The organism is Mucilaginibacter calamicampi, assembly GCF_042676765.1.
In the GTDB taxonomy this organism is placed as follows: domain Bacteria; phylum Bacteroidota; class Bacteroidia; order Sphingobacteriales; family Sphingobacteriaceae; genus Mucilaginibacter; species Mucilaginibacter calamicampi.
The window spans coordinates 346030-403700 of sequence record NZ_JBHTHU010000006.1; the positions used below are offsets into that span (position 1 = coordinate 346030).

The 57671-nt window shown below is 42.5% G+C and carries 54 protein-coding genes and 1 tRNA gene (2 of these 55 only partly in view); 37 read left to right on the top strand and 18 right to left on the bottom strand.

Annotated elements, in window-relative coordinates; all coding sequences use genetic code 11:
• The 4 genes from ftsA to ACFQZS_RS11085 form a co-directional block, all read left to right on the top strand.
• Positions 1 to 711 carry the 3' portion of a cell division protein FtsA gene (gene ftsA / locus ACFQZS_RS11070; protein ID WP_377100161.1) on the top strand. 633 nt of this gene lie to the left of the window's left edge, so 711 of the gene's 1344 nt are visible here — the last part of the coding sequence; its start codon lies off the left edge, out of view; the stop codon is at positions 709 to 711.
• Between the two features lie 224 nt (positions 712 to 935).
• Entirely contained in the window at positions 936 to 2567 is a 1632-nt protein-coding gene (gene ftsZ, locus ACFQZS_RS11075; protein WP_377100163.1) for a cell division protein FtsZ, read from the top strand.
• 130 nt (positions 2568 to 2697) lie between these two features.
• Positions 2698 to 3942 carry an aminotransferase class I/II-fold pyridoxal phosphate-dependent enzyme gene (locus ACFQZS_RS11080; protein WP_377100164.1) on the top strand — a complete coding sequence of 415 codons (1245 nt, stop codon included), beginning with the start codon at positions 2698 to 2700 and terminating at the stop codon, positions 3940 to 3942.
• A 231-nt stretch (positions 3943 to 4173) separates the two neighbouring features.
• The gene (locus ACFQZS_RS11085) at positions 4174 to 4350 is read left to right on the top strand and encodes a histone H1 (protein ID WP_377100166.1); all 177 of its coding nucleotides are present in this window, start codon (positions 4174 to 4176) and stop codon (positions 4348 to 4350) included.
• A 60-nt stretch (positions 4351 to 4410) separates the two neighbouring features.
• Here the strand turns inward: ACFQZS_RS11085 and dapA are convergent, their stop codons facing one another.
• The 3 genes from dapA to ACFQZS_RS11100 all read right to left on the bottom strand — a co-directional run bounded on the left by dapA (position 4411) and on the right by ACFQZS_RS11100 (position 8649).
• A complete protein-coding gene (dapA, locus tag ACFQZS_RS11090) occupies positions 4411 to 5292 on the bottom strand; it encodes a 4-hydroxy-tetrahydrodipicolinate synthase (RefSeq protein ID WP_377100168.1) in 882 nt (293 codons plus the stop codon).
• 223 nt (positions 5293 to 5515) lie between these two features.
• Positions 5516 to 7966, bottom strand: a complete 2451-nt coding sequence (locus tag ACFQZS_RS11095) for a DUF5686 and carboxypeptidase regulatory-like domain-containing protein (RefSeq protein ID WP_377100170.1) — start codon at positions 7964 to 7966, stop codon at positions 5516 to 5518.
• Between the two features lie 188 nt (positions 7967 to 8154).
• On the bottom strand, positions 8155 to 8649 hold the full coding sequence (locus ACFQZS_RS11100; RefSeq protein WP_377100172.1) for an Lrp/AsnC ligand binding domain-containing protein: 495 nt from the start codon (positions 8647 to 8649) through the stop codon (positions 8155 to 8157).
• Positions 8650 to 8800: 151 nt separating this feature from the next.
• Between ACFQZS_RS11100 and ACFQZS_RS11105 the strand changes: the two genes are divergently transcribed.
• Both ACFQZS_RS11105 and ACFQZS_RS11110 read left to right on the top strand, forming a co-directional pair.
• Positions 8801 to 8912: transfer RNA gene (locus ACFQZS_RS11105), tRNA-Asp, on the top strand.
• 285 nt (positions 8913 to 9197) lie between these two features.
• Positions 9198 to 9647: a hypothetical protein gene (locus tag ACFQZS_RS11110; protein WP_377100174.1), complete on the top strand. Its 450-nt coding sequence runs from the start codon at positions 9198 to 9200 to the stop codon at positions 9645 to 9647.
• Between the two features lie 75 nt (positions 9648 to 9722).
• Here the strand turns inward: ACFQZS_RS11110 and ACFQZS_RS11115 are convergent, their stop codons facing one another.
• The gene (locus ACFQZS_RS11115; RefSeq protein WP_377100176.1) at positions 9723 to 10304 is read right to left on the bottom strand and encodes a porin family protein; all 582 of its coding nucleotides are present in this window, start codon (positions 10302 to 10304) and stop codon (positions 9723 to 9725) included.
• 127 nt (positions 10305 to 10431) lie between these two features.
• Here ACFQZS_RS11115 and ACFQZS_RS11120 point away from each other — a divergent pair, with 127 nt between their 5' ends.
• From ACFQZS_RS11120 to ACFQZS_RS11130, 3 genes are all read left to right on the top strand, one after another.
• Positions 10432 to 10647: a hypothetical protein gene (locus ACFQZS_RS11120; RefSeq protein WP_377100178.1), complete on the top strand. Its 216-nt coding sequence runs from the start codon at positions 10432 to 10434 to the stop codon at positions 10645 to 10647.
• Between the two features lie 76 nt (positions 10648 to 10723).
• On the top strand, positions 10724 to 12445 hold the full coding sequence (locus tag ACFQZS_RS11125; protein ID WP_377100180.1) for a S41 family peptidase: 1722 nt from the start codon (positions 10724 to 10726) through the stop codon (positions 12443 to 12445).
• Positions 12446 to 12552: 107 nt separating this feature from the next.
• On the top strand, positions 12553 to 13071 hold the full coding sequence (locus tag ACFQZS_RS11130; RefSeq protein ID WP_377100181.1) for a hypothetical protein: 519 nt from the start codon (positions 12553 to 12555) through the stop codon (positions 13069 to 13071).
• A gap of 58 nt (positions 13072 to 13129) precedes the next feature.
• On the opposite strand, the gene ACFQZS_RS11135 is transcribed toward ACFQZS_RS11130, so the two are convergent.
• The 8 genes from ACFQZS_RS11135 to ACFQZS_RS11170 form a co-directional block, all read right to left on the bottom strand.
• Positions 13130 to 13849 carry a DUF6515 family protein gene (locus ACFQZS_RS11135; protein WP_377100183.1) on the bottom strand — a complete coding sequence of 240 codons (720 nt, stop codon included), beginning with the start codon at positions 13847 to 13849 and terminating at the stop codon, positions 13130 to 13132.
• Between the two features lie 149 nt (positions 13850 to 13998).
• Complete coding sequence (locus ACFQZS_RS11140; RefSeq protein ID WP_377100185.1) at positions 13999 to 15336, bottom strand: sensor histidine kinase; 1338 nt, start codon at positions 15334 to 15336, stop codon at positions 13999 to 14001.
• Between the two features lie 4 nt (positions 15337 to 15340).
• A complete protein-coding gene (locus tag ACFQZS_RS11145) occupies positions 15341 to 16024 on the bottom strand; it encodes a response regulator transcription factor (RefSeq protein WP_377100187.1) in 684 nt (227 codons plus the stop codon).
• A 6-nt stretch (positions 16025 to 16030) separates the two neighbouring features.
• Complete coding sequence (locus tag ACFQZS_RS11150) at positions 16031 to 16903, bottom strand: hypothetical protein (RefSeq protein ID WP_377100188.1); 873 nt, start codon at positions 16901 to 16903, stop codon at positions 16031 to 16033.
• Between the two features lie 25 nt (positions 16904 to 16928).
• On the bottom strand, positions 16929 to 17255 hold the full coding sequence (locus tag ACFQZS_RS11155; RefSeq protein WP_377100190.1) for a hypothetical protein: 327 nt from the start codon (positions 17253 to 17255) through the stop codon (positions 16929 to 16931).
• 123 nt (positions 17256 to 17378) lie between these two features.
• A complete protein-coding gene (locus tag ACFQZS_RS11160; RefSeq protein WP_377100192.1) occupies positions 17379 to 18299 on the bottom strand; it encodes an FAD:protein FMN transferase in 921 nt (306 codons plus the stop codon).
• A 289-nt stretch (positions 18300 to 18588) separates the two neighbouring features.
• The gene (prfA, locus tag ACFQZS_RS11165) at positions 18589 to 19662 is read right to left on the bottom strand and encodes a peptide chain release factor 1 (protein WP_377100194.1); all 1074 of its coding nucleotides are present in this window, start codon (positions 19660 to 19662) and stop codon (positions 18589 to 18591) included.
• Between the two features lie 127 nt (positions 19663 to 19789).
• Positions 19790 to 20545 (bottom strand): UDP-2,3-diacylglucosamine diphosphatase, encoded by a 756-nt coding sequence (locus tag ACFQZS_RS11170; RefSeq protein WP_377100196.1) that lies wholly within the window; start codon positions 20543 to 20545, stop codon positions 19790 to 19792.
• Between the two features lie 115 nt (positions 20546 to 20660).
• Here ACFQZS_RS11170 and ku point away from each other — a divergent pair, with 115 nt between their 5' ends.
• The 3 genes from ku (at position 20661) to ACFQZS_RS11185 (ending at position 24771) form a co-directional block, all read left to right on the top strand.
• Positions 20661 to 21431, top strand: coding sequence for a non-homologous end joining protein Ku (gene ku, locus ACFQZS_RS11175; RefSeq protein WP_377100198.1), 771 nt, complete (start codon positions 20661 to 20663; stop codon positions 21429 to 21431).
• 3 nt (positions 21432 to 21434) lie between these two features.
• Positions 21435 to 23942, top strand: coding sequence for a DNA ligase D (ligD, locus tag ACFQZS_RS11180; RefSeq protein WP_377100200.1), 2508 nt, complete (start codon positions 21435 to 21437; stop codon positions 23940 to 23942).
• 280 nt (positions 23943 to 24222) lie between these two features.
• A complete protein-coding gene (locus ACFQZS_RS11185) occupies positions 24223 to 24771 on the top strand; it encodes a YciE/YciF ferroxidase family protein (RefSeq protein WP_377100202.1) in 549 nt (182 codons plus the stop codon).
• A gap of 387 nt (positions 24772 to 25158) precedes the next feature.
• On the opposite strand, the gene ACFQZS_RS11190 is transcribed toward ACFQZS_RS11185, so the two are convergent.
• Together ACFQZS_RS11190 and ACFQZS_RS11195 are read right to left on the bottom strand one after the other, a co-directional pair.
• Positions 25159 to 25314, bottom strand: a complete 156-nt coding sequence (locus tag ACFQZS_RS11190) for a lmo0937 family membrane protein (RefSeq protein ID WP_377100204.1) — start codon at positions 25312 to 25314, stop codon at positions 25159 to 25161.
• 277 nt (positions 25315 to 25591) lie between these two features.
• Positions 25592 to 27346 carry a M61 family metallopeptidase gene (locus ACFQZS_RS11195; protein WP_377100206.1) on the bottom strand — a complete coding sequence of 585 codons (1755 nt, stop codon included), beginning with the start codon at positions 27344 to 27346 and terminating at the stop codon, positions 25592 to 25594.
• A 378-nt stretch (positions 27347 to 27724) separates the two neighbouring features.
• Between ACFQZS_RS11195 and ACFQZS_RS11200 the strand changes: the two genes are divergently transcribed.
• From ACFQZS_RS11200 to ACFQZS_RS11220, 5 genes are read left to right on the top strand one after another with little or no spacing between them, the layout of a single operon-like run.
• Positions 27725 to 28906 (top strand): efflux RND transporter periplasmic adaptor subunit, encoded by a 1182-nt coding sequence (locus ACFQZS_RS11200; RefSeq protein ID WP_377100208.1) that lies wholly within the window; start codon positions 27725 to 27727, stop codon positions 28904 to 28906.
• A gap of 5 nt (positions 28907 to 28911) precedes the next feature.
• Entirely contained in the window at positions 28912 to 32046 is a 3135-nt protein-coding gene (locus ACFQZS_RS11205) for an efflux RND transporter permease subunit (RefSeq protein ID WP_377100210.1), read from the top strand.
• Between the two features lie 49 nt (positions 32047 to 32095).
• Positions 32096 to 33373 carry a TolC family protein gene (locus ACFQZS_RS11210; protein ID WP_377100212.1) on the top strand — a complete coding sequence of 426 codons (1278 nt, stop codon included), beginning with the start codon at positions 32096 to 32098 and terminating at the stop codon, positions 33371 to 33373.
• Between the two features lie 42 nt (positions 33374 to 33415).
• The gene (locus ACFQZS_RS11215) at positions 33416 to 33793 is read left to right on the top strand and encodes a response regulator (RefSeq protein WP_377100215.1); all 378 of its coding nucleotides are present in this window, start codon (positions 33416 to 33418) and stop codon (positions 33791 to 33793) included.
• Positions 33790 to 34644: an N-acetylglucosamine kinase gene (locus ACFQZS_RS11220; protein WP_377100217.1), complete on the top strand. Its 855-nt coding sequence runs from the start codon at positions 33790 to 33792 to the stop codon at positions 34642 to 34644. The genes ACFQZS_RS11215 and ACFQZS_RS11220 overlap by 4 nt, the downstream gene beginning before the upstream one ends.
• A 315-nt stretch (positions 34645 to 34959) precedes the next feature.
• On the opposite strand, the gene ACFQZS_RS11225 is transcribed toward ACFQZS_RS11220, so the two are convergent.
• Positions 34960 to 35991 (bottom strand): hypothetical protein, encoded by a 1032-nt coding sequence (locus ACFQZS_RS11225; RefSeq protein ID WP_377100219.1) that lies wholly within the window; start codon positions 35989 to 35991, stop codon positions 34960 to 34962.
• Positions 35992 to 36099: 108 nt separating this feature from the next.
• On the opposite strand from ACFQZS_RS11225, the gene ACFQZS_RS11230 reads away from it, so the two are divergent.
• The 9 genes from ACFQZS_RS11230 (at position 36100) to ACFQZS_RS11270 (ending at position 45726) form a co-directional block, all read left to right on the top strand.
• Positions 36100 to 37182: a helix-turn-helix domain-containing protein gene (locus ACFQZS_RS11230; protein WP_377100221.1), complete on the top strand. Its 1083-nt coding sequence runs from the start codon at positions 36100 to 36102 to the stop codon at positions 37180 to 37182.
• A gap of 86 nt (positions 37183 to 37268) precedes the next feature.
• Positions 37269 to 37982, top strand: a complete 714-nt coding sequence (locus tag ACFQZS_RS11235) for an ATP-binding cassette domain-containing protein (protein WP_377100223.1) — start codon at positions 37269 to 37271, stop codon at positions 37980 to 37982.
• A 17-nt stretch (positions 37983 to 37999) separates the two neighbouring features.
• On the top strand, positions 38000 to 38497 hold the full coding sequence (locus ACFQZS_RS11240) for a hypothetical protein (RefSeq protein ID WP_377100225.1): 498 nt from the start codon (positions 38000 to 38002) through the stop codon (positions 38495 to 38497).
• A gap of 837 nt (positions 38498 to 39334) precedes the next feature.
• Positions 39335 to 39850: an outer membrane beta-barrel protein gene (locus ACFQZS_RS11245; RefSeq protein ID WP_377100227.1), complete on the top strand. Its 516-nt coding sequence runs from the start codon at positions 39335 to 39337 to the stop codon at positions 39848 to 39850.
• A gap of 111 nt (positions 39851 to 39961) precedes the next feature.
• Positions 39962 to 42361: a gliding motility-associated ABC transporter substrate-binding protein GldG gene (gldG, locus tag ACFQZS_RS11250; protein WP_377100229.1), complete on the top strand. Its 2400-nt coding sequence runs from the start codon at positions 39962 to 39964 to the stop codon at positions 42359 to 42361.
• 37 nt (positions 42362 to 42398) lie between these two features.
• The gene (gene dnaN / locus ACFQZS_RS11255; protein ID WP_377100231.1) at positions 42399 to 43523 is read left to right on the top strand and encodes a DNA polymerase III subunit beta; all 1125 of its coding nucleotides are present in this window, start codon (positions 42399 to 42401) and stop codon (positions 43521 to 43523) included.
• A gap of 112 nt (positions 43524 to 43635) precedes the next feature.
• Entirely contained in the window at positions 43636 to 44304 is a 669-nt protein-coding gene (locus ACFQZS_RS11260) for a DUF4397 domain-containing protein (RefSeq protein WP_377100233.1), read from the top strand.
• A 3-nt stretch (positions 44305 to 44307) separates the two neighbouring features.
• A complete protein-coding gene (locus ACFQZS_RS11265; RefSeq protein WP_377100235.1) occupies positions 44308 to 45036 on the top strand; it encodes a DUF4397 domain-containing protein in 729 nt (242 codons plus the stop codon).
• 48 nt (positions 45037 to 45084) lie between these two features.
• Positions 45085 to 45726 (top strand): DedA family protein, encoded by a 642-nt coding sequence (locus tag ACFQZS_RS11270; RefSeq protein WP_377100237.1) that lies wholly within the window; start codon positions 45085 to 45087, stop codon positions 45724 to 45726.
• A gap of 37 nt (positions 45727 to 45763) precedes the next feature.
• Here ACFQZS_RS11270 and ACFQZS_RS11275 read toward each other — a convergent pair whose 3' ends face one another.
• Positions 45764 to 46477 carry a TMEM175 family protein gene (locus ACFQZS_RS11275; protein WP_377100239.1) on the bottom strand — a complete coding sequence of 238 codons (714 nt, stop codon included), beginning with the start codon at positions 46475 to 46477 and terminating at the stop codon, positions 45764 to 45766.
• 2 nt (positions 46478 to 46479) lie between these two features.
• Positions 46480 to 47442 (bottom strand): zinc dependent phospholipase C family protein, encoded by a 963-nt coding sequence (locus ACFQZS_RS11280; protein WP_377100241.1) that lies wholly within the window; start codon positions 47440 to 47442, stop codon positions 46480 to 46482.
• Between the two features lie 137 nt (positions 47443 to 47579).
• Between ACFQZS_RS11280 and rpsT the strand changes: the two genes are divergently transcribed.
• The 11 genes from rpsT to ACFQZS_RS11335 all read left to right on the top strand — a co-directional run bounded on the left by rpsT (position 47580) and on the right by ACFQZS_RS11335 (position 56473).
• Positions 47580 to 47834, top strand: a complete 255-nt coding sequence (gene rpsT, locus ACFQZS_RS11285) for a 30S ribosomal protein S20 (RefSeq protein WP_294793745.1) — start codon at positions 47580 to 47582, stop codon at positions 47832 to 47834.
• A gap of 165 nt (positions 47835 to 47999) precedes the next feature.
• Entirely contained in the window at positions 48000 to 48698 is a 699-nt protein-coding gene (gene radC / locus ACFQZS_RS11290; RefSeq protein WP_377100244.1) for a RadC family protein, read from the top strand.
• Positions 48699 to 48827: 129 nt separating this feature from the next.
• Positions 48828 to 49115: an ArsR/SmtB family transcription factor gene (locus tag ACFQZS_RS11295; RefSeq protein ID WP_377100246.1), complete on the top strand. Its 288-nt coding sequence runs from the start codon at positions 48828 to 48830 to the stop codon at positions 49113 to 49115.
• A gap of 121 nt (positions 49116 to 49236) precedes the next feature.
• Positions 49237 to 49986, top strand: a complete 750-nt coding sequence (locus ACFQZS_RS11300; RefSeq protein WP_377100248.1) for an SDR family oxidoreductase — start codon at positions 49237 to 49239, stop codon at positions 49984 to 49986.
• Positions 49987 to 50153: 167 nt separating this feature from the next.
• A complete protein-coding gene (locus ACFQZS_RS11305; protein ID WP_377100250.1) occupies positions 50154 to 50369 on the top strand; it encodes a hypothetical protein in 216 nt (71 codons plus the stop codon).
• A gap of 148 nt (positions 50370 to 50517) precedes the next feature.
• Entirely contained in the window at positions 50518 to 52917 is a 2400-nt protein-coding gene (gene pheT / locus ACFQZS_RS11310) for a phenylalanine--tRNA ligase subunit beta (protein ID WP_377100252.1), read from the top strand.
• Between the two features lie 37 nt (positions 52918 to 52954).
• Entirely contained in the window at positions 52955 to 53332 is a 378-nt protein-coding gene (locus ACFQZS_RS11315; RefSeq protein ID WP_377100254.1) for a four helix bundle protein, read from the top strand.
• Between the two features lie 45 nt (positions 53333 to 53377).
• On the top strand, positions 53378 to 53665 hold the full coding sequence (locus ACFQZS_RS11320) for a hypothetical protein (protein WP_377100257.1): 288 nt from the start codon (positions 53378 to 53380) through the stop codon (positions 53663 to 53665).
• Between the two features lie 22 nt (positions 53666 to 53687).
• A complete protein-coding gene (locus ACFQZS_RS11325) occupies positions 53688 to 53981 on the top strand; it encodes a cell division protein ZapA (RefSeq protein WP_377100259.1) in 294 nt (97 codons plus the stop codon).
• 303 nt (positions 53982 to 54284) lie between these two features.
• Positions 54285 to 55850, top strand: a complete 1566-nt coding sequence (gene rny, locus ACFQZS_RS11330; protein ID WP_377100261.1) for a ribonuclease Y — start codon at positions 54285 to 54287, stop codon at positions 55848 to 55850.
• A gap of 113 nt (positions 55851 to 55963) precedes the next feature.
• Positions 55964 to 56473 (top strand): Mpo1 family 2-hydroxy fatty acid dioxygenase, encoded by a 510-nt coding sequence (locus tag ACFQZS_RS11335; protein WP_377100263.1) that lies wholly within the window; start codon positions 55964 to 55966, stop codon positions 56471 to 56473.
• 118 nt (positions 56474 to 56591) lie between these two features.
• Here the strand turns inward: ACFQZS_RS11335 and ligA are convergent, their stop codons facing one another.
• Positions 56592 to 57671, bottom strand: the 3' portion of a protein-coding gene (gene ligA / locus ACFQZS_RS11340; protein ID WP_377100265.1) for an NAD-dependent DNA ligase LigA. It continues 936 nt past the right edge of the window; 1080 of the gene's 2016 nt are visible here — the last part of the coding sequence; the start codon falls outside the window, past its right edge; it ends in the stop codon at positions 56592 to 56594.

Here is a 57671-nt window from a genome sequence, read left to right on the forward strand (position 1 = left end):
GTAGTACTGGTGGATATAGGTGGTGGTACAACGGATGTTGCCATCTTCCACGAAGGGATTATCCGTCACACCGCGGTAATACCATTCGGTGGTAACAGCGTTACCGAGGATATCCGCGAAGGCTGCTCCGTAATGCGCAACATTGCAGAGCAGTTAAAGGTACGTTTCGGTTCTGCATTAGCCGAAGAGAACCGAGAGAACGAGATTGTATGTGTGCCTGGTTTACGCGGCCGCGAGCCAAAAGAGATCTCTGTTAAAAATCTGGCCTTTGTTATCCAGGCGCGTATGGAAGAGATTGTAGAGCATGTTTACTACGAGATAAAATCGTCCGGCTACGAAAAGAAACTGATAGCGGGCATAGTAATAACCGGTGGTGGTGCTCAGTTAAAGCATTTGCCACAACTGGTTGAGTTTGTAACCGGATTAGATTGCCGTGTTGGTTATCCTAACGAGCATTTGGCAAAAAACGAACTGCTGCCTAAAAATGTTTACGAGGAAATGCAAAGCCCAACCTTTGCTACCGGCATTGGCTTGTTGATAAAAGGCATCCAGAAAATGGAGTATGACGGCTTAACATTGCCACAGGTGGAGACACGTACAGAAAAACAAAAATATACCGACGACCGTAAGTTTGGTTTGCTAGGTAAAATATTAGAGAGCGGAAAAAAGTTTATTAAAGACGATATAAAAGACGAAGACTTTTTGAAATAAACAGCCCCACCCAACCCTCCCCGGAAGGGAGGGCTTAAAGCTGCTATTCAAAGTCTCCCCTTCCGGGGGGAGATTTAGAGGGGGCTGGGGTCGTAATTTTCAACAAGCATTAAACTTTTCCACATAATACACAATTGTGGAAAAAGCTTGTGGAAAAAGTTATATTATTACAATGGTTTAATCTACTGAATCGTCAAATACCAAATAGCTGAAAAACAAGGATTATGCAATTTGAGATGTTAAAAGAAAAGTCGTCTATCATCAAAGTTATTGGTGTTGGCGGCGGTGGTGGCAACGCGGTTAACCACATGTACAAGCAAGGAATAACCGGTGTCGACTTTATTATATGTAATACCGATGCCCAGGCGCTTGAGTTAAGCCCTATTCCTAATAAAGTACAGTTGGGTGCCAGCCTTACCGAAGGAATGGGAGCGGGATCGATCCCCGAAGTTGGTAAAAACTCAGCTATAGAGAATATTGACGATATAAAGCAAATGCTGGGCACCAATACCCGCATGCTTTTCATCACCGCAGGTATGGGTGGTGGTACAGGCACAGGTGCAAGCCCTATAATTGCCAAAGCCGCCCGCGAGCTGGATATTTTAACGGTGGGTATTATTACCACGCCGTTCTCTTTTGAAGGCAAGCGTCGCCGTATGCAGGCCGAAGAAGGTATGGAAGAGTTTAAAAAATATGTAGACTCTTACCTGGTAATATCTAACGACAGGCTGCGCCAGATCTTTGGTAACCTTACATTAGGGTCTGCCTTTGCACAGGCGGACAATATATTGACCACGGCCGCAAAGGGCATAGCCGAAATTATAACACTGCCCGGCTATATCAACGTTGACTTTAAAGATGTGCGCACTGTAATGAAAGACAGTGGCGTATCTATAATGGGTAGCTGCTCTGCCGAAGGCGAGAACCGCGCGCTTAAGGCTGTAGAAGGTGCTTTGGCATCGCCGCTGCTAAAAGATAATGAAATTGAAGGCGCGCGTTATATATTGCTTAACATAAGCTCTGGCGAAAAAGAAGTAACCATGGACGAGGTAAGCATTATTACCGATTACATACAGGAAGAAGCCGGCTTAGCTGCCGATTTGATATGGGGTAACTGCCGCGACGAAAATTTAGGCGACAAAATATCGGTTACTATTATAGCAACCGGTTTCCAAACTAAAGACGAGCGCGAGAAAGAACATAACAGCAAAAAAGTAGTGTCTATGTTGGTGCCCGATGCACCTATGGTAAGGCCCGTTAACGAGTTTATTACTCCCGTTAATGAGCTTGTTGCACCGGAGAGTTCGTCCCTGTACTTAAAAAATCAGAAAGAGGAGCAGGCCCAAACCGGATTGTTCGATCTATTTGCAGCCAAACCACAGGCATCAGAAGAAGATACGGGTATGGTGAGGTTTAATCTTCAGGAAGAGGAGCCGGTAGCGCAGGCAGAAGAAAGCGATGTGCCTGAATTTACTTTCAAACTTTCTGAGCCGTCTTCGATATTAGACATGCAGATAGAAGATATTGAAGAGGAGGAAGAAGAGGCTGTAGAGGAAGAAATAGCTCCGCTTGCAGTTATAGGTGCCGACGACAATAAAACCGATGAATCTATTGAGGAGCAATTGCGTAAATCGCGCGAGCGTATTATGAGATTGAAGGACCTTAGCATGAAATTGCGCAGCGGTAACATACAAGAGATGGAGAATGTGCCTGCTTACAAGCGCAAAGAAATAGCTTTGCAGGAGCCGCCTGCTTCTAACGAAACACAGGTATCAAGGTTCTCCCTGCTTCCTGATGACGAAGGCAGAACAGGCATTCGCAATAACAACTCTTTTCTGCATGATAATGTAGATTAGTGAGATAGAATCAAGAATCAAGAGCCAGGAATTAAGATTTCTGGCTTTTTCTGTAAGTAAGGATCTTAATTCTTGCTTCTTGTCTCTTGCTTCTCATATAGCTATATTTGCAAATTAAATACACAGTACATTGGATTTATTTGATAAGATTTCGAAAAGTATGGGCGGCCCGTTAGGGCAGCATCAAAAGTGGTCGCATGGGTATTTCTCCTACCCTAAGTTAGAAGGCGAGATAGCACCGCATATGATGTTTAACGGGAAGGAACATTTGGTTTGGAGCCTTAATAATTATTTAGGCCTGGCTAATCATCCCGAAGTTAGGGAGGCTGATGCCAAAGCAGCGGCAGATTACGGTATGGCCTACCCAATGGGCGCGCGGATGATGTCGGGAAATTCAATACACCACGAAGAGTTAGAAGCCAACCTGGCCAAATTTGTAGGTAAAGAAGATGCTTATTTGTTAAACTATGGTTACCAAGGCATGGTATCAATAATTGATACGCTGGTTGACCGTAATGATGTTATAGTTTATGATGCAGAATCGCATGCCTGTATAATTGACGGTCTGCGGATGCATATAGGTAAGCGTTATGTATACCAGCACAACGATATTGAAAGCTGCGAAAAACAGCTGGAGCGTGCTACCCGTTTAACAGAACAAACAGGCGGCGGCATACTGCTGATAACCGAGGGTGTTTTTGGCATGTCAGGAGCGCAGGGGCGTTTAAAAGATATAGTTGCTTTAAAGGAAAAATTCAATTTCAGGATGCTGGTTGATGATGCGCATGGTTTTGGTACCATGGGTAAAACCGGAGCCGGCACACACGAAGAGCAGGACTGTATTGACGGCATTGATGTTTATTTTGGCACCTTTGCCAAATCAATGGCAGGCATAGGTGGTTTTGTTGCTGCCGATAAGCAAATTGTTGATTACCTGCGTTATAACATGCGCTCGCAGATATTTGCCAAGGCATTGCCAATGCCAATGGTTATCGGGTTAAAAAAACGTTTTGAGTTGCTGGTATCGCAGCCACAGCTACGCGAAAAACTATGGCAGATAGCCAACGCGCTGCAAAGTGGCTTACGCGAGCGTGGTTTTGATCTGGGTGTTACCAATACCATGGTTACCCCGGTATTTTTAAAAGGCGATTTGTACGAAGCTACCGCGCTTACCCGCGATCTGCGCGAAAACTATGGCATATTTTGTTCAATAGTTATCTATCCGGTTATTCCGAAAGGATTGATCGTTTTGAGATTAATTCCAACCGCGGCTCACTCTTTAGCCGATGTGCAGCGCACGCTTGATGCTTACACCGAAATGGGCGAAAAGCTTAAGGCGGGTCATTATAAAAGCGATAAAGTTAAGGCGGTTTAATAAATCGCTATCTAATAAAGCAAAAAGCACCCGGCTTAAACGCCGGGTGCTTTTTTGTTGCTGCAAAATGGTTATAAAGCCCTCATAATAAGTTGATTTAACCCTTAGAGGCGTTAATTTTTAAAAAAAACGGCTTACTTAATAGGTAAAATTTTTTTTTTCGATAAAACGTATTAGATTAGCTTAACAAAAACAAAAAACCTCAAATTATATTAAAAAGGAGTAATTTAAATGGAAAAATTTACTGAAGTAAAAAACTTAATTGCGTCGTTAGAAGCAGATGCAGACAAGTTTTACAACAAAGGCAACAGCGCTGCCGGAACCCGCGTGCGTAAAGGTATGCAAGATCTGAAAAACCTGGCTCAGTCAATTCGTTTGGAAGTTCAGAATGCTAAAAACAAAGCTTAATTAGCTTTTTTTGCTGATTATAGAAAAGAAATTTGAACCCCCGGGTATACGGGGGTTTTTTTATGCGGTTATTTTTGCAAGCTCCTTTTTAAACAGATCAACAGTACTGCTGCCAACCTGTACTAAAGGCAGGCGCACGGTGTCGCCGCAAACGCCTAACACGCTCAACGCGGTTTTAACTCCCGCCGGGCTGCCTTCAACAAAGCACAAGCGGGTAAACTCCACCAGGCTAAAATGTGCTTTTTGCGCGGCAGCATAATCGTTATTAAGTGCGGCGCGTACCATATCAGACGTTTGGCGTGGCAAAGCGTTTCCTATAACGGTTATTGCACCCACGGCACCAAGCGCCATCATAGGCAGCGTAACCGGGTCGTCGCCTGATATCAGCAAAAATCCTTCTGGTTTATCGCGCATTATCAGGTTAAACTGCTCAAAATTGCCCGATGCTTCTTTAATGCCTATAATGTTTTTAAAATCGTGCGCCAAACGCACGGTAGTACCGGCGCTTACATTACTGCCTGTACGGCCCGGGACGTTGTATAAAATTATTGGCAGTGGCGCAACCGCCGCAATGGCTTTATAATGCTGATAAATGCCTTCCTGGGTAGGCTTATTGTAGGATGGACTAGCTGATAGAATACCGGCATAACCTGTAGTGTCAAAAGCCTTAATTTGCTCAATTATATCGGCTGTGTTATTACCGCCAATACCGGCAACAAGGTCAATACGTCCGCGGTTAACTTCGGCTGTAAAGGCCCATACCTTCTTTTTCTCTTCGGCAGTTAACACAACATTTTCACCAGTAGTGCCTAAAGACACTATGTACTCAACGCCACCCTCAATTAAATACTCTATCAGGTTTCTAAGCGCGTTAAAGTCTATCTCGCCGTTTGCTTGAAAAGGCGTTATAATAGCTACACCCGTTCCGTAAAATTTGTTCATTATCCGAATTAAAAGGTCGCTAAGATAATAATTTTAGTTGTGGATATGAGCCCGGATGCTGTTTTAAACCAAAAAATCTAGCTTACCTATAGATTTTATTAGAGGGTAATCACGAATACAAAATGTCATACTGAATTTATTTTTCAGCACCACACACGCTAAGCAGGCGTGCATGTCCTGTGGGATGCCGAAATAAATTCGGCATGACGGCTTGTAGCGCACATTAAAAATTTATGCCTAATCTAAAAGCTGATGTGGCATTACTGCCTGAATTGAATGACCAGCCATACATCACCCTGAAAGTAAAGTACTGTAAGCCCACGCCCACTTCGTAATAGTTTTTCAAATCAGGCGTAGAAAGGTAGTTTACGTTTAAAATTTCCTGCAATTTAAGCTTGCGTATTAATGGCAGCTTATTGGTTATAAAGCCCGAAAAGTTATGCTCTAAATGGCCCTCCAGGTATTCTTTTTGCGTACTGAAGCGATAGTAATCCAATAGCAGGAAACTGTTTAAACCTCCCTTGTACAAAAGCACCTGGTTGCCGTTAAAATGGTGATAATCGGTATAAAATAAACTGCTATTGCTCAGGAACTTTCCTGCCGAAAGATAGAACGAAGACCTGCCATAAACACCCATACTGATGTTATACTTAGAAATATCAGCAGAAATTTGCGTATAGTCTACATCAGAACCTAACACGTTTTTAAGCCCCTTGGTAAGCGTTAATCCAATGGTAGGATATTTTGATTGAACATACCTTCGTCCGTTTGGATAGGTTTCGTATTTATTGCTGAAGTTGTAAGTGGTGCGCAATCCAATTTTAAACGAGGTATTATCCGGAAAAAGCGGCACATCAGCGGCCGGCACCAACGGATTGTTTGAGGTAAACGCCCTTTGCCTGTTAAAAAAGCTGTAATCAGACGAGTTGGCTAACCAATGGCGGTTGGCCCATTCAACGCCCAGGCTACCCTGCCAGCCACCGGCAATACGGCCGCCAACTGATGCAGAAGCAAAAGTTTTTTGATAGAGTTTTTGAAAATTTTGCCGTTGCAGCAGTGTATAAACAGAATTAATAAAGGGGCGGATAGGTTGGGTGTTGTTCATATCCACAACATCAGAGCCACCGCTTACGCTCAGGCTGAGCTTTCCTGCCGGGATGTTTACTGTGGCATTAGCATTCAGCAACCTGTTGGCAAAGCCATAACGGATGTTTGTACGAACGCTGAAATTTTTGTTGTTAACTGTATCTATTCTTTTGATATACGAAGCGCTGTAATTAATAGCAAGCCCCTCAACCGTATTAAATAACAGCGATGCGGGTATGGCATCAAAGTGGTACGACTCACGCTCGTAGCGGTTACGGATATTGATGCCGCCCGTAATAAAATTACGTAGCCTTACTTTGTTGTTTCGCAGATCCAGCGAGTCGAGATACTCTTTTGATTCGCGCCGTTTAGCAAGCGCTTCTTTTTTCTGATAATCGTTTTTTTCTTCCAGCGTAAGCGGTATGGGTCTTTGCTGTAACCAGTACACGCTGTCTTTTTTATTTACATCACGGGTAATGCGCAGCAGCTCGTTAAAGCTCTTTTTGCCAAAAGTTGGGTTAATATCATAATTGTTATAAACCGAAACAAAGTAACCGGCCAGTTTAAATCCGAGCAACCCGGCAGTAAAATCAAATCTAACGGTTGATGGCATCCAGGCTTTTTTATCAACAGGCAAAAATTGCTGGTTTACCTTCACCGTATCAACAAACCTTATATTGGCTTTTTTGGTAATAAAAAGCTCAATACCTACCACCCGCCAGCTATCCTCCTGTATATAAATAAAGCCTTCAAAACATGGGTCGTGCTCGCGGCGGGGTATAACCTGTATCTTGTTTACCTCCTGTCCGTCTTGCGTAGTTTGGCCTATATATTTATAACGATAATAAAACAGCGCGTTATCGGCAATTGGCGATACCAGCGGCCTTAGGCTAATTTCGTCCCAGTTTTGGTAATTCTCATAAAAATCTACTTTCAGGTCTGATGCCCTGTTATAGCTAAAAGCCCTGTTATTACCTGATACCTTTGATGATATCATTTCTTCGTGCACCTGGTCGGGGTAACTAAAGCTGTATTTTGACTCAGACTCTGATAAATAAACTATCCCCCGCCTGTTGGAGTCAAGGCCCATTCTGCTGGTCATTTGCTCTATATCCCTGCCTAAAAACCGCTTCGGCGCATCCAACAGCTTTTGCAAACCTTTAATATATACATCGGCAGTGTAGGCTTTAACCTCCTGTAAATGAAATTTACGTTTTTTTATGGCCTGGCGAATAATGGCATAAGCAGGATCTTCGCCCGTTGCGCTGATAGATACCGTTTGCAACTGGTAAACCTCGGGCTTAAGGGTAATATTTTTTGACTGGTTCTGCTTCAGGTCGAGCTCAAACAGCTCCTGGCGGTAACCAACAGCTCTGTATATTATAGTGCGCTTGCCGGCTTTAAGGTTAAATGTGTATTCGCCTTCATTATTGGCAGAAGTGCCGCTTGTTGTATTTTGTATATATACACTTGCAAACGGAACCGGCCGCCCCGCCTCATCCGTTATTTTTCCGCTTAAGGTAAATTGTTGTGCCGCCGCCGCAAAGCACATAAAAAATAAACATATTGTAATTAGGGCAGGTTTCATGTAAATAGTTTATGCTAATATGCGGTTTATTAACAAAACTACATGCCGGGGTAATGTTAATTACTGTTAAATATAAACGCATAAAAAAACCTGCAAACTTTTAATATTGCAGGCCTGGTGTTTAAATCATCCGCCGTAGGGTCGCCGGGCATTTTTATGTAACTGTCGTCAGTAAGCGTTTAATAATATTAATGACCAAAGTCATGCTGTTCCAGCGTAATTTGCCTTTTTATGCTTTCTTCAAGAGATATAAAGGTTTCAGTACGTTGTATCCCTTTAACACCCTGGATCTGCTCATTCAATACTTCGCGTAAATGCGTGGTATCATGACAAATAATTTTGGCAAAAATGCTGTAGCTGCCGGTTGTATAATGTAGTTCAACTATCTCTTTTACAGTCTTTAACTGTTTAACGGCCTCGTTATATTGCGAACCCTTTTCAAGAAATATACCCAAAAACGCGGTGATATCGTATCCCAGTTTCTGTGGGTCAACTTCAAGGCTGGCGCCCTTAATAACGCCCATCTCCTCCAGTTTCTTCATGCGCACGTGTATTGTGCCACCAGAAACTATTAATTCCTTAGCGATCTCGGTGTAAGGAGTGGTCGCGTTTTTCATTAATATTGATAAAATCTGTATATCCAGATTATCAATTTCTAAATTTTGCGCTTTTCTGTGAGACATAAATTTGAATTTCAATATTTAAATACAAGTTTAATTAAAATTTGTATAAAAATAAAATAATTTTGTTGAAATATTTGCAAGAAAGATGTGGCTATATTACTTTTGTATCAAGCAATCGATAAAACCTAATCGTCGTTCTTATAAAATATAATGTTGGGTGGTGAAATTTTTGGCAGACACACCTCCTTGTCCCGGTGGCGGAGATCATAGGAAACCCGAAGCGGGCTAACTACTCTGTGGAGGTTCGAATCCTTCCCCAACAGCAATTCACTGGCGTGAATTTTATACTGTAGGATGGTGAAATTTTTGGCAGACACACCTCCTCGTCGCGGTGGCGGAGATAATGGGAAACGCTTAGCAATAAGCATAACCACTCTGTGAAGGTTCGACTCCTTCTCCTACAGCCTCTTCTCATAATTTAGGTTTATAATTGGTTAGTAAAGGCCCCTGCCCATCAGGGGCTTTACTTGTTTTATACCTTTTTTGTACTAAAAAATAGTCAATTATACCTTCGTTTTAAATTACCTTTATGTATTATTTCAAAATGGATGAATAGATATTTAATTATAGCGTTTGGAGTGGGTTTAATATTATGTATAGGCACTTGCGTTTATTTTGTGGCAGGTGTTAGTTCAACATTTCCGCCAATTAAAACCTATGATTACAAAAGGAACATAGATGAATTTAAAAGTGACATGAATAAGTTGGCCGTTTCGAACAAAAATATTTTATATAGAATTACTGACATAACAGGCGATTCAAATACTGGCTACAAGTATTATTTCGATATTTTTATAAAAGAGCCGAAAAGGAATCTCCAATATCACGCCTTTTATGATAAAACCGACTATTGGTTTAAAGATAATAAGACCGAAATAGGACTTGTGTTTGCGTACGACCAGACACATTCAGTTGGGGGGTATGGGGTTAATGCTACAGGAATAGCAAATCTTATTAAGGTATTTGAAAAAGAAATTATTTATAAACTACCAAAATAAAAACCCTTCCGGTTCTCTCCGGAAGGGTTTCTTAAAATCAAGGAAATCCCTTAATCCTATAAATCTTAGTTCAGACTAAAAGAATTTAAAACCAACACTCAAAGCCCAAAGGTTTTGGCGCTGACCGTAGTTTTTATTTACATCGGTAAGGCCGCCTTCATACCTTAAATCGGCAGTAATAGCGCCAATATCAACGCCGGCACCCACCTGGTAGCCCAATGTGCTGTTTTTGTAGTTGCCAAAATCGGCATAGGCACCATTAAAATTGGCCGAGAAGTTTTGGCTCTTATCCATAATATAAGAGTAGATAGGGCCACCCATAATGCGGAAGTTAAAGCTGTCATCGCCAATTGCAGTACCTAACAAAAGCGGTACGTTTAAAGTAGTAAATTTAACGTCGCCGCTGTAGTTGGTGTTATTAGCGGTTGAGTTAAACTTACCGCCTTTGCTGCTTACATAAACTTCGGGTTGTAAGTAAACCCCGCTGCCTACACGGGCAAATAAACCGGCCTGATAACCGGCTACTGTTGATTCATTCAAATTATCGGTAGCTATCTTTGAAAAATTAACGCCACCCTTTACGCCTAAACTAAATTGTGCCTTAGCGCTGATGCTCACTGCCATCAGTAACGCTGCACCTAATAAATACTTTTTCATAAATAATGTAGTTTTAATAAAAATAGTGCTTTTAAGTAAAGCTATATTTTTAATATAAACAATTGCTATACCAAAATTTTAAAAATGCCAATCAGGTTATTTTTATATTTGCCCAAAATATATAACTATGGCAGAGGTAACTATCAGTAACAAAGACTGGGAACGGGTAAAAATTAAGTTACAAAGAAAATATAATCATCTCACCGATCAGCAATTAAATTACACAGAGGGCCAGGAAGAAGCCTTAATTAATACCATAATGCAGCTGGTTAACCGTAAACGCGAATACGTGGTGTTTACGTTGCAAAAAGCTTTGGCTAATATGGACAACAACAGACTGTAAAATCTCTGTTAGTTGTTTCATTAATAAAGATCTAATTTTTGTATTTTTATTTTTTAAGTTTATTTAAGTGCGTGTGATGGAAAAATATAAAAAGATCATTTTGTCCGCAGGGCTGCTGACATTAGCTGTAGGCACATGGAGTTTTAAAGACGACTTGTTTCAGATCTCAAAAAATCTGGAAGTGTTTGCCTCGTTATACAAAGAGGTAAATGTTAACTATGTTGACGACATCAACTCGGCAGAGATGCTTAAAACCGGTGCCGACGCCATGCTTAATGGCCTTGACCCCTACACCGAGTTTGTTCCCGAATCGGAAATTGAAGATTATAAGCTCCATTACGTAAGCACACAGTACGGGGGCATTGGCGCGAGTATTTTTTTGCGTGATAACAAAGTTTTCGTTTCAAGCGTGTTTGAAGCCTATCCGGCCCAAAAAGCCGACGTTAGGGCCGGCGACCAGATAATTTCTATCAACGATGTCCCGCTGCAGGGTAAAGATAACGACCAGGTAAGCACGTTGCTTAAAGGATCAAACGGAACTGCGGTTAAACTGGTGGTTAAGCGCGAAGGCGATGCCAATCAGTTAATAAAAAGCGTTGTACGCGATGAGATAAAGCAACCTAACGTATCCTACTCTGGTATGGTTGATGGTAACATGGGCTACATAAAGTTGGATAAGTTTCTGGAAAACTCTGCGGATGAAGTTACCAGCGCCCTGGTTGCAATAAAAAAGAACAACCCGGCAGGCGTGATACTTGATCTGCGTGGAAACGGCGGCGGTATTTTGCAGGAGGCTGTGAAAATTGTTAACCTTTTTATACCGCAGGGTGTTGAGGTGGTATCGCAAAAAGGAAAAGTGAGGGAGAAAAGTTATGTATACAAAACTATGGCACCCGCAATTGCTCCGGATTTGCCTTTGGTGGTGTTAACAAACAACAGGTCGGCCTCTGCTTCAGAAATTGTGGCTGGTGCCATTCAGGATCTGGACCGTGGTGTTGTTATTGGTCAGCGTAGTTATGGTAAGGGTTTGGTTCAGCAAACCTTCTCATTGCCCTACAATAGCCTGGTTAAAATTACTATCGCTAAATATTATGTGCCATCAGGCCGTTGCATACAGGAACTGGATTACGCGCACCGTAAAGACGATGGCAGCGTAATTAAATTTGCTGATTCAACTTTGCATGAATTTAAAACCAAAGCCGGTCGTTCTGTTTATGATGGCAGCGGTATTTATCCGGACATTTCTGTTAAGCAGGAACGTTATGCAACCGTTACCCAAACCCTTATTGGCAAGCTATTATTATTTGATTACGCCACTAAGTATCGCGATGCCCACCCAAAAATTGCCGATGCCAAGACCTTTGTTTTGAGCGATGCTGAATATAACGACTTTGTGAAATATCTTGCCGGTAAAAACTACAGCTATAATACGGTATCAGAAAGAACGCTTGACATCTTAAAATCAGACGCTACCAAAGAAAAGCAGTTTGACCAGATCCAGGCGGAGTATGATATTTTGAAAACCAAGTTAATGAATAGCAAGAAAAACGATCTGCAAATTCATAAAACAGAAATAAAGCAAGCTTTAGAGAACGAAATAGTGTCTCGCTACTATTACGAAAAGGGCCGCTTTGAAGCCAACCAAAAGTATGATAACGAAATGGCCCAAGCCGTAAAAACCTTACAGGATAAAGCCCTTACCGCAGCAGTACTACGCGGAGATGGCAATTATAAAGTTATTGGTAAGCCTGTTTTAGCCATGGCGGATAAAAAAGCTGACAATAAGGAAAAGGAATAGTTCAACTATATATTTAAAAAAAAAGCGGCCCTTTACCAGGGCCGCTTTTTTTATTGAGTAAACTTTTTTGATTTGAAGTTGTCTTACATCCAAATAAATTGATAGCTATGAAAAAGATAACATTAATTGCCGCTACCGTTTTTAGCAGTTTACTTTATACATCAGCCAATGCGCAGATTAGTTTAAATGTAAACATTGGCAGCCAGCCGGCCTGGGGGCCCGTTGGATATGATTACGTAGAAAATTATTACCTGCCTGATATTGACACTTATTATGATGTGCCAAATCACCAGTATGTTTATTTGGATAATAACGTATGGGTACGCTCGCGCAGGTTACCGGTTCGTTATGCCAATTATAACATTAACAATAACTATAAGGTTGTTGTTAACGAACCCCGCCCATGGTTAAGGGCCGATGTTTACCGCACTAAATATGTAACCTACAAAGGCCGTCACGATCAGGTTATTATCCGTAACAGCCCCGACGTGAAATATAAAGCCCATTGGAAACCGGGTAAAGGCCCTAAAGGTCCGAAACCAGGTCATGGTCCACGTCCGGGCGGTCCGCATCCGGGTCCTGGTGGCCCGGGTCACGGTCCGGGTAAGGGACATGGCAAACACTAATTTCAATAAAAAAGCCGCCCCAATTGGGGGCGGCTTTTTTATTGAAATGCTTTAACGCTTATTTATAATCATCAGCGGATGGAACACTCGCCACCCGGTAGGTAGTATTGCCGTCTTTTACCACAGCCTCATAATAAACACCATCAGGCGCAGCAAAATAATTAACGCCGTTAAGGGTTACTTTCTGGCTGCCATCGGGCAGTTTACCAACGGTGTCGCCAATTTTTGGCAGGGGAGCCATGTTGCTGTCATTATCAGTATTTAAAACCCCGTCTTTGCCGGCAACTACATAAATGGTTTCGCCCTTATCATTAACCTGCGCGGTGTAATACACTCCACGATACTCATAATATTGCGCGCCGTTAATAACTATTGAATGCGCGTTTTTTGGCAAATTAGGTATAGCTGCTCCAACCGGCGGATCGGCTACGGTATATCCACCTGTATCATTAGGGCGGTAAAATGCGCCACCGGAATAATAATATAAACTGGTTCCAAAGTAAAAAGGATAAAATCCCGGAGCCATTGCCCCCATACGGAAACCTAAGTTAGGGTATCCCCACACACCCAGGCCCGCGCCGTAAAAACCACGGTTATAACCCAGCCCCAAACCCATTGAAAATGCCGGTCGGTAACCAAAACCACCACCGCCGCGCGCTATATTTACACCACCACGAACGCCGCCGGTACCGCGCCTTTGCGCATCGGCGGTTAATACCATTGCACACATTGCTCCGGTTAGCAACAAACCGGTAGCATACTTAAATATACTGGCCATTTTCTGAAAAATTGTTTTGTGGTTGTTAGACTAATTTGGCTTGAAATGGTTTAAATCTGCGCGTGAGATTTTTTTTAAAAGGTGTTGTCATTTCCCCCTTCGCTTCACTCAACCCTACGCGGGTCGTCTAAATGACATAGAGGAGGGTACTAAAGATCAACAACCAGGTTTGCAGGGAAAATTAATTTGAAGGTACTGCCTTCATTCAATTGAGAATTTACCAGTATTTCTATACCATGAAAATTGGCTATTGATTTTACTATTGGCAAGCCAAGGCCAAAGCTGTCCTGTTGTAAGGATTGCCTGAATTTTTTAAAGCGGTTAAATATAAAAGGTAATGCCTCCGGGCTTATACCCATTCCCGTATCAATTATACTTACCGCTAATCTGCCATTGTCGGTAGTTGTAAATATCTTAATTTCACCGTTAGGCTTGTTATATTTAATGGCATTGTTTATCAGGTTAAAAAACAAATTAAATATCAAAAAGCTATTTACGTTGACGAGCAGTTTGTCTTCGGGCGCGGTTATCGTACAGGAAATATCTTTCTCCGTAAGGCGGATAGAGATCTCCTCATAAACCTCGTGCAAAAGTTCCTTAATGGAAACCTTGTCTTCTTTTAAAAATTGCTCATTCTCAATTTGCGATATCAGCAACAAGGTTTTAGTTATGCTTTTAAGCCTGTTTAGCATTTTTTGCATTTCAAGCAAGCGTAACTTAAGATCCTCGGCAATATCTTCCCGCTCAAACATGTTCTCAATTTTTGATTGCAGGATGGATATGGGCGTCATCAATTCGTGCGAAGCATTTGAAATAAATTCACGCTCTTTTTGGAAGGCCGCCTCAATAGCCTCTATCATTTTATGAATACTGATATCCAGGTGCTGAAAATCAGTAGTAGTGGTTTTTATTTCTTTGTAAGAACCAAAATTTGGAAATTTTTGATTGACCAGCTTCGTTCTTATTATCAGTGCCAGCGGGTGCAGCAGGTAGTTGGTATATAACTGATCAGCCAAAATGGTGAGTAATACCATGCTTATCAGCACAACAAAAGCCAGGTTTTGCAGCGGTGCGCTTGTGTCATTAAGTGTAACCGTACTTTTTCCTATCTCAAGCAGGTAGTTTTGGCTATCAAGCTTAAAGGTGTGGCTTAATATGCGATACTCTATGGTGTCGCGCCCAACTAAGCGCTTCTCGTTCTTAATCGTATCAATAGCACGTTTAAACAGGGTGTCTTTTTCAATGGTAAGATATTCGTCTTTAAGGGGCAGATAATAACTGCCATAAGTTTCTCCGGGTGGTATATATTCGGCTATTCCCTGCTGGTCAACTATTTGCAGGAATTTTGTTTTTTGCTTGATAAGCTTGTTGTCAACATAGTTTTTGCTGATCTCGGTTATCAGTAAAGGCACTAAAAGAACAAACAGCACCGCAATTGCCAACTTTGATACGGCATTAAACAGCGTTAGTTTGGTGTTTAGTTTCAAAGTATCAGCTATTCACGGTGATTTTATAACCCAGCCCCCTTACCGTCTCCAGCCAGTCGGGCGGCGAGTAGGCATTTAACTTTTTACGAATGTTTTTTATATGCGCATCAATATAATTAGAGTCATAATCATCATTAATAATGCTGCCCCATATATGTTCACTCAGTTGTGTGCGCGTAAGGGTACGGTTTTTATGCAGAATTAAATAAGCTATCAGGTCAAACTCCTTTTTAGTGATAGTATTTACAACGCCGCCTTTATGGGTAATAGTACGGTCGGTTAAATTTATAGCAAAGCCACCTAACTCAACTACGCTCTGTTTAAGCCCGAATTTACGCCTTAGTATGGCTTGCATGCGGCTTTGCAATTCAAGTAACGAGAAAGGTTTGGGCAGATAATCGTCCGCGCCCTGATCCAGCCCGCGCACACGGTCATAAACCTCGGCACGGGCGGTTAAAATAATACAAACCGCATCGGGGTTATTTTGCTTTGCCTCTTTAAGCAGGTCCATGCCATCATAATCTGGCAAACCCAGGTCTATCAAAATAAAATCGTACAGATTAGTTGCTACTTTTTCTGAGCCGCGCTTGCCGGTATGGCATACCTCGCAAATGTAATTGTTGTTGGCTAAGAATATTTCAAGCTCCCGTGCAAGGGCAACCTCATCCTCTATGATCAAAACATTCATTGCGCGTTAATAAAAAAGGTAATAAAAAGTAAGGTTATAAAACGATTCCTTCCGGTTTCTTAAAGTGCCTTCAACATTAACAGGTATGGAATACTTATAAGCAAACTCAAACGTATAATGCGCCCTGTTGTAGGCAACAGGTATTTTAAAACTATAATTTAAAGCATTAAAACGGCCATTGTTATATTGGTAGGGTGAGTAAGCTTTTGGTACGATGCTGGCATCAACAAAACGGTCCTGGTGGTCAAGCGAATAGGTTTGCACAAAGTTTTGTGTGCCCAATATCATACTTATTGAAGGGTTGAATGTTAGATAGTCGTTATTGCTGAAAAGCCGCCAGTCGGGCTCAAAGTATTTAGATTGGCTTACGGTGACAAAGAAATCGCTTGAGCGGCCAAACAGGTAGTCCAGTATCACTGTAGATTTAAAGGGCCCCCAGTTATAGGCATTTTTCCAATTGATATCATTATTTGTGGCCGATTCAATAATGCGTTGCTCTTTGTTAAAGATAAAACGGGTATAACTGACAGAACCCGAGAATTTTTTTGAAGGACGGTAAAGATAGCCGCCGCCCACATCTATTTCGTCAATAGAAGTACGGTAACCAATTAAACGCAGCAAAGATCCGTAAGCAAAAAAGCCCTGCTTGGTGTTGTATATAACGTCTGCCGAATAAAATGGATACCTGATCGGGCCCGTACGGCCAAAAAACATGGCGTCGCTGCCAAAATTAAATCCCACAGATATAGATCTTTTACGCACAATGGTATCTGTATCGGCATACAAAGTGAGGCGGTTTTTTGGCAAAAGCAGCCTGGCTGCCGATGAATTTGCAGTGACAACCGTGACAAGAAAAAACAATATTCGAAGGAACTTCATTTACAGTTTACAAATTTGGTTAGGGTTAATTGCCATTTCTTCTGGGTATTTCGGGCGGCCGTTCCATACCTTCGGGCCTGCGTTCCCGCTGTGGCTTGGGCTGGTTGCCGGCGTTATCAATTTTTTCGGGTTTTGACTGGCGCTTTGCCTTTGATATTTCTTTTATTTTATTCTTTTCGTCTTCATCTGGTGGGTGCTTTTTTATTATGGTATCTGCCAATGGCAAATTGTGGGTAACATAATAACGCCTGGTAATGGGGGGCACCTTAGCTGCGCTATTGATTAATTTAGCTGATGACGCTGTTGGCGCAATCAACAAAAACAATACAATATACACAAACCACCTCATCATCAAACAAAAGAAATTTCTAAAAAAAATGTAAAAGCCAGGCATTTGATTAGGACGCCGCGTGGGATTGACAGCAAATTAGAGGCTAATTTACCTTTATGGTTTAACAAAGCCAAGCTAATTGCTTTAAGCTGTTTTAATGCCGTTAGAAGTATAAACACGGTTTTGGTCGTCGGTAATAACGCAGCCAACCTGGTTAAGGCGATTTACCAGATATAAACCGGCATTTATGCCCATGGCCATTAACGGGGAAGTTAAGGCACCGGCAAATTCGGCCGAAGGGCTTAATACATTCACGCTTTTAATAGCGCTTACAACAAATCCGCCCTTTAAGCCTGTTTGCTTTGCAGCTATTTCTTTATTAAAAGAAGCCGCTAAGGTCATATTGCTAATGTCGTGGTCGGCAAGATATTTATTATTGTAACCGGGGCAAGCTGTAGCCGGTGTCCAGGGCTCAAGATCAGGCTGGGTTCCCCAGGTTAAAATGTCACCGCCGGCGTTAATAACGCCGCTGCTTACACCTTCAAATTGCATTAAATACTTTGCTCTGTCTGCAGCGTAACCTTTGGCTACAGTGGCCAGACTAATGCGCATGCCTTTTTCCTTTAAAAACACGGTGCAGTTTTGCGCATCTAAAGCAATGCCTTTGTAATTTGTTTTAGTAACAGAGTAGGGGATTGTATTTACAGGGGTATTGTAATTGTTATCAATAAATAGCTTATCGGCAGAGTAATAAGTAATATCAAAAGCGCCATGCGTTAAATCAGAGATCTTTAGCGCGCGGTCTATCAATCTAAAAACTTCGCCGCTTACCTTAACGGGACGTACACCCGCGTTACCGTTAACGGCGTTTATTTCGCTATCGTCGCCAAAGGCGGTTAATAGCTTTTCTACGCGGTTTATCTCGGTTATGGCACTATTTATACGGTCATTAGCCCAGGCATGGTTATCACCTACAACACTTATCTCAAATTCGGTACCCATTAAACGGGCTTCGTGATTGAAAACCGATAAATTACTTCCCGATGTATTTTTTAGAGCCAGCATAACAACACTATTAATTCGCTATCAGATAAACCGGCGTTCTGTAAAATTAACCAGGCAGAACGCTGGTATAATAAAATTAATAGCTAAAGTAGCGGGGTATTATGAAAATAACATGAAAAGCGAAGCCTATGTGTAAATAATGTAATGAGCAGATGAGTTGGGAAAAACGTGAATTGTCGTTCTGTGTGATAGCGAAGAATCTTATACGCCTTGTGAGCCGAGCGCCTGGCACGGCATGATTTACAAGATCCTTCACTGCGTTCAGGATGACAGTTTAAAAGAATAAGCGTTACGCTACGGTACCCTCTTTCAACTTCTCGGCATTCTCAGCAAACTGCAGGGCTTCCATAATGTCCTGTATGTCACCGTTCATTACGTTGGAAAGGTTGTAAATAGTAAGACCTATGCGGTGTTCTGTTAAGCGGCCCTGAGGGAAATTATAAGTACGCACCTTGGCTGACCTGTCGCCGGTTGCTACCATGGTTTTACGCTTTTTAGAAGCTTCTTCCAGGTGTTTTTGCAGCTCCAGTTCGTATACGCGCGAGCGTAGTACCTGTAAAGCTTTATCAAAGTTCTTTAACTGCGATTTTTGGTCCTGACATTGCGCTACCAAACCCGTAGGTAAGTGGGTAAGGCGCACCGCAGAATAAGTGGTATTTACTGATTGCCCGCCCGGTCCTGACGCGCAGAATAGATCCTTACGTATATCCGCGGGGTTCAACACAATATCAAATTCATCCACCTCTGGCAATACCACAACTGATGCCGCTGAAGTATGTACGCGGCCCTGCGTTTCAGTATCCGGCACACGCTGCACACGGTGCACGCCCGATTCGTATTTTAAAGTACCGTAAGCGTCTTCCGCTATAACGTTAAATACAATTTCTTTGTAGCCACCTGCTGTTCCTTCGGTAAAGTCAACCAGTTCAGTTTTCCAGCCACGTTTTTCGCAAAAGCGCATGTACATGCGGTAAAGGTCGCCTGCAAAAAGAGAGGCCTCATCGCCACCTGTGCCACCGCGTATCTCAACAATGGCATTTTTGCTGTCTTCAGGGTCTTTAGGTATCAGCATCAGGCGGATCTTCTCCTCCATTTCGTCTTGCTGAACAAGCAACTCATCCAGTTCCATTTTGGCCATTTCCCTAAACTCTTCATCCTTTTCGGTAGCCAGAATGCCTTTATTGGTGTCTATATTACTCATAATGTTGCGGTATACATTATACTCATCAACAATTTTAGCCAGGTCTTTATATTCTTTATTTAATTGGGCAAAACGCTTCATATCAGCCATGGCATCCGGGCTGCTCAGTTCAGCTTCTACATCTTTCCAGCGTTGAAATATCGCCTCTAACTTATCTAACATAATCTTATTATTATTCGGGGCGATATACTAAAGCCCTAAAAAGCGCACAAAAATACGGTTTTTTAATTCAAGGTAAAAGCTTAAAGCAGAAAGGCAAAAGGTTTGACATTTCTACGATGAGCAGCACTCAGACAGCCTGCTCAAAGCGTTCCAGTTTTAGCTCTACACCGTCAAACACCGCGTATGAGTCGTAATTTATCCATTCACCCAGGTTTATATAACGGCTTTCATCCGTTAATTGCACCTCCATAGGGAAATGCCTGTGACCAAATATCAGGTAATTGTATGGGGTGGTTTTTATAAGCTCCTTGCTAAAATCCAAAAGCCAGCCCTGTTCTTCCTCTTTATATGGCTCATCGCCAAGATTACTAAGCCGGCTTTTGCGCGACCAGTAATTGGCAATACCCACACCCAAATTAGGGTGTAAGCGCTCAAACAGCCACTGGCAAAACCTGCTGCGAAATATATTTTTAAGTAGCTTATAACCACTGTCGCCTGCACCTAAGCCATCGCCGTGATGCAAAAAGAATTTTTTTCCGCCGCGCTCTATTATCAGTTCATTCGTAATTATGGTGGCACCCAGCTCTTTTTCAAAATAACCGAACATCCACATATCGTGGTTGCCTTTAAAAAGGTATATTTTTATTCCGGCATCGGCCAGCTCCGCCAGTTTGCCTATAAAACGGATGTAGCCTTTAGGGATAACGGTGCTGTATTCAAACCAAAAATCAAATACATCGCCCATTAAAAAAAGCTCAGAAGCATCGGCCTTTATACTGTCCAGCCAGCGTACTAATCTGGCCTCGCGCGCGCGGCTTTTTTCGTAACCACCGGCCCCTAAGTGAAAATCAGAAGCAAAATAAAGTTTGTTGCCTGTTGCCATCAGCCCCAAAAATACATTTTAAGTGGAATATTTATCATAGTAGGTTTTTTGCTTTATCAATTATGGCAAACCGTTTGCAGGCAAATCAGTTATAGATAATAATAAAGCATTAAGCATGAGATCTATCTGGAAAGGTTCAATAGGGTTTGGGTTGGTAAACATCCCTGTAAAGTTGTATTCTGCTGTGCAAACAAGCAATCTTGATTTTGATATGCTGGATGGCCGCGACCATTCGCGCATCCGCTTTCAGAGGATTAATGAGCAAACGCATAAAGAGGTGCCGTACGATAAAATTGTCAAAGGCTATAAGTTGAGCGATGATTATGTGATAATGGACGACAGCGATTTTGAAGACGCCGCACCCGAAAAAAGCAAACTGATAACTATTGAAAGCTTTGTTGACATTGCCGATGTTAACCCCATGTTTTACGAAACATCCTACTATACCGAACCTGATACCAAGAACAATAAAGCCTACGCGCTTTTGCTGGCAGCATTGGCAAAGTCAAAAAAAGCAGGGCTTGCGCGCTTTGTGCTGCGCAGTACCGAGAGCTTGTGCATAGTGCATCCGGTTGATAACGTGCTGGTGGTTACACGGATAAGATTCGGTCAGCAGATAAGAAGTACGGAGGATTTGAAAGTAGGTGACAAGGTTACAGTAACTAAAAAGGAGCTGGATATGGGCCTGGCCCTGATAGACCAATACGCCGAGAAGTTTGACGTATCAAAATTTAAAGATGAGTACAGCGAATCATTGCTGAACATTATAAAGGCAAAATCAAAAGGCAAACGCGCCAAGGTTAAAAAGCTTACTCCGCAAAAAACTACCAGCGATGATCTGTACGACCAGTTAATGGCCAGCCTGAACACCAAGAAAGGAGCGTAACCCATGAGCCTGGAGACCTATGTAAAAAAGCGCGATTTTAAGCAAACATCCGAACCCAAAGGCGGTAAAAGCGATAGCAAAACATTATCGTTTGTAATACAGCGGCACCATGCTTCGCGTTTGCATTATGATTTCAGGTTGGAACTGGACGGTACGCTGAAAAGCTGGGCAGTGCCTAAAGGCCCATCGCTCAATCCAAATGATAAGCGCCTGGCTATGATGGTAGAAGATCATCCCGTAGATTATCAGCACTTTGAAGGGATTATTCCTAACGGTAATTATGGGGCAGGGGTGGTTATTATCTGGGATAAAGGTACCTATACCTCGCTGGCAGACGACCGCAAGGATGATATAAAGCAACTGCGTGCCGGCCTAAAATCAGGTAATTTAAAGATCAGGATGGACGGCGATATTTTGAAAGGCGAATTCGCGCTGGTAAAAATTAAGAACGCTGAAGAAGATAACTCCTGGCTGCTGATAAAGCACCGCGACGAATATGCCGTTGATGATTTTAATAGTGAGGACCTGGTGCCCGATGCCGTTAAGGAAATGCTGAACAACAAAGACGGCAAGGCGAAAGATTTGCCCAAGCAACATAAGGTTAAGGTTGAAAAAAAAAGTACTGATGACACCATCGGGATAGAGGATGCTCCTGCACTAAAAAGCTCCGGTAAAGCCTTCTCGCCAATGATGGCCAAATTGGATGACAAGCTATTTGATGATGATAACTGGATCTATGAACGTAAGCTGGACGGCTACCGCGCATTGGGTTATACAGGTAAAGAAGCCAGACTAATATCCCGCAACAATATTGACTTTAGTGCCAACTACAAAAAAATAATTGCCGAACTAAAGACAATAAAAAAGGATGCAGTGCTGGATGGAGAACTGGTAATAGAGGATAGTAAAGGGCGCAGCAGTTTTCAGGATATACAGCATTATGATGGTGACACCAGGGATAAACAGCTGAAATTTTATGTGTTTGATCTGCTGAGTTTAGATGGGCATGATCTGCGCGGAATTGAATTATTAAAGCGCAAGCAACTGCTTAAAGCCCTGGTGCAGCAGTTGGATAGCACATCAATAATATATAACGACCATATAACAGGCAAGGGTACTGATCTTTTTAATAAAGCAAGAAAAGAAGGCTGGGAAGGGATAATAGGCAAAGACGGCGAGAGTTTTTACGAGAGCGGCAAACGTACAGACAGGTGGCGGAAGTTTAAGCTGCAACAATCGCAGGAAGCGTTGATATGCGGATTTACTGCACCTACGGGTTCGCGCAAGCATTTTGGCGCTTTGATATTAGGTATTAACAAGGGTGACGGTGTAAAGTACATTGGTAATTGCGGTACGGGTTTTAATGATGCCGGCATCAAAGAGCTGTATAAAAAGCTGGAACCGCTGCAAACGGATACGAAGCCATTTAAAGAAAAACAGCATAGCCGCACAAAAGTAACCTGGGTTAAACCGGAGCTGGTGTGCGAAGTATGGTATTCTGAATGGACGGCTGACGGGCATTTGCGGCACCCCGTTTTTAAGGGCCTGCGTACTGATAAAGAAAAGGAGAAAGTGGTTATGGAAAAGCCCGATGAGCAGATGGCTGATGATGAGACAATAGTGGTAGGCAAGCATAAATTAAAGGTAACCCACCTGAATAAGCCATACTGGAAAAAGGATGGCATTACCAAGGGGCAGCTAATAAACTACTACCGCGAAATGGCAGATTGGGTGGTTCCGTATTTAAAGGACAAGCCCATATCTATGCGCAGGCAGCCCAACGGCATTGATGACCCCGGTTTTTTTCAGAAAGATAATACGGCCAACCTGCCGCCATGGATAAAAACTGAAAAGCTGTACTCTGAAAGCAACGACAAGGACATTAATTACATTATAGGTAAAGATGCTGCCACCCTGGTTTATATGGCTAATTTAGGCTGCATTGAAATAAACCCTTGGCTCAGCTCGTATAAAACGCCCGAAAACCCTGAATTTGTTGTAATTGACATTGACCCGCACGATGTGCCATTTACGCAGGCCGTTGAGGCTGCCCTTAAAACCAAAGAGGTTTTTGAACGCATGCAGCTGGATGTTTTTATTAAGACATCGGGCTCAAAGGGACTGCACATTTATTGTTACCTGGGTGCTAAATATGATTATGATCTGGTTAAAATGTTTGCAGAGTATGTGGCCAAGCAAATTCACGAAGAACTACCGGATACTACCAGCATAGAACGCAGCCCCGCCAAACGCCCCAATAAAATTTATATTGATTTTTTGCAGAACCGCCGCGGGCAAACCATTGCCTGCCCTTACTCTGTTAGGCCAAAGCCGGGTGCCACAGTTTCAATGCCTTTACACTGGCACGAGGTGAATGATGATCTTAAATTATCCAACTATACAATTTTCAATACACTGGAGCGGGTAAAAAATACAGAGGACCCATGGAAGGATTTAAAAGCTAAAAAAGCAGATCTGAAAAAGGCGTTGAAATTGTTGAAATCGTTGTAGAGATACGATGCCAAAAAGGAGCGGTGGAAAGTGCGATTCCCTCCCTTGGGAGGGTGTAGGGAGGTGTTTAACCGCTTTTTAAACCCCTTCCCGCCACCTCAAAGCCAGCCGCACCCTTCCCCGGGGAAGGAGTTTATAATAACACTAATCTTTTAAATACGACTAATTTGAACTTTCTATGCTCTGATTAAATTAAAAATAAAATAATTTTCTTAAAACTACTTGTTGTGGCATCTGCTTTGTATAGTTCTGTGTAGAAAAACATAAAATATCATTTACCATGGCAACTACAAAAACAGCTAAAAAAGCAGAACAAACAACAGACGTTCAGGAATCAGCATTGAACGAATTATTTCTTGACGAATTAAAGGACATTTATTGGGCAGAAAAGCATTTGGTTAAAGCGCTGCCTAAAATGGCCAAGGCCGCCACATCAGACGAATTGCGCGCTGGAATTGAAAAACACATCAGCGAGACCGAAAATCAGATTACCAGGTTAGAGCAGGTTTTTGATTCTATTGGCGAAAAAGCAGTGGCAGTAAAATGCGAAGCAATGGCGGGCTTGATCAAAGAGAGTGAAGAAATTGTGTCTGAAACCGAGAAAGGGAGCTACACCCGTGATGCAGGTATTATCTCTGCAGCACAAAAAGTAGAACATTATGAAATTGCTTCTTATGGTACACTGCGTACGCTGGCAGGTGTATTGGGTTACAACGAGGCAGTTGAACTGTTAGAAGCTACCCTGGCTGAGGAAAAACAGTGCGATGAAGACCTTACCGTATTAGCGGTTAACGGTATCAATTCTACTGCCAGCGCCGAAGCTGAATAATATATTTGCCGAAACATAATTGTGAGAGGGCCATTCCTGAAAAGGGGTGGCTTTTTTGTTTGATCGGCCTTTTCTTTGCATATTTTACTCACGTTGTCATCTCGACCTAAGGAGAGATCTATACACATGCCAGGCAACGGCGTTATTTGTCATTCTGAACGCAGTGAAGAATCTTATAAAACTTTGCTAAGCGCGCGGACCTGTACAGCGTACAAGATTCTTCACTGCGTTCAGAATGACAACTTTTATGGTAGATTAATGTATAAAACGTCGCGTTATTTACAAAGACAAATCCGTCTTGTAGCAATTGTGGTTTTAATATAGCACAAAAAAAAGTCAGCAGGATCAACTCCTGCGGACTTTTTAAATCTTAATGGGCGCTATATATTAAAGCGCTGTTGGCCTTCTGATAACCCCTAATAGTAAAGAGATAATAGCTATAACAAGCAATACGTGAATAATGCTGCCTGCTGAATACATAAAGAAACCAAGTGCCCATCCTATGATGAGAATAACTGCGATGATATACAATAATGAGTTCATGATGGTAATGTTTTAGTTAATGAATTTCATAAGTTATATCAACTAATACCAAAACGGTGCCAAATCATCGCCATATAGAAAAAGCGGCTCTGTATAACAAAAAACGCCCTTTTTTCAGGGCGTTGATGTATATACTTTATGAAAATTAACCTGTTGTCATTGCGAGGTACGAAGCAATCGCGAACTATGCATGGCTGCTTTTGTCCTTGCGATTGCTTCGTACCTCGCAATGACAATATTGAAAGAGCAGCTGAGGCTTGTAGTGCAAAAAACTACTCTACTGCAGCGTCATCCATTTTTTACGCACTACCAATTGCTGAGGGGTAGCATTTGCAAGTTGCTCAATTTTATATTTTACGGTTGTAGATCGTTTAAGCGTTACCGGTATTTCTTTTTCAAGGCCATCGCGTATCAGTTTCACCAAAATTTTATCTCCCGGTTTTTTATCACCCCCAATAGGTTCTTTGCTGTCTGCAGGTTTACCGTCAATGGCAATTATTTCATCATTAACATTTATCCCGTCATCCCACGCTGCAGTTCCGCGCAATACCGTTGCTACTATCACCCTACGTGTATTCGGTATCATGGTAATGCCAAGCGCGGCGGTATTGCTTCCGGCTAAGTCATCGGTTAATTTGCAGCCTGCATAAGCCAGGTAGCTGTTATAATCAATATCTGTAACGTCGTTTATATATTTAGCATAAAACTCATCCAGATTTTTTCCGGCAAACTTTTCCAGGGCCAGTTTAAATTCCGCATCGGTATAACCTCGTTTTTTTACTTTGTAATACTCGTTATACATGTATCGCATTACATCATCCAATGAGTTTTTTCCTTTGGTATTATTAATTATCTCCAGGTCTAACATCATGGCTATAACTGCGCCTTTGGTGTAATAAGATATAGTGGTGTTAGCAGAATTCTCGTTAGGGCGGTATGATTTTATCCAGGCATCATAACTGGCCATGGCAGCGCTTTGTACTTTAGCACCCGGCTGATTGTCAAGCAAGGTAATTTGCCTCGCCATCAGATCAAGATAATTTTGCGGGGCGTACAGCTGCGTGCGGCGTACAATAACATCCTGATAGTAGGCAGTAAAACCCTCTGCTATCCAAAGATTAGTGGTATAGTTCTCGTTGTCATAATCAAACGGACCTAATGCTATCGGGCGTAAGCGCTTGACGTTCCACAGGTGAAAATGCTCGTGCGCTGCTAATGATAAAAAGCTTTGGTAGGTGCCTTCGTGCGTATAACCGTCGCGTGTAGCACCTAAGGTAGTTGAGCTCAAATGCTCTAAGCCGCCACCACCTTTTAAGTAATTGTGTATAATGAAGGTATAGTGCCTGTTAGGGTTTTCGCCAAAAACAGCTACTTCCTGTTCAACTATCCGGGTAAAATCCTTTTTAACACGCTCTTTATTATAGTTGCCGCCGCCGCTCATTGCCACTTCGTAATCTGTATCGCCAACCTTGAAGCCAAACACATCCTGTGTGCCCACCTCCAGTGGCGAATCAAACAGAATATCATAATTAGGGGCCGTGCGGGTGAAACTATCACCGTTCACTTTTTCCAAACTTGTTGAAACGGTTGTCCAGCCTTTATAAGGAACTATATGGACGGTTGATGGCGTTTTAAGCATACCATCAGGGTAAATAAAAATATCAGGCGATGACAGGAACGCGTGTTCGGCATCAATAAAACTAGTACGTACCGATACTTCAAAAGCATATACACGATATTTAACTGTTACCGTTGATTTGCCTGCCACATCAATATGCCATATGTTTTTGCGGGTTTTTACAGCCGGGAGCGCTTTGCCTGCAGCACTTACACTCAACGATTCAATATTGCGGGTAAACTCGCGCACCAGGTACGAGCCGGGTGCCCAAACGGGCATTTTCAAATCTAACGTTTTCTGCGCCAGGCCGCTTATGGTCATTTCCACATCTACGTAGTGAGCCTGGGCTTCCGGAAAAGTAAGGGTATATTTTATTTGTTCGTTGTTGGCAGCGTATCCGGTAGTCGTATTCATTAAAATGTACGTTATAAAAAAAAGTGTAGCAAAAAGTTTTTTCATAAATGCAATGTATAAAAAAAATATGCCTGTTGGCTTATTAAAAAGTTAGGATAAAACTTGTTGTAACATGGTTGATACAAGAAATTTTCGGCAAACGTAACTATCTATTTTTACCGTTTCAACATAAGTAACATAAAAAGGTTTAAAACGTCTTCTGGCAGTATCATAAATGTAGGCATAAACAGCCGCTAATAGTAAGGGCCTTAGATAAATATTGCCCATATTATAATATATTTGAAGGCTCATTGAAAGCGGCCCCTAATGTAATGTTGAAAACACAAAATAAAGCTTAATTTCAAAGGAGTGAAAACCTAAGCGTCGTTTATAGGAAATATGAAAACCAGATATATTGTTTACCTCGTTATAGCTGCAGTAATTGGCTATTTAATTTATAACAAGTTTTTCGGCGAAGGTGCTAAAAAGAGAGCAGCCATGAGCGCCAGGGGCCCGGGTGGTCGCGGAGGTGCAGGCGGTGGTGCGGGTGATGCCGGTGGTAAAAAAGGTCCGGGCGGACCCGGAGGCCCTGGTGGCCCAGGCGGCGGTCGCAGAGGCGGGCCGATACCTGTGAAGGTTATGGTAGTAAAAGATACCACCATAAGCAACATTATAGATGTAACCGGTACTATTGACGCTAACGAAAGGGTGAATTTAATCAGCGAAGTATCCGGCAGAATTACCGGTATTTACTTTACAGAGGGCAGCCATGTAAATAAAGGGCAATTGCTGGTTAAGGTAAATGACCAGGACCTGGTAGCATCGTTAAAACAAAATGCCTATAACATTGCGCTGGCTAAGCAAAACGAGGGCCGTAACAAACAGTTGCTGCAAAAAGAAGCGATAAGCCAGGTTGAATATGAAACATCATTAACCAGCCTGAATACATTAGACGCGCAGGCTGATGTTATAAAAGCGCAAATAGCCAAAACAGAAATGCGCGCTCCGTTTTCCGGCACAATAGGTTTACGTAGTGTAAGCCCGGGCGGTTACTTGTCGCCTAATACAGCTATAGCAACTTTGGTAAATTTAGATCCGGCCAAAGTAACCTTTTCAGTACCCGAAAAATATCAGGCTTATATAGGGCCCGGCACTAAAATAAATTTTACTGTGGCAAGTTCGCAAGAGAAGTTCAAGGCTGTTGTTTATGCTATTGAACCATCTATTGACGTAAACTCGCGCACTATTACCGTTAGGGCAAAAGCACCTAACCCTAAAGGCTTGCTAAAGGCGGGTGGTTTTGCCAAGATAAGCCTTGCTTTAGATCAGATCCGTAATACAATTATGTTGCCTACAGAGGTGGTTACACCGGGGCTTAAAGGCAGTACAGTATTTATTTATGATAACGGTGTAGCCGTACCGCGCACGGTTGTAACTGATTTACGCACCGACACCAGAATACAAGTTATTGACGGTTTAAAACCCGGCGACAGCGTGGTAGCATCGGCTATTATGCAAATGCGCCCTAAGGCTCAATTAAGATTAGTAGGTAAGGACAAGAAGAAAGACAAAAAGAAATAATCAGCATGAGTTTATCCTCAGTTAGCATAAAAAGGCCGGTACTTGCGACAGTTTTGTCTGTTGTGATAGTAGTATTTGGTATAATAGGCTACAATTTTTTAGGTATCCGGGATTTCCCGTCGGTTGACCCGCCAATCATTAATGTTCGTACAACATATACCGGCGCTAACTCCGATGTAATTGAATCGCAGATAACCGAGCCGTTGGAGAAAGCCATTAACGGCGTACCGGGTATTCGTAATATATCGTCAACAAGCTCTGTGGGAAGCAGCAATATTACCGTTGAGTTTGATCTGGATGCCGACCTTGAAACAGCGGCTAATGACGTACGCGATAAGGTGAGCCAGGCCCAGCGCCAGTTGCCGCAGGATATTACCGCGCCGCCGGTTGTAACCAAAGCCGATGCCAACGCTGATAATATAATTACAGTTTCTGTAAAAAGCAGTAAGCGGGATATTACGCAGGTAAATGATTATGCCGAGAACGTGTTGATGGAAGGCTTGCAGACCATCCCCGGGGTAAGCGCTATCAATTTGCAGGGTACCAGGCAGTATGCTATGCGTTTGTGGATAGATCCTGCCAAGCTAACCGCGTTAGGATTAGCAGCCAATGACATAAGCACAGCGCTTAATCGGGAAAACGTTGAGTTACCTGCCGGAAAAATTGAAGGCGACAGAACAGAATTGAGCATACGGGCAGTGGGAAAAATGACCACCCCTAAAGAATTTAACGACCTTATTATACGCGCCGATAGTAACCGTGTTATACGCCTTAGCGATATAGGTTATGCGGTTTTAGGCTCTGCAAATGAGCAGACGGCCTTTAAAGAGTCGGGTTCGTTGCAGGTATCACTGGCTATTGTGCCGCAGCCTGGTGCTAACTATGTAGATATAGCTAAGGAGTTTTATAAAAGATTTGAGCAGTTAAAAAAGGATCTGCCGCCCGATATTGAGGTTAAAATATTGGTTGACAAAACCAAATTCATTAAGCAATCCATAACAGAGGTTGAAGAAACCCTGGCCATATCGTTCATATTGGTTGTAATTATTATTTACCTTTTCTTCCGCGATTGGCTGATCGCTTTCCGCCCGTTAATTGATATACCTGTATCATTGGTGGGTACATTCTTCATTATGTACATCTGCGGATTCTCCATCAATATTTTAACATTGCTGGGTATAGTGCTGGCAACGGGTTTGGTGGTTGACGACGGTATAGTTGTTACCGAGAATATCTACAAGAAAATAGAGGAGGGCATGGATGTGCGTAAGGCTGCTTTCGCGGGTTCTGCCGAGATATTTTTTGCAGTAATTTCTACATCTGTTACGCTTGCCGCGGTGTTTTTACCGGTAATGTTCCTTCAGGGCTTTACGGGCCGTTTGTTCCGTGAGTTTGCTGTGGTTGTTGCAGGTTCTGTATTGATATCGGCCTTTGTGTCGTTATCGCTAACGCCAATGTTGAGTGTTAAGTTTATACGCAAAGATCAGAAGAAGTCTAAATTTTACGAGCGCACCGAGCCGTTCTTTGTAAAAATGACCAATGCCTATACCGAAACGCTTACCAACTTTATGAAGCGTAAATGGATAGCCGTTGTAATTCTGGTTACTTCGTTGGGTATTGTATGGCTTATAAATGGTTCTTTGCAATCAGAACTTTCGCCACTTGATGACCGTAGCTTTTTACGTTACCAGGTAACAGGCCCGGAAGGAGCATCCTATGAATTTATGGCCGATTATATGGATAAGGTTTCTGACATGGTTGCAGATTCTGTACCCGAAGCCAATATGAACATAGAGATAGTGGCTTTTGGTGGTGGTGGTGCAGGCGCTGTAAACAGCGGTATGGGCATGATAGGTTTGGTTGATCCGGATAAACGTAAGCGAACTCAGCAGGAAATTGCTGATGCCTTAACAAAGGCACTGCAAAAATATCCGGATGCCAGGGCAATTGTTGCTCAGGAGCAAACCATAAGCACAGGTGGCGGTGGTGGTGGCCGAAGCTCACAGCCGGTACAATACGTTTTACAAAATCAGAATTTCGATAAAATACGCAATGTATTGCCTGAGTTTATGGCGCAGGTTATACAAAGCCCGGTGTTTGTTACGCCTGATGTAAACCTGAAATTTACTAAACCAGAACTAAGGGTTACTACAGACAGGGAGCGCGCGCGCGATCTGGGTGTTTCGGTGTCTGACATAGCCCAGGCACTGCAGCTTTATTATAGTAACAGCCGTTTGAGTTATTTTTTAATGAACGGTAAACAATACCAGGTAATAGCGCAGGTTGACAGGCAAAACCGTAATCAGCCGCTGGATCTTAAAACATTGTATGTGCGTAATTCGCGCGGGCAGCTTATTCAGTTAGATAACGTGGTAAAGGTTGACGAAGATGCTACCCCGCCATCAATACTGCACTTTAACCGTTTTAAAGCAGCAACTGTGCAGGCAGGCCTTGCGCCGGGTTATACAGTAGGCGATGGTATTAAAGAAATGGACCGCATTGCTAAAGCAACTTTAGACGAGACCTTCAGCACAGAGTTGAGCGGTGCATCCAGGGATTTTGCCGAAAGCGGATCAAATATCTTATACGCGTTCATTTTCGCGCTGTTATTGATATATCTGGTATTGGCAGCACAGTTCGAGAGCTTTAAAGATCCGATCATTGTGATGCTTACGGTGCCATTGGCAGTTGCGGGTGCCTACTTGTCGTTATGGTTGTTTGATCAGACGCTTAACATATTCGGGCAGATAGGTATTATTACCCTGGTTGGTTTGGTTACCAAAAACGGTATTTTGATTGTTGAGTTTGCCAACCAGCGTATGGAGCACGGCCTTAAAAAGTATGATGCTGTTATAGAAGCTGCTACCGCCCGCTTACGCCCTATCTTAATGACGAGTTTGGCGGTTGTTTTAGGCTCGGTGCCAATTGCGCTGGCTTTGGGTGCAGGTGCAAAAAGCCGGGTATCATTAGGTATAGTAATTATTGGCGGTATGCTTTTCTCGCTGATACTAACTTTGTATGTAATACCAACAATGTATGTATTAATAGCATCAAAGGTACGCCGCGACCCTGATGCCGAGGAGGAATTTGTACCGGAAACCAAAAAAAGCAAAAAAGTAAAATTGGTTGAACAACACTAAGCAATTTTTAATGAAACTTAAACAAATAGTCTGCCTTATTTTATGCTGTATGGCTTCATCTTTTATAGCAAACGCGCAAAACGCGCCCCTGCTTACCTTAAAGGATGCAATAGATACAGCACTGCAGAATAATTACAATATAAAGCTGTCACAAAATAATGCTACCATAGCACAAAATAACGTTACGCTGGGCAACGCCGGATTTTTGCCTGCTTTCAGCGGCAATTTTAGCAACAATAACACCGTACAAAATAGTACTGTAACGCGTACCACCGGTACCAGCAGCTTTACTAACGTTCGGAGCAAAAGCTACAACTATGGCGTAGCTATGGATTGGACTATTTTTGATGGTTTTGCCATGTTTGCCAATTATGATGCCTTGAAAATACGCCAGCGTTTAAGCGGTATAACATCGCGCGATACGGTATTGCAAACTTTAACTAATGTTATATCTACTTATTACAGCTTAATTAACCAAAATCAGGTATTAAAATCGCTGCGGGGCGCAATAGGGATCTCAAAACAGCAGCTAAAGTTTGCGCAGGATAAGTTTTCTGTAGGCGCGGTTTCGCGATTGGAAGTTTTAAATGCCGAGGTGAATGTAAATACCGATACGGCTAATTATCTGGGGCAATTACAGCAATTAAAAGCTACCAAGATACAGCTTAACCAATTATTGATCAGGAATCCGCAGGCAGATTTTTCGGTGACAGATACTATTGTGGTTGATGATAAGCTGGTGCTGGGTAACGTGCTTGCAGCTGCAGCTACGCAAAATCCACGTGTTTTATCGTCGCAGATAGCCAGGCAGCTGGCAGAGATCAATGTTAAGCAGGTAAAGGCAACGCGTTATCCGGTTGTAGGTGTAAATACGGGTTATAATTTTACCAACAGCAGATCGCCGAGTGGGGCGCTATTGGCTAATGACGCGCGTGGTTTAACCTATGGCGTAACGGCGAGCATGAATATTTTTAACGGCTTTAACCAAAAACGCCGCGAAACCAACGCCAAAATACAATTAGAGAATTCGGCGTTGCAGGTTAAAAATGTTAAGCTGGGTATAGATGCGCAGGTTAATACTTTATACGTTAATTATCTATCCGGTTTAGATCTGATAAAATTGGGGCAAGCCAACGTGGCTATTGCCAAGCGCAACCTTGAAATTACCCTGGATAAATATAAATTAGGCAATATTACGCCGCTTGAAGTGCGCCAGGCCGAAGAAAATTATATTAATGCGGAGGTTAGCTACCATGCAGCTCAGTATCAGGCTAAAAGCGCAGAAATAAGCCTGAAACAAATAACCAACAACATTAATATTCAATAAATAACCAATAATAAAATAAAAAGTTATTTTTGATAGATAAAAATGACTGGATCTTACAAAACCTGCTTACTGATTGATGACAATTACATTGATAATTTTGTCACGAGCAGGCTTTTGGAAAATTGCAACTTTGCCGATAGTATAATTATAAGCCAGTCATCGTCTGAAGCGATTGAAGACTTGCGGGACGGAAAAGTAGCACCCGATGTAATATTTCTGGATCTGAGAATGCCGGTTATGGATGGCTTTGAATTTTTGCAGGAGTACGATAAGCTGGAGATTGAAAAGAACGGCGTGAAAATATTTATGCTTTCATCATCGCTTGATCCTACAGATCTTCGCAGGTCGCTTGCCAATAAATACGTTACTCAGTTTCTTCACAAGCCGCTAACTAAAAAAATTCTGGAAGAGCTTTCATGATCTTAGTTGCGGATAGCGGATCATCAAAAACAGATTGGTTGCTTAAACAACCCGATGGGAACACCGTCGAGTTTCGCACCCCGGGCTTGAATCCTTATTTTTTAACGGAAAAAGAGATAGTTAAGATCTTGCAGGATAGAGGTGCCGATATGCTTACCCACAGCAACAAGGTTACCGAGATCTATTTTTTTGGAGCAGGTTGCTCGGGCCCCGACAGGCACGAGATCATATCAAATGCTTTAAGCCAATTATTCCCCAAAGCCTATATTAGTGTAGATAGTGACCTGCTTGGCTCTGCCTATGCAACGTGCGGGCATGAGAAAGGCCTGTGTTGTGTTTTAGGCACCGGCTCTAACATATCATTTTTTGATGGCGAGGAGATCCACGAAGGTAAGCATGGCCTTGGTTTTATTTTAGGCGATGAAGGATCAGGCAGCTGGTTTGGGAAGCTGTTAATAACCGACTTTTTATATAACGAGATGCCTTATGAGGTGCATACGCTGTTTGAAAACACTTATGAACTTAGTAAGGACGTTGTAATGCAGAATGTTTACCAAAAACCCGCCGCAAATGCTTATCTGGCATCATTTGCAAGGTTTTTAAATGTGATAAGGCGCACGCAGTACGGACAGGATCTGTTGAAAAAAGGGTTTTTGGAGTTTATTGAAACCAACATTAAATCATATCCAGAGTATAACGATCATAAATGTCACTTTGTAGGGTCAATAGCCTTTACTTTTGCGCCCGAGCTTACAGCCTTATGTAAAGCCAATGGTGTACACGTAGGCAAGATCATAAAACAGCCTGTGCATGATCTGCTTGCTTTTATTTTAAGCCGCGAGGCCTTGTAATTGCTAACCGGAAAAAAGCCAGAACAGTCACCTGCTCATTATTTAAGAAACTCCGTTAGGAGTTAAAGGTCGGTAGCAAAAAGAGCCAGAACGAGTACCTGGAAGGGCATATCATTATTTAAGAAACTCCGTTAGGAGTTAAAGGTCGGTAGAAAAAAACGGAGCAGAGAAAAGCGTGCCGTAGGTACGCAACTTAAGGCGCATACCTACGGCATGCAGCATCATCTTTCCTCTTATTCTACCAACCTTTTGCGCCTACGACGCATTTATTTTAGACGAATCGCTTAAATATCGGCATTGCGCCGGGCGTTGTACTTACTCTTTTATCAATATCATCTGATACCGCTTTCCCTCCATTTCTCCATTAAGGTGCAACTCTGTGCCTTGCTGCCTTAGCGTTCCTTTAAAATGTTCGGTGGCGGTTTTAGGATATCGCCATTGCATATGTACCTTACCCCGGCTATCCAGTTTATAATTACCTATACGTACCCGGCGGTGGTCGTTCCACCTAAACCCAACCACATCGTCCAGATCAAGGTATACGTGGCTAAGCACGCTGTCTGTTGAGGTTTTAGCCTGATAGCTAATGCCATTTATTTTTAAGTTCTCTACCCGGTACTTACCGCTAAGGAAAGGATGTTTGTCCGGATTTTCATAAGTAATAGTGCATAATATAGTCACCAGTGCAAATAAGGTGGGCCAAAGCCACTTTATCGGCGTATCACTATTATTTTTTCTGATAAATAATTGAGGCAAAAGATGCGAGCCATCGGCACAAATAAAATAAAGCACCGCGGTTAACAAAACCACCCCCTGAGCTATCACCCCCGGGGGCATAGCATAAAAAATGTCCATTAAGCTAATAAATACCAGCATGGGTAAGGCAACAAGACTGCCTAATAACCTGGTACGGTTAAAAAGAATGAGTGCAGCCGCAATTATTTGCAGCAAAGCTATTACGCAGGTAAAGCCGTAAGAGAAATGGAAGAAAGCCCACACCAGGTCATAGCCCGAAAATGACGAGAACGGTTCGTCTAACTTTCCAAGCGGTATGAGCATTTGCAGTTGCTGTATTTTTTGAACACCGAACATGGTAAGGTCCAAAGCCAGGCAAAATGCTATCAACTGTCTAAACCATATTTTATGTGATGAGGTAAGGCCCTTTCGTTCGCGGGAGTGCCAGATAAATACCATAGCAAGCATGATAAATAAGGGCAGGTAAGCCGCCAGGAAAATAACATCAAGCGGTACAATTACGCTGAGGTATTTAGAGGCCAGTCGCCTAAAAACCAAACTTACCACAAATGCGAAGAGCAGGCCGAGCAATAGTTTTTGATAAAGTTTCATATGATCTGTTTTTCCTGCAAAGCAATGTGTTGCTGATAAAAATTTGTTCGGCTGTATCCAAACGCACCGTCCGGCTGTATAGCAACGTATATTTACCGCTTAAACGTCATGGTTGGTATGCATCCGTCTTTCGCATTGTTATTTTCGGCGCTTAGTGCAGGGAGTTTATTCCTGGCTGCTTTTTTATTGCTGACAGGTGTTGTGCAGGCAAATCGCGAGGCGAATAAATGGCTGGGCGTTTTCTTTTTACTACTGAGTTTTATTTTTATAGAATTGTTTTTAGAAGGTGCGGGCCATCCGCAAGCGCTGCTGATCCAGATAACCGAATGGCCACGATGGGCAATTTTTCCCTGTTTACATATGGCTGTTTTTACATTTGTCCACCCGCAGCGGCGGCCACGGTTATTGTTTATTCATTTTGTGCCGGCTTTAATTTTTGTAGGTATTTTGGTGATAGGCAGAACGCTGTTGCCCAATTGGGTAGGGTTGGTGGTGCGCTATTTCTTTTTTGCGCAAGGTTTGGTTTACGGGTTGTTGAATCTGCAAATATTAACGAAGCATCAAAACCATATGCGCCAGTTACTGGCCGATACAGCTTCTGATCTGACCTGGCTACGCAGCTTTGTGTACGCGCCTTTGGTAATAGCGGGGCTATGGTTGGTATTTAGGCAGTTACCTGTTATGGAAGGGTTATTGCAATTAGTGTGTTTGGGCCTGAGCCTGTACTTTGTTTCAGCAGCATTCAGGCAGCGCGATGTTTACCCGGATAAAATATTAGAGGGTGCGGATCAATTGATGGATATGCCCGCATCATCCACAACCGCCCAAAGACTTACTTTGCAACAGATAGACCTACTAAAAGATAGGGTGGCATTGATTGTTGATCAGCATAAACCTTATTTAGACCCTGCCTTAAACCTGCAAAGCTTAGCCGATAAGGTAGGTATTAACACACACGAACTTTCCCTGGTTTTAAATAAAGGTTTTGGGATGAATTTTTACGCCTACATTAATAGCTTGCGTACGGCAGAAGCAATCAGATTAATAGAGTCCGGACAATACGGCCGCGGCGACGTGGAGGCTATCTCTATTAGGGCAGGCTTCAATTCGCGCACTACTTTCTACGCGGCAATTAAAAAATTAAAAGGCGAGACGCCAAGCAATTTGCTGAAACAGGATACTAAACTTTAGGCAATCCTGCGGAAGGGTTTAGATTTCTACTTAAAATAAGAACCAGCTTAAGTAAATAATTTTATCAGAAACCTTATGTTTGGATAATGAATGTCCAGATAAAGCAACTCACCAAAATTTACGGATCGCAAAAAGCTGTTAATGATATTTCATTCAGTGCCGGCTTAGGTGTACTTGGTTTTTTGGGCCCGAACGGCGCAGGCAAGTCAACTACCATGAAAATGCTTACCTGCTTTTTACCACCTACCAGCGGCAGCGCGGATATATGCGGATTTAGCCTGGATAAACAATCTTTACAGGTGCGCGCCAATATTGGGTACCTGCCGGAGAATAATCCACTTTACACGGGCATGTACGTAAAAGAAGCGCTGGCTTTTGTTGCTTCAATACATAAAATAGAACAGCCGGAGCAACGTATTGCCGATGTTATTGCGCTTACCGGTTTAGGCGAGGAACAGCACAAAAAAGTAGGGCAACTATCAAAAGGCTACAGGCAAAGGGTAGGCTTGGCGCAGGCTATTCTGCATGATCCGCCGGTTTTGATATTAGACGAGCCAACATCCGGCCTGGACCCCAATCAATTGATAGGCATAAGGCAACTGATACGCGATCTGGGTAAAACAAAAACGGTTATCATCTCCACCCATATTATGCAGGAGGTTGAGGCCATTTGCGACAGGGTTATCATCATCAACAAAGGGAAAATTGTTGCTGATGATACGCTAACGGGTTTACTGGCCGCACACGGTTCAAATTCGTTAGAAAAGATATTTGTAAAGTTAACCAATAGCGCGGCCTGATTGCCGCTAACAAAAGCATGAAAAAGTATTTTTTTACAACCCTGTTTTTTGCCTTTATAGCTTGTAGCTGTTTTGCGCAGCAGGATAGCAGGACAAGCATTGGAGTAGACGCGGGTTTCCCTGTGGGTTCTTCTGCCGATGATTTTGCTTTCGCCATTGGAGGATCATTGAAAATAGAAAATCCGGTAGGCGATAGAGCGCTCATCACTCTTTCAATGGGTTACACGTCGCTATCTGCAAAATCAACACTGCTTGGTGCCAACATTAAACCACCCGCTTCTGTATTTACACCGTTAAAATTTGGTTTAAAATACAATATTGCTGGGCCTATATATGCGGAGGGACAAATAGGAGCCGCGTTTGAGATACGTGGGCGCCGCACTACGCGCTTTGTTTATTCGCCGGGCCTGGTAGGTAATATTGACAAATTTGATCTGGGTGTGCGATATGAAGGCTGGGCCGGTAACGGTGGAACGATAAGCCAGGTGGCGGTTAGATTAGGGTATAGGTTGTAGTACTGAAACGTTGATTGTCATTACAAGGAAGGACGCAATCGCGAACTTTGCATGAGAGACTTTCTTCGTGCGATTACTTCTTTTCTTACAATAACATATATTTTTATTAGGCCGTTTGTATAGCCTGCGACCACACGAAACCTTATCATTTAATAAAAGGCCTGCTTATCAAATGCAAATCAGCAAGCACGCTAGGCGAGAAATAAATCCGGCAAACAATCAAATTTATTCTCGCCATTGCTTACTTGCATCAAACTAAAACTAAATATATAAGCACACAGGTTAACCTAAATCCTGTGCCATTTGGTAACTGCCTAAAAATCATAAACTTCCTTTTTTTGCAGAGCGAATGATGGTATCATAACCGAACGACGTTTGTTCGCTTTTGATGCAAACGCACATGCAGAATACCTGTTGCAAAAGTGTTGCACGAAATGGGTAAAATTGGTTTGTTTTTAATTAATTATAAATCAGATAATTATATACATTCTATAGCTGATTTCCCTGACGAATAAGTCTGTTGCAAAGTGTTGCATGTTTAAACACGAAATAGTTATAATTATTTGATAATCAAGTATATGTAAAAAATGCTGTTGCAAGTGTTGCAAAGCGTTGCATATTCTCTTGCAACAGCTGCTGCTTTAATGCCATTAACCCTGGTGCTGACCTTAAATAAAAATTAATTGTAACAGACGGGACCTTACTGCGTCTTAAGAAGGATAATGCGAGGAAGAGATATTGTAAAATTAATGCCTTATTAATATGATTTATACAATATTCCTATCTTTGTATTAGGATAATAACAATTCACAATTTTATTTAACTAAAAAACAATTTATGAAAAAAGTTCTGTTAGCAACCTTATTATTTGTAGGTGTAGCCGCAACTAGTTTTGCACAAGATGGTGGTAAATTTAGCATTGGCGTTGAAGCAGGTTTGCCGGTTGGCGAAATTTCTGACACGCATAGCTTCGCTATAGGTGGTTCTTTAAAGTACGATCTTCCAATTGCCAGCGATCTTGCATTTACCGCATCAGCTGGTTATACTTCATTCCAGGGAAAAACTTCAACAATACAATACGGCGCAAGCAGCATTACTGCAAAATGGCCTGCGTTTGGTTACATTCCTGTTAAAGCCGGTATAAAATACAACCTTGCTTCAGCTTTATATGCCGAAGCACAAGTTGGTGCTGCAATTGGTACTGAAAGCGGTAGTAAAACTGCTTTTGTATACGCTCCGGGCCTTGGTTTCAAATTTAGCGATGCCGTAGACCTTGGCGTTCGTTACGAAGGTTGGTCTGCTAACGGTGGTACAATTAGTCAAATTGCTGCCCGCTTAGGTTTCAGCTTCTAATTTTAAAACTTTCGCGTAACATTACGCATTATAAAAAGGCCCCGGGTTTACCTTCGGGGCCTTTTTTGTTTGAGCGAATATTGTTGTAATTTCGGCGTTCAAGGTCTTGCTGTGTATAGTATCCTCAAAAAAGAAATTACCTCTTATTTAAGCTCACTGGTAGCCTATTTTACCATCGGCGTGTTTTTGATAGTGCTCGGCCTTTTTTTGTGGGTGTTCCCAGATTCGAGCATATTAGATTACGGCTACGCCGGATTGGACAGCCTGTTCAACACAGCACCCTATCTTTTCATGTTCCTGGTACCGGCAATCACCATGCGCTCCATTGCCGAGGAACGCCGCGAAGGCACTTTTGAGTTGCTGGCTACACGCCCGCTAACACACTTTCAAATAGTAATTGGCAAGTACGTGGCCGCGGTGCTTATTGTGTTGTTCGCGTTGCTGCCTACGCTGGTTTACTACTACTCCGTTTATACGCTTGGGGTTACCCCCGGTAATATTGATAGCGGCGCGGTAACTGGCTCTTACATCGGTTTGTTTTTGTTGGGTGCAGCCTTCGCTGCTATAGGTTTATTTGCATCGGCAGTTACAGGCAACCAGATCATCGCCTTTATTATAGCCCTGTTTACCTGTTTCTTTTTTTATAGTGGTTTTGATTCGTTAAGTGGCTTGCTGTCGCTGCAAAGTTTTGGCGTGCAGCGCCTGGGTATTACACAGCATTACACATCCATCAGCCGTGGCGTACTGGATACCCGCGATCTGGTTTACTTTATTGTATTAACGGGTATCTTTCTATGTCTCACTCTTTTTGTGTTATTAAAGCAAAGGCAAAAAAGCCTGCGCGAAGAACCCTTGCTGCAGATATCAGGTGCCTTAGTAGTACTGATAGTGCTATCGGCCTTCACTTTTACGCGCTTTGATTTTACCAAAGAGAAACGATACACCATATCACAAACCAGTAGGGATGTTTTAAGCAAGCTACCCACAGATGTTAAGGTTACGGTTTACCTGCAAGGTAATTTAACCGGAGGTATGAAGCGTTTGCAGAACGAAACCCGCGATATGCTTTCTGACCTGCAGGCTTATAGCAGCGGTAAGCTTCAATTTGAGTTTGTTGATCCGCTGACAGGTCAAACGGCCGAGCAGCAGGAACAAACCATAACAAAATTACAGGCATGGGGCCTTGAGCCTACTAATTTAGGCGTAGCTACCGAAAACGGCATGAATCAGCAGATCATTGTACCCGCGGCCATGCTATCAGCCAATGACAAGAACGTGCCTGTTAAATTATTATACCAGCAGCGGGAGATGGGGCTTTCGGCTGATGAAGTGATAAATAACTCTATTCAAAATCTGGAGTACGCCTTTGTATCAGGCATAAAGAAAGTAAGCAGCGGCGGGCAATCGGCCATAGGTTTTACCACCGGGCATGATGAATTGAACGACACGCAACTGAACGATGCCATGGCCAGTCTCTCCGACGGATTTTTAGTGGGCCGGGTTGATCTGAAAAGCATTCCTTTTGATAGCTTACGAAACATTAAAATGCTGGTAATAGCCAAGCCTGCAAAGCCATTTACCGAGGCGGAAAAGTTTAAGCTGGACCAGTACATTATGCGTGGTGGCCGCGTGCTGTGGGCCATTGATCAGGTAAGCGCTGAGTTAGACAGCATGCGTGGCCATGGCGGCGAGCAAATGACTTTCCCTAAGCAATTGAATCTGGATGACCAGTTGTTTGTTTACGGAGCTCGCATAAACTATGATCTGATAGCTGACATAAACAGCGCGCATATACCGGTTAATACTGGCAACGTTGGCGGGCAGGCACAGATACAAATGGTGCCCTGGTTGTTCTATCCCATATTTGTGCCCTGGTCAAAACATCCTATAGTAAAAAATCTGGATGGTATATACAGCGAGTTCCCATCAACCATTGATCTGCTCGACACAAAGAATACCCGCAAAACGGTGCTGCTAACGTCGTCTATTTATAATAAAAAATTAAAGACACCACACCAGTTGTCGCTACAAGCCATTGAGCAGGAACCCGACCCTAAAGCCTTCCAGAGCGAGCCTAAAATAACCGGGGTTTTGCTGGAAGGCAATTTCGCATCTAACTTTAAAAACCGTCCGCAGCCGGAAGGAGTTGGGCCTGTTATAACCACAACAGCAGAGAGCGTTCCAACCAAAATGGTTGTTGTAAGCGATGGCGATATTTTTAAAAACCAGGTTAGTGCGGATGGCTCGCCGTTTCCTTTGGGATACGACCGTTATAGCCGCCAAACCTTCGGTAATAAAAATCTTTTATTGAACATTGCCGACTACCTGACCGACGATTCGGGCCTGATTGAATTACGCACTAAAGAGGTGCAATTACGCCTGTTGGACAGAGCCCGCGTTAAAAGTGAAAAAATGTTTTGGCAGCTTATAAATACTATTGTACCCTTGCTATTAGTGTTAATATTTGCTATTTTTCAACATTATATACGCAGGCGTAAGTATGCCCGCTAAATTTTATACTTTTGATAATTAATTATTAATTATATATATGAGATTTATAGTTTCCACATCAACTTTGCTTAAGCAATTACAGGCAGTAAGTGGGGCATTAAGCAGCAGTACGGTTTTACCGATATTAGAAAACTTTTTGTTCGAGATAAAAGAAGGAAACTTAACCATTTCGGCTACGGACCTGCAAACCAGCATGACCACTACTTTGACCGTGGAGGCTAAAGAGAATGGCCGCATAGCTATCCCATCGCGCATTTTGCTGGATACTTTAAAATCATTGCCTGAGCAGCCTATTGCTTTCTCTGTTGATGATAACACCTTTGCTATTGAAATAAATGCCGGCGACGGTAAATATAAACTGAGCGGCGAGAACGGCGAAGACTTCCCTAAGATCCCGGTTGTAGAGAATGCCTCATCAGTTAACCTGCCTGCTTCGGTTTTATCAGAAGCTATAAACAAAACTATTTTCGCGGTAAGTAATGACGAGCTGCGCCCGGCCATGACAGGTGTTTATTGCCAGTTATCACCACAGTATTTAACCTTTGTTGCTACAGATGCGCACAAACTGGTGCGTTACCGCCGTTTAGATGCAAAAGCAGAAAGCGTTACCTCGTTCATTTTGCCTAAAAAAGCGTTGGCATTGTTAAAATCGGCTTTGCCTTCTGATGATGTTAACGTATCAGTAGAGTACAACAGCACAAGCGCTTTCTTTAAATTTAACAATATCAATTTGGTTTGCCGCTTAATAGATGAGCGTTACCCGGATTATGAAGCCGTTATACCACAAAATAATCCTAATAAGCTAAGCATTGACCGTTTGGCATTTTTAGGGTCATTAAGTCGTGTAGCTATCTATGCAAACAAAACTACCCATCAGGTTAGATTAAAAATAACCGGCAGCGAGCTGCATATTTCATCAGAAGATATTGATTTTGCTAATGAAGCGCACGAGCGTTTAAGCTGCCAGTATGAAGGAACCGATATGGAGATTGGTTTTAATGCAAGATTTTTAATAGAAATGTTAAAGAATTTAAGTGGAGAAGAAGTGTCTTTAGAAATGTCTTCGCCAAATAGGGCAGGTTTATTGCTGCCGCAGGGAGGGGATGAGAACGAAGATGTGCTGATGCTGGTTATGCCGGTGATGCTTAATAGTTATGCTTAAGTGTAAACTTAAATTATAGATCCAAAATCTGAGTCCGGTATAAAAACCGGACTTTTTTGTTAAACGCGGATAACAAAACCTGCAATTGTAAGTTAAATAGCTTTGGCTGCCCATGACGAATAAAACCGGCATATTGATATTAACCGTGCTGCTGGCATGTATGGCGTTTTCATGCAAAAAAATGAATGCCGATTTTCCGCCTGATGCCGGCCGGCCTGCGCAAATGAACGTGGTGAACGCTACGGCCGATACACTTAATATTTTTCAGAACGGTAACCGCTTTAATAACATATCGAGCTTTTATCCAGCGGGGTCATTAGGCTATTTGCAGGTACTTGCCGGTGAGCAACAGTATCAGGTAAAAAAGGACGGTACGCCAAATGTTTTACTCAGTTTACCCATGGCGCTTGATACCTTAGGTGTTTATTCGTTTTTTATTGCGGGTAACTCGGCCGACCGTGTATTTTTAACAAAAGATGTATTTTTGGCTAATAATGATATTGAGATAAGGTTTGTTAATTCAACGCCCGGAAAGAGTTTTGATATTAAAATAGGCAGCAACTTTAACTACAGCAACCGTGCTTTTAAATCCGTTACCGGTTTTGTAAAGATGACGGCAGGTAAAAATCATTATGAATTGTATGAGACCGGAAACGCTGTACCACTGGCACAAGGCGATATAGTATTAGCAGAGCAGCGCGTTTATACGCTGTTTACAAAAGGCACGGCAACCGGAACAGGCGACAACGCTTTAGGCGTTAAATTAATAACGAACAGATAGAAAATGAGATCAGCCTTACTACTTACTAAGCAAAAGGGAATGGCATGGCTGTTTGCATGTTTTGCCGGGCTATTAGTATTGTCGGGCATTATATCTTGTGGTAAGGCTAATACAGCAATCCCCGTAGGGGCAAACATACAGTTTCAGGTGGTTAATCTCGGCCCTGATCTGCGCCCCATAAACCTATGGGTAGGCTTTATAAAAAGAAATATAGCTTACAGTTACCCTACGCCATCGGGCTATTTTTCAATGGCGTCTGTTGATACGCCTTTGCAAATACGGTCGGCATTAGCCAATGTATCTACAACAAACTTTGTTTCTATAGATACATTACTAAGGGGCAATACTAAATATACCTTGTTTGTTACCGGCCTGCGGGCCGACACCAGCATAACCGGAATTTTTACCACTGATACTTCATCAACCAGTACGCCCGGGCGCGGAAAAATACGATTTGTTAACGCTTCTCCGCGTTCACCTGGTTTAGACGTTATAGCCAATGGCACTACCGCGTTTACTAACCGTGCTTATAAGAGTGTTTCTAAGTTTATAGAAATGGCACCGGGTAGCTACGAGTTTAAAATAAGTCCTGCGGGTTCGCCGCTTAATGTTTTAAAAACGCTACCTCAGGTAAGCATACAGGACGGCAAGTTATACACCATCTATTCTTACGGAATAGCGGGGCGGGTAGACTCTGCAGCATTTGGCGCGGGAGTTATAGCCAACAGATAAGGCTTTAACCATATATATTTTTATTTTTGCCCAAAACATACAAAGCCCTTGGAACTGATTAAGCACCTTATTGATTTTATTCTTCATATAGATACACACCTGTCGGCCATTATAAGCCAGTACCAGGGTTGGACCTATTTAATATTATTTGTAATAATATTTGCCGAGACAGGTTTTGTGGTAACTCCTTTTTTACCCGGCGATTCGTTGCTGTTTGCAGCGGGGGCGCTCATTGCAGGGGGCAATACAGGCCTGGATATTTATTTGCTGGCGCTGATATTAATTGTGGCTGCCATAAGCGGTAATACAGTTAACTACACGCTGGGTAAGCTATTGGGCGATAAAGTATTTAAACCGAATAACCGCATACTCAAGCTGGAGTACTATAATCAAACCCACGCGTTTTTTGAAAAACACGGCGGCAAAGCAGTAATATTTAGCCGTTTTATGCCCATAATACGCACCATAGCTCCATTTGTGGCGGGTGTAGGCCATATGCCATTTGGGCGTTACACGCTGTATAATGTTATAGGCGGAGTAACGTGGATAGTGCTATTTCTGTTTGCCGGCTTTATTTTAGGTAACGTGCCTTTCTTTAAAGAGCATTTTTCGCTAATTGGTATCGGGATCATCGTGGTGTCACTTATCCCTCCAATAGTGGCGGGTGTGAAAAGCAAGATGAAAAAGTAACAATCCTCCGGAATGTTACTGCCAGCTTTAATTATACTTACACGCCAAACAGTTTGCGCTTCTTTTTACCCCTGTAACTAAACCAACCCATGTACACAAAGGGGAATAAGAAATAAACATATCCCGATCTGCCTGCCGTATCAGGAAAAGCAAGCGCTACCATTATGGATAAAGTGCAAACGCCCATACACAGCAGGTTAATGTTGGTTACCGTTTTAGCCTCAAATATCTCGTGTTCAGTTAACTCAAGCCTGGTAAAAAACTTTTGCGCGTGGCTATACATCAGGTAAAATAAAAGATAAATAGTAAATAAGCCGACGCTGTAAATCAGCATCAATGGCCGTATCTGCTCACGGGTAAGTTTAAGCAGATCCTTTCCATCTTCGTGATAGTTGTTACCAATAAGCAGTAGATCACATAAAAATTTAAGCGGGAAGGCATAAACAAGCACAACAAAAAGCAGCACAGCGTTAAGGAATGCGGTGTAGGTATCGTTAACACCAAAACGTCTGAAAAAGACATTCTGCCTGTTCCAGATATTGAACAGTACCGCAAAACAGGCAGCAAAGCTAAGTGTGCCACTCATGGTCTCCGTTAATTCATCAAATGATTTTGGGACCTCAATAGATAATATAATTAGCGTTAGCGCGAATGCGAAGACAGCATCGCTAAAGGTTTCTAATCTGGAAGGTTCATGGCTGCGCCAGGCAATGGCATCAGAGTGTAATTTGGCTGCTTTTGTTCTTAGCATGATCAGTTAATATTGAATGGTGCTATTTTTCCTGCCTTAAATATACTTTCTTCTTTTTGAATTTTTAAACGCTCCGCGGTACTTAATTGCTTCGCAATGAGTTTATTCAGATCAGGTTGCCCGGCATCAACCCAGGCGGAATACCAGTAACTACCCACCGACAATACCGCCGATCGCATGCGCCGTTGCACCATTCCTCGCAAAAGTTTTTGATATGCGCTGCTGTAGGCTACGGAGTAGTCTTTTACCTTGCGCGTGCCACGTAAAGTCATGGTGTATTTAGTTAAAGCAGGGAAGCTGCGGTTAAGCTGCCGCTCTAAGCGCAAAACAGAATCGGCCTGACCGAACGATGTGCGGCAGATCTTTAAAGCCTCAGTAAGCGGGTTCTCAATATATCGAGCCTTGCCTGCGTAGCAGTTATAGTTGGCCGCGAATAATTCGGGTAATCTGGTTTCCCACAAAGCGTGTATGCCTTTTTGCCCTGTCAACTGCCCATCGTGGTTGCTGTGTAGATGTAGTGGTACGTGCGCATCTGCTACATAATGGCCCAAATTGACAGAGGCTGTTAAAATTGCTGTAGTATCATGCGCTTTAAGGGCTTCAACCAGCCGGTAGTATTGCGATTGAATGGCCCAGGGAACCGTGCCATATTTATTTAATGTATCTGCAGAATATTTTTTCGCAGCATCCGTCCACTTACGTGGAATTGCAGTAAAAGGCTTTTTGCCATAATGGTCGGCATTTAAAAAGTGCCGTGGCGCCTCTGTCGAGTCGACGTAACGGCGTTTATCAGCACTAATGGCATGTTCTGTTATAAAACTAATGTTAGCCTTATAGAAGCCTGCCATGGCCTTCGGCAAAATAAAAACCGCCAGGCGGTTAACGCGATAATGCGCATAGAAGCCCCAGGAGGAACATAACACCACAAGCAATAATGCCGCTGTAACGCGGGCAGCGTACTTCATTTAAGGTTGATTGTTGTTTGGTGCTGAAAAATAGGCAGTTTCAGCATCTAAAACTAATTTAAAAAAGGCATTTGTTTTTAAATTAAAACGTCATATATTTGCAGTCCTTAAATAAGAACAGTAAGAATAGAGCTACAATGGCAAATCATAAATCATCATTAAAAAGGATCAGATCAAACGCTGCGAAGCGTCTGCGTAACCGTTATCAGGCAAAAACCACCAGAAACGCTATCAAAAAATTGAGAACTACCACCAGCAAAGCTGATGCAAGTGCTCTTTTATCAAAAGTGATTTCTATGCTTGACCGTTTAGCTAAAAAGAACGTTATTCACAAGAATAAAGCGTCAAACAATAAATCAAAGCTTACTAAATTCGTTAACGGATTAAGCTAATCATATTTTAAACTGCAAAGTTTAGAAAGGCGATGAGTTGTAAAACTTATCGCCTTTTTTGTTTGTCTGAACCAGGATTTTTAGGATTTAAGGATGATAAGATAAGGCGGGAAGAGAAATCCTAAAATCCTTTCATCCTATAAATCTTAGTCGTACCTTCCCCTTGTGGAACCTTACCAGGAAAAAATAAGCATTAAAGCATGGGCCGAAGAGGACCGCCCCCGCGAAAAGTTGAGCAGCCAGGGTAGGCGTGCTTTAACAGACGCGGAACTAATAGCCATTCTGATAGGCTCCGGCAGTCGCACCGAAACCGCGGTTGAACTAAGCAAGCGCATCCTGCACCATTACGGTAACGATCTGAACAAGCTGGGAAAAGCATCCGTTATTGAGCTTTCTAAGTTCAAAGGCATTGGCGAAGCCAAAGCTATTTCTATTATAGCGGCGTTAGAAATAGGTCGTCGCCGTAATGATACAGAAAGCAAGGCACCCGAAAAGATAAACAGCAGCAGAGATAGTTACAATGTGATGCGCAGGCATTTGATGGACCTGGGCCATGAGGAGTTTTGGATAATCCTGCTTAACCAGGGCGGCAAGGTTATTTCTACAGAACTTATTAGCAAGGGCGGATTAACCGGTACTGTGGCCGACCCTAAGATCATATTCGGAGTGGCGTTACAGCGTCAGGCTGTTTCTATTATACTAAGCCATAACCACCCATCGGGCACCTTAAGGCCAAGTCAGCTGGATATTGACCTTACCAAAAAAATTGCGTCGGCAGGGCGAATGTTAGAGATCAACGTGCTTGATCATATCATATTTACTAATGAAGGGTTTTACAGCTTTGCTGATGAAGGGATAATGTGATATCGGATTTCCGATGTTCGATTTCGGATTTGATAAGGGCTGTGCATGCGGCTTTTCTCCGTACGATTGCTTCGTACCTCGCAATGACACAGACTTCTTTATATCGAAAATAATCGATAAATTTGCACCATGGAACTGGATGCAAAGAAAGTAGAGCGGATATCAAAGGCGTTGGGCGACCCGTACCGTTTAAAAATAATGGAGATGGCCAAATGCCAGGCCGAGAACAACTGGCTTAAATGCTCTTGTGTAATGGATAATATTGAATTGGCACAGTCTACTATATCCCATCATATTAACCAATTAGTTGATGCCGACCTGCTGCTTACCGAAAAAGATGGCCGCAACGTGCGTTACCGTGTCAACAAAGATGTATTGGATGCTTATATTAAATTTCTTGGCGTTTTAAGCAGCTAAAAAAAAATTAAAATAATTAATCGAAATATTTCGATATATCAATTTAATGTATTTATATTTGTGGTGTAATTAATGAAAGCATTACACAATAATACATCGAAAAATTTAAATATATAAATAAATGAAAAAGTTAGAAAATAAAGTTGCCGTAGTTACCGGTGGTAACAGCGGTATAGGTTTAGCGGCAGCCAAATTATATGCACAACAAGGTGCCAAAGTAGCCATAACCGGCAGGAATAAAGCCACACTTGATAGCGCGGTTGGCGAGATAGGCAATGATGCGATAGGTTTTGTAAGCGATGTATCTGACGTGGCCAGCATAGCCCCTGCTTATGAAAAAGTAACCGGAGCCTTTGGTAAAATTGACGTTTTGGTGGTTAATGCAGGCGTATATGGCGGTGCACCATTGGCTGATCTGACAGAAGAACAGTTCGATCAAATAAGCGATATTAATTTTAAGGGCGCGTTTTTCTCGGTGCAGAAAGCCTTGCCTTACTTGAACGATGGCGCGTCAATTATTATTACTTCATCGGCGGTAAGTAACAAAGCCTTTGGCGATGCAGCTGTTTACGCGGCAACTAAAGCAGCTACTACTTCGCTGGCCAGAGGATTATCACAATCATTATTGGATAGGAAGATCCGAGTTAACGTGCTTTCTCCGGGCCCGGTTGAAACGCCAATATTTGGCAGAAACGGAGGAACCGCAGAAGAAGTTGATGGCATGAAAGCCTATATGGCCGAAATGACCCCAATAAAACGCATTGGTAACGTAGAGGAGATAGCTGAAGGGTACTTGTACCTGGCTTCTGACGATTCGAAATACATGGTTGGTGGCGACCTGGTGTTAGACGGCGGCTTTAGCAGGTTTTAAATTTTTTTAGTCGGGAAGTCCGAATGAATTTAGTTTGATGCCATAGTTGTCAATCGTAATTCGTAAATCTAAAATCGTAATTATAAAAAGGCAGTCGGGTTCGGCTGTCTTTTTTATTTGAAACAAGTGTACATTTATATGGTTATTTACATTCAAACAAACGCATCATGATAACACCAGACGACGAACTATTACCGGACGATTCAGAAACCGAAGATTTTGAACAAACCAGTCAGCAGGATATTCACTCCATTGGCCTTGATGACGATGTGGAATACGAGGCCGGCGAAGTAGACGAAACCGACGCGCTAAACCAGGCTTATGATGCTTCGGAATCATCATATACTTTAAACCTGGATGATGAACCAAGAGATGATGACTAATTAAGATTTACGAAGTACGAATTACGATTTGGGCAATAAAACAACAAATCGTAATTCGTAAATCTAAAATCGTAAATCAACCTTTTACCTTTCAGCTTTAACCTTTCACCTCCAAAAGCTATCTTTGCCGATTATCGTTCCGAAATAAATGAAGATATCATATAATTGGCTTAAAGAATTTATCCAAACCGACAAAACTCCACAGGAGCTATCAACCATACTAACCGGCACCGGCCTTGAGGTAGAAAGCCTGGAGAAAGTGCAGGCTGTTCCGGGCGGGTTAGAAGGTTTGGTAATAGGCTATGTAAAAGAGCGTGCCCAGCACCCCAATGCCGACAGGTTAAGTGTTACTAAAGTTGATGTAGGTACGGGTACCGATTTGCAAATTGTTTGTGGTGCGCCCAACGTTGCCGCGGGGCAAAAGGTGGTGGTTGCCACTGTTGGTACAACAGTACACCCAACAGCGGGCGAACCTTTCGCTATAAATAAATCAAAAATAAGGGGCGAAGTATCTGAAGGGATGATCTGCGCCAGCGACGAGATTGGTTTAGGTACAGACCATGCAGGTATTATGGTTTTGGCTGAGGACGCGCAGGTAGGGACACCCGCCAAAGCGTACTTTAAACTGAATGACGACTACATGTACGAGATAGGCTTAACACCTAACCGTGCCGATGCAACATCACACCTGGGTACAGCCCGTGATATAGCCGCGTTCCTGAAGACTACTGTCATTAGACCAGATGTGTCTGCTTTTAAAGTCGACAACAATGATCGGGTTATTAATGTGGTGGTAGAGAACGAACAGGCAAGTCCGCGTTACGCGGGTTTAACTATTTCGGGTATTGAAGTAAAAGAATCACCTCAGTGGCTAAAAGAGCGTTTGGCAGTGATAGGTGTTAGAGCCATCAACAATATAGTGGATGTTACTAATTACGTACTGCACGATTTAGGTCAGCCGCTGCATGCTTTTGATGCGGATGCTGTTAAAGGCGGCAAAGTAATAGTAAAAAACTGCGCGGAAGGAACGCTTTTCAAAACATTGGATGATGTTGAGCGCAAGCTATCTGCTGATGATCTGATGATCTGCAACACAGAGGGGCCAATGTGTATTGCCGGTGTTTTCGGCGGAATAGACTCAGGCGTTACCGAAAAGACTACAAGTATATTTTTAGAGAGCGCATATTTTAACTCAGTTTCTGTACGTAAAACCGCTAAAAGGCATGGCCTTAAAACAGATGCGTCTTTCCGTTTTGAGCGTGGTACCGATCCGGATATGCCGGTTTTTGCTTTAAAACGAGCTGCCTTGTTAATAAAAGAAGTAGCGGGTGGCAATATCTCGTCTGATATAGTAGACCTTTATCCTAACCCGGTTCAACCTTTCGCGGTTGAACTGCCTTATAAAAATGTTGACAGATTGATTGGTCAGCAAATACCTCACGAGGAGATAAAAGCCATTGTTACCGGCCTGGAAATGCAGATCACTAACGAAACTGCCGAAGGTGTTTCATTAAGCATCCCGCCCTACCGTGTTGATGTTACCCGCGATGTAGATGTTATTGAAGATATCCTGCGCATTTACGGCTACAATAATATTCATATCCCTACACAGGTACGCGCATCGTTAAGTACTTCGCAACGCCCCGAAAAGGATACGGTACAGAATCTTTTGAGCGATCTGCTTACTACGAATGGCTTTAACGAGATCTTATCTAACTCGCTTACCAAATCTGCTTACTCTGATAAGTTGGATTCGGCGGTGAAGATATTGAACCCTTTAAGTTCTGATCTGGACGTTATGCGCCAAACTATGCTTTACTCTGGTTTGGAAGCCATAGCCTATAACCAAAACCGCCAGACTGCGGATCTGAAACTGTATGAGTTTGGAAAGGTTTACAGCATTAATGAAGATAAGTACATAGAGAGCCAGCGCTTCGCCATATTTATTACCGGCGATGCCACGCAAGCCGGATGGAACAAAAAGGCCCAACCCTCATCATTCTATAATTTGAAATCCTTAGTTGACGGTATTCTTCAAAAACTGAATATTACGGATGTTACTTTAGAAGACTGCACCTGCAGTAAAATGGCTTATGGCTTAAACTACATTAAAAACGGAAAAACGCTTGTTAAATTTGGTGCTGTTGCCAAAGAGGCCTTAAAGAAAGCCGATGTCGACCGCGAAGTTTTCTACGCCGATTTTAGCTTTGACCAGATCATGCAGATCGTTAAGAAGAACAAGATCGTTTACCGGGAGATCTCTAAATTCCCGGCGGTAAAGCGTGATCTTTCTATGCTGGTAGATAAGGCTGTAACTTTTGATCAGCTAAAACGGATTGCGCAGCGTACCGAGCGCAAACTTTTGCAGGATGTTGATATTTTTGATGTTTACGAAGGCGACAAGCTTCCTGCAGGAAAAAAATCATACGCGCTGAGCTTTGTTTTGCAGGATGCAGAAAAAACTTTAACCGACAAAGCCATTGACAGCGTTATGCAAAAAATAATGTATAACTTAGAAAAGGAAGCAGGAGCGGAGATAAGGAAATAGTTGATCAGAGATTAGTTGAATAGAGATTAGTTTTTGCATGAGTACATTTTCGGATTTAGAAGTTTGGAAAAAATCGAGAATATTAAGAAATGCGATTTTTGAATTAACTAAATCGTTTCCGGGTGAAGAAAAATATAGGTTAAGCGATCAGATCATTCGGTCGTCAAGGTCAATTGGAAATAACATTGCTGAAGGATACGGCAGATTTCATTTTGCAGATGAAGTGAAGTTTTTGCTGAATGCAAGAGGTTCCGCAACAGAGACGATTGATCATTTAATTATTGCGTTGGACAATAAATATATAAGCGAAGATACATTTGAAAAATTTAAAACTGATTGTGATGAATGTGCTAAATTGATAAATGGTTACATTAATTATTTGCGTAGTCAGGCAACAAAAAAAACTAATAACTAAAATAAATATTAACTAATCTCTAATCAACTAGTCTCTAGTCAACTAATGAGCACCGCAGCACAATTAGATAAAGTAATCAGCAAAGCCGAAAGGTTGATAGAGCTGTGTTCTGCTTTGCAAGAGGAAAACGACTTGTTAAAATTAGAAAATGAGTCGCTTAATGTTGCGTTTAATGCCAGCAAAAATAAGACAAAGGAGCTCGACGAAAAGTTGAGGGCTTTGAAGTTAGCCAAGTCATTTTCAGAAACAAATGAAAAAAGTGTTGACATTAAACAAAAAATTAACGAATTTGTGCAGGAAATAGACAAGTGTATTGTATTGCTGAAAAAGTAATGCAGAAAGTGAACAAGCTCAAATGGGAGAAATCTCAATAAAAATAAATATTGCTGACAGAGTTTACCCCTTAAAGGTGAACATGGAAGAGGAAGAAATAATACGCAGGGCAGCTAAGTTAATAAACGACCGCATAAAGGAATATCAAGAGAATTACGCGGTTAGAGATAAGCAGGATCTGCTGGCTATGAGCGTGTTGCATTACGCAACATCATCATTAAAAGCAGAAAAGAAAGTTACTTTTGAAGATACAGAAGTAGCCGAGAAAACTTATCAGTTAGACAAATTGCTGAATGACTTTTTTTCAAAACAGTAATAACGTTCTTTAACATAAGCCTAAGCATTAAAGCATAAAGCATAAAGCACCTTCAAGGTTTGCTTTTCGCTTTGGTCTTTCAGCTTTCCGCTTAAAAAACGAGCAATTAAGATTTAACCGCGGTTAAATTTTGAGTTCACTATTGAAAACTTAACACTTCAATATCAAAGGATCAAAGAGAGCATGCGTTACTACAAAGTATTAACGGTAACTCATGGTCCCAAAGTATCTGCATGAAGTTTTTCAAATACATGAGCTTGAAGTTTAATCGCGGTTTTTTTATTTATATAACCTAAAAAAAGAATGAGTATTGTATTATATGTTATTTTGGGGGTGCTGATAGGCATTCCTCCGGGTATCGTCGTAGGGCGGTTCCTGCTGAGAAAGCTGTTTAAAGACCAGGAAGCAGCGGCGCAGCTTAAAGTAAAAAAGATACTGAAAGATGGTGAGAATGATGCCGAGATATTAAGAAAGAACAAACTGCTGGAAGCTAAAGAGCGTTTCCTTCAAATGAAGGCAGAGCATGAGCAAGAGATAAACAGTAAGAATAACGAGATCAATCAACGCGAGAATGGTGTAAAACAGAAAGAACAATCGCTTAACCAGCGCATTGAAAATGCTACCCGCAAAGAGAATGAATTAGATAACCTGCGCAAAAACCTGGAACGCCAAACTGAACTGGCTGTTAAGAAACAGGAAGAGGTTGACGCGCTTAAAACCCAGCACGTACAGCAACTGGAAACTATTGCCGGTATATCTGCAGAAGAAGCCAAAGACCAACTGGTAGAGAACCTGCGCGAAGATGCACGCAGCAAAGCCATGGCGCAGATAAAAGACATTGTTGACGAGGCTAAGCTAACCGCTACCAAGGAGGCTAAAAAGATAGTTATCCAAACTATACAGCGTACAGCTACTGAAGCTGCTATTGAGAACACCGTATCTATTTTCAACATTGAAAATGACGAGATCAAAGGCCGTATCATCGGTCGCGAGGGGCGCAACATCCGTGCGCTGGAAGCTGCAACCGGTATTGAAATTATTGTTGACGATACGCCTGAGGCGATTATACTTTCCGGGTTTGATCCTGTACGCCGTGAGATAGCCCGTTTGGCTATGCACCGTTTGGTTACCGACGGACGTATACACCCGGCACGTATTGAAGAGGTGGTTGCCAAAACGCGTAAGCAGATAGAAGAAGAAATTGTTGAGATAGGCGAACGGACGGTAATTGACTTAGGTATCAGCGGTCTTCACCCTGAATTGATAAGGATGGTGGGCCGTATGCGCTACCGTTCATCATACGGGCAAAACCTGTTGCAGCACTCGCGCGAGGTGGCTAATTTCTGCGCTACTATGGCGGCAGAGTTGGGCCTTAACGTGAAATTAGCTAAACGTGCCGGTTTGCTTCACGATATTGGTAAAGTGCCTGATGATAACCCTGAACTGCCACACGCTATTCTGGGTATGCAGCTGGCCGAGAAGTATAAAGAGCATCCTGAAGTTTGCAACGCCATTGGCGCTCACCACGATGAAGTGGAAATGACTTCTATGCTATCACCTATTATTCAGGTTTGTGATGCCATATCAGGCGCACGCCCGGGTGCACGCCGCGAGGTGGTTGAAAGCTACATCAAACGTTTAAAAGAACTGGAAGAGTTAGCTATGTCTTACCCGGGTGTTGAAAAAACCTTTGCTATACAGGCTGGTCGTGAGTTGCGCGTAGTGGTGGAGAGTGAAAAAATAAGCGACGCGCAATCTGAAACGCTCGCAGCAGATATCTCTAACCGTATTCAGACTGAAATGACCTATCCGGGCCAGATCAAAGTTACGGTGATAAGGGAGACGCGCTCGGTAGCGTTTGCTAAGTAAAAAATAATTGAATCCGGTCATGTCGAATTTATTTCGGCATCCCATCACGCATTAACGCGTGCTTAGCAAGTGGGATGCTGAAATAAATTCAGCATGACTTTTTTGTTTTAATAATGAAAAACCAACCCAAAGCGAAACATCCTCCAATAGAAAAGCGGCCAGTAGATGCGCAGTTGGATGAGTACGCTTCGTTCCATACCAATCCAACCAACCGCGTTATCAATTATATATGTATACCATTGGTAACTTTTGGCATTCTGGCTTTTGTGTGGTCTATTCCATTTCCAAAGCTTGAGTTTTTGGGTAAAAATCAAACCTTCATCAACTGGGCTTCGTTTGTGGTGGCATTTACGCTGTATTATTATTTGCGCTTGTCGCCCATGCTGTCGTATATCATGCTGTTTTTCCTGGGCGTGTTTAGTTATATAATTGTGTCGTTAGAGCAACATTTGGTGCTGGCGCAAATTGGCTTACTGCTTTTTGTAATAGGCAATTTAGGTCAGTTAATAGGATACAAAAAAGAAGGCCGCAAGCCTGCGTTCGCCCAGGATTTTAAATTTATGCTGATAGGGCCGATGTGGCTGTTCAGTTTGATCCTTAAGAAATTTAAGATCAGGTATTAACAACATAAAGTCATCCTGAACATGTTTCAGGATCCCATTGACAGGTGGTAATGAACTTTTTGGCAACAGGCTCAGCTTGTGGGGTGCCGAAATAAATTCGGCATCACGTATGGGGAGTTTAAGACTCCAACATTGCCATCAACTCATCATCACTAATAATCGGAATATTCAGCTTCTGTGCTTTTTCCAATTTTGAAGGCCCCATATTATCACCAGCAACCAGGTAGTTAAGCTTAGCCGATATGCTGCTTAAAATCTTGCCGCCGTTCTGCTCAATAATATCCTTCAGCTCATCGCGCGAGAATTTTTCGAACACGCCCGATATTATAAAGCTCTTACCGGCAAATGTATCGCTGGCCAGTGTAACTTCTTTTTCTTCGGTCACAAACTGCAAGCCTGATGCCTTTAGCTTTTCAATTTCTTCGCGATGTTTTTCTTCTCCAAAGTATTCAATCAGACTATGCGCTATGCGGTCGCCTATCTCATCAACAGCTATCAGTTCTTCAAATGATGCTGCCATCAGATTATCGATATTTTTAAAATAGGCGGCAAGTTTTTTTGCCACTGTTTCGCCAATAAAACGGATGCCTAAACCGAACAGCACTTTTTCAAAAGGCATTTGTTTAGACCGCTCAATACCATCCAGCATATTCGTAATGGACTTTTCTCCAAAGCGGTCCATCTGTTTCAGATCATCTTCATGATCCTTTAATACATACAGATCGCTGATATGCCTGATAAATCCTTTCTGATATAACGTGTCAATGGTCTCATCGCCCAAGCCATCAATGTTCATTGCTTTGCGCCCGATATAATGCTGCATTTTCCCGGTTATTTGCGGCGGGCAGCCCTCGTCATTAGGACAGTAAAACGCGGCTTCGCCTTCCTGGCGTTTTAGCTGGGTTTGGCAAGCGGGGCAATGCGTAATATATTCGATAGCCGCCGCTGATGGATCGCGCTTCTCGAGGTTTACGCTGATGATCTTTGGGATGATCTCGCCACCCTTCTCAACATAAACCCAATCGCCTTGGTGCAGGTCAAGCCTGAGCATCTCATTGGCATTATGAAGGGTTGCACGCTTTACAGTTGTGCCAGCCAATAAAACGGGCTTCAGGTTAGCCACTGGCGTTACAGCTCCTGTGCGGCCCACCTGGTAGGTTACCGCCTGCAACTGTGTTTGTACCTGCTCTGCTTTGTA

Bases quoted from the DNA above. Each gene is read 5' to 3' on its own strand.
- ftsZ (WP_377100163.1), top strand. From the start codon at position 936: ATGCAATTTGAGATGTTAAAAGAAAAGTCGTCTATCATCAAAGTTATT.
- ACFQZS_RS11085 (WP_377100166.1), top strand. From the start codon at position 4,174: ATGGAAAAATTTACTGAAGTAAAAAACTTAATTGCGTCGTTAGAAGCA.
- dapA (WP_377100168.1), bottom strand. From the start codon at position 5,292: ATGAACAAATTTTACGGAACGGGTGTAGCTATTATAACGCCTTTTCAA.
- ACFQZS_RS11095 (WP_377100170.1), bottom strand. From the start codon at position 7,966: ATGAAACCTGCCCTAATTACAATATGTTTATTTTTTATGTGCTTTGCG.
- ACFQZS_RS11100 (WP_377100172.1), bottom strand. From the start codon at position 8,649: ATGTCTCACAGAAAAGCGCAAAATTTAGAAATTGATAATCTGGATATA.
- ACFQZS_RS11110 (WP_377100174.1), top strand. From the start codon at position 9,198: ATGAATAGATATTTAATTATAGCGTTTGGAGTGGGTTTAATATTATGT.
- ACFQZS_RS11115 (WP_377100176.1), bottom strand. From the start codon at position 10,304: ATGAAAAAGTATTTATTAGGTGCAGCGTTACTGATGGCAGTGAGCATC.
- ACFQZS_RS11120 (WP_377100178.1), top strand. From the start codon at position 10,432: ATGGCAGAGGTAACTATCAGTAACAAAGACTGGGAACGGGTAAAAATT.
- ACFQZS_RS11125 (WP_377100180.1), top strand. From the start codon at position 10,724: ATGGAAAAATATAAAAAGATCATTTTGTCCGCAGGGCTGCTGACATTA.
- ACFQZS_RS11130 (WP_377100181.1), top strand. From the start codon at position 12,553: ATGAAAAAGATAACATTAATTGCCGCTACCGTTTTTAGCAGTTTACTT.
- ACFQZS_RS11135 (WP_377100183.1), bottom strand. From the start codon at position 13,849: ATGGCCAGTATATTTAAGTATGCTACCGGTTTGTTGCTAACCGGAGCA.
- ACFQZS_RS11145 (WP_377100187.1), bottom strand. From the start codon at position 16,024: ATGAATGTTTTGATCATAGAGGATGAGGTTGCCCTTGCACGGGAGCTT.
- ACFQZS_RS11150 (WP_377100188.1), bottom strand. From the start codon at position 16,903: ATGAAGTTCCTTCGAATATTGTTTTTTCTTGTCACGGTTGTCACTGCA.
- ACFQZS_RS11155 (WP_377100190.1), bottom strand. From the start codon at position 17,255: ATGATGAGGTGGTTTGTGTATATTGTATTGTTTTTGTTGATTGCGCCA.
- ACFQZS_RS11160 (WP_377100192.1), bottom strand. From the start codon at position 18,299: ATGCTGGCTCTAAAAAATACATCGGGAAGTAATTTATCGGTTTTCAAT.
- prfA (WP_377100194.1), bottom strand. From the start codon at position 19,662: ATGTTAGATAAGTTAGAGGCGATATTTCAACGCTGGAAAGATGTAGAA.
- ACFQZS_RS11170 (WP_377100196.1), bottom strand. From the start codon at position 20,545: ATGGCAACAGGCAACAAACTTTATTTTGCTTCTGATTTTCACTTAGGG.
- ku (WP_377100198.1), top strand. From the start codon at position 20,661: ATGAGATCTATCTGGAAAGGTTCAATAGGGTTTGGGTTGGTAAACATC.
- ligD (WP_377100200.1), top strand. From the start codon at position 21,435: ATGAGCCTGGAGACCTATGTAAAAAAGCGCGATTTTAAGCAAACATCC.
- ACFQZS_RS11185 (WP_377100202.1), top strand. From the start codon at position 24,223: ATGGCAACTACAAAAACAGCTAAAAAAGCAGAACAAACAACAGACGTT.
- ACFQZS_RS11190 (WP_377100204.1), bottom strand. From the start codon at position 25,314: ATGAACTCATTATTGTATATCATCGCAGTTATTCTCATCATAGGATGG.
- ACFQZS_RS11195 (WP_377100206.1), bottom strand. From the start codon at position 27,346: ATGAATACGACTACCGGATACGCTGCCAACAACGAACAAATAAAATAT.
- ACFQZS_RS11200 (WP_377100208.1), top strand. From the start codon at position 27,725: ATGAAAACCAGATATATTGTTTACCTCGTTATAGCTGCAGTAATTGGC.
- ACFQZS_RS11205 (WP_377100210.1), top strand. From the start codon at position 28,912: ATGAGTTTATCCTCAGTTAGCATAAAAAGGCCGGTACTTGCGACAGTT.
- ACFQZS_RS11210 (WP_377100212.1), top strand. From the start codon at position 32,096: ATGGCTTCATCTTTTATAGCAAACGCGCAAAACGCGCCCCTGCTTACC.
- ACFQZS_RS11215 (WP_377100215.1), top strand. From the start codon at position 33,416: ATGACTGGATCTTACAAAACCTGCTTACTGATTGATGACAATTACATT.
- ACFQZS_RS11220 (WP_377100217.1), top strand. From the start codon at position 33,790: ATGATCTTAGTTGCGGATAGCGGATCATCAAAAACAGATTGGTTGCTT.
- ACFQZS_RS11225 (WP_377100219.1), bottom strand. From the start codon at position 35,991: ATGAAACTTTATCAAAAACTATTGCTCGGCCTGCTCTTCGCATTTGTG.
- ACFQZS_RS11230 (WP_377100221.1), top strand. From the start codon at position 36,100: ATGGTTGGTATGCATCCGTCTTTCGCATTGTTATTTTCGGCGCTTAGT.
- ACFQZS_RS11235 (WP_377100223.1), top strand. From the start codon at position 37,269: ATGAATGTCCAGATAAAGCAACTCACCAAAATTTACGGATCGCAAAAA.
- ACFQZS_RS11240 (WP_377100225.1), top strand. From the start codon at position 38,000: ATGAAAAAGTATTTTTTTACAACCCTGTTTTTTGCCTTTATAGCTTGT.
- ACFQZS_RS11245 (WP_377100227.1), top strand. From the start codon at position 39,335: ATGAAAAAAGTTCTGTTAGCAACCTTATTATTTGTAGGTGTAGCCGCA.
- dnaN (WP_377100231.1), top strand. From the start codon at position 42,399: ATGAGATTTATAGTTTCCACATCAACTTTGCTTAAGCAATTACAGGCA.
- ACFQZS_RS11260 (WP_377100233.1), top strand. From the start codon at position 43,636: ATGACGAATAAAACCGGCATATTGATATTAACCGTGCTGCTGGCATGT.
- ACFQZS_RS11265 (WP_377100235.1), top strand. From the start codon at position 44,308: ATGAGATCAGCCTTACTACTTACTAAGCAAAAGGGAATGGCATGGCTG.
- ACFQZS_RS11275 (WP_377100239.1), bottom strand. From the start codon at position 46,477: ATGCTAAGAACAAAAGCAGCCAAATTACACTCTGATGCCATTGCCTGG.
- ACFQZS_RS11280 (WP_377100241.1), bottom strand. From the start codon at position 47,442: ATGAAGTACGCTGCCCGCGTTACAGCGGCATTATTGCTTGTGGTGTTA.
- rpsT (WP_294793745.1), top strand. From the start codon at position 47,580: ATGGCAAATCATAAATCATCATTAAAAAGGATCAGATCAAACGCTGCG.
- ACFQZS_RS11295 (WP_377100246.1), top strand. From the start codon at position 48,828: ATGGAACTGGATGCAAAGAAAGTAGAGCGGATATCAAAGGCGTTGGGC.
- ACFQZS_RS11300 (WP_377100248.1), top strand. From the start codon at position 49,237: ATGAAAAAGTTAGAAAATAAAGTTGCCGTAGTTACCGGTGGTAACAGC.
- ACFQZS_RS11305 (WP_377100250.1), top strand. From the start codon at position 50,154: ATGATAACACCAGACGACGAACTATTACCGGACGATTCAGAAACCGAA.
- pheT (WP_377100252.1), top strand. From the start codon at position 50,518: ATGAAGATATCATATAATTGGCTTAAAGAATTTATCCAAACCGACAAA.
- ACFQZS_RS11315 (WP_377100254.1), top strand. From the start codon at position 52,955: ATGAGTACATTTTCGGATTTAGAAGTTTGGAAAAAATCGAGAATATTA.
- ACFQZS_RS11320 (WP_377100257.1), top strand. From the start codon at position 53,378: ATGAGCACCGCAGCACAATTAGATAAAGTAATCAGCAAAGCCGAAAGG.
- ACFQZS_RS11325 (WP_377100259.1), top strand. From the start codon at position 53,688: ATGGGAGAAATCTCAATAAAAATAAATATTGCTGACAGAGTTTACCCC.
- rny (WP_377100261.1), top strand. From the start codon at position 54,285: ATGAGTATTGTATTATATGTTATTTTGGGGGTGCTGATAGGCATTCCT.
- ACFQZS_RS11335 (WP_377100263.1), top strand. From the start codon at position 55,964: ATGAAAAACCAACCCAAAGCGAAACATCCTCCAATAGAAAAGCGGCCA.